At 60.8% G+C, this 57,671-nt stretch carries 49 protein-coding genes (1 of these 49 running past the window's edge); 26 read left to right on the top strand and 23 right to left on the bottom strand.

Going from position 1 to position 57,671, the window contains the following annotated elements; all coding sequences use genetic code 11:
- The 10 genes from M0814_RS17215 to yaaA form a co-directional block, all read right to left on the bottom strand.
- On the bottom strand, window positions 1-92 hold the beginning of the coding sequence (locus tag M0814_RS17215) for an MBOAT family protein (RefSeq protein WP_103486488.1). Its footprint begins 1,474 nt before the window's first position; 92 of the gene's 1,566 nt are visible here — the first part of the coding sequence; it begins with the start codon at window positions 90-92; its stop codon lies beyond the left edge, outside the window.
- Between the two features lie 336 nt (window positions 93-428).
- Window positions 429-1,553 carry a mannuronate-specific alginate lyase gene (locus tag M0814_RS17210; RefSeq protein ID WP_103484932.1) on the bottom strand — a complete coding sequence of 375 codons (1,125 nt, stop codon included), beginning with the start codon at window positions 1,551-1,553 and terminating at the stop codon, window positions 429-431.
- 8 nt (window positions 1,554-1,561) lie between these two features.
- Entirely contained in the window at window positions 1,562-3,013 is a 1,452-nt protein-coding gene (locus M0814_RS17205) for an alginate O-acetyltransferase (protein ID WP_003221844.1), read from the bottom strand.
- 10 nt (window positions 3,014-3,023) lie between these two features.
- Window positions 3,024-4,595, bottom strand: a complete 1,572-nt coding sequence (algG, locus tag M0814_RS17200; protein ID WP_103484933.1) for a mannuronan 5-epimerase AlgG — start codon at window positions 4,593-4,595, stop codon at window positions 3,024-3,026.
- Window positions 4,596-4,621: 26 nt separating this feature from the next.
- On the bottom strand, window positions 4,622-6,103 hold the full coding sequence (locus tag M0814_RS17195; RefSeq protein WP_103484931.1) for an alginate export family protein: 1,482 nt from the start codon (window positions 6,101-6,103) through the stop codon (window positions 4,622-4,624).
- Window positions 6,100-7,608, bottom strand: coding sequence for an alginate biosynthesis TPR repeat lipoprotein AlgK (gene algK, locus M0814_RS17190; RefSeq protein WP_247868510.1), 1,509 nt, complete (start codon window positions 7,606-7,608; stop codon window positions 6,100-6,102). The genes M0814_RS17195 and algK overlap by 4 nt, the downstream gene beginning before the upstream one ends.
- A 9-nt stretch (window positions 7,609-7,617) precedes the next feature.
- Window positions 7,618-8,787: an alginate biosynthesis protein Alg44 gene (locus tag M0814_RS17185; protein WP_103484929.1), complete on the bottom strand. Its 1,170-nt coding sequence runs from the start codon at window positions 8,785-8,787 to the stop codon at window positions 7,618-7,620.
- Window positions 8,788-8,823: 36 nt separating this feature from the next.
- Entirely contained in the window at window positions 8,824-10,308 is a 1,485-nt protein-coding gene (gene alg8, locus M0814_RS17180) for a mannuronan synthase (protein WP_177434733.1), read from the bottom strand.
- 103 nt (window positions 10,309-10,411) lie between these two features.
- A complete protein-coding gene (locus M0814_RS17175) occupies window positions 10,412-11,728 on the bottom strand; it encodes a UDP-glucose/GDP-mannose dehydrogenase family protein (RefSeq protein ID WP_112997818.1) in 1,317 nt (438 codons plus the stop codon).
- An 811-nt stretch (window positions 11,729-12,539) separates the two neighbouring features.
- Window positions 12,540-13,319 carry a peroxide stress protein YaaA gene (gene yaaA / locus M0814_RS17170; RefSeq protein WP_003221868.1) on the bottom strand — a complete coding sequence of 260 codons (780 nt, stop codon included), beginning with the start codon at window positions 13,317-13,319 and terminating at the stop codon, window positions 12,540-12,542.
- Between the two features lie 265 nt (window positions 13,320-13,584).
- Between yaaA and M0814_RS17165 the strand changes: the two genes are divergently transcribed.
- The 6 genes from M0814_RS17165 (at window position 13,585) to M0814_RS17140 (ending at window position 18,896) form a co-directional block, all read left to right on the top strand.
- Complete coding sequence (locus M0814_RS17165) at window positions 13,585-14,709, top strand: polysaccharide deacetylase family protein (RefSeq protein ID WP_103484927.1); 1,125 nt, start codon at window positions 13,585-13,587, stop codon at window positions 14,707-14,709.
- 337 nt (window positions 14,710-15,046) lie between these two features.
- On the top strand, window positions 15,047-16,441 hold the full coding sequence (locus tag M0814_RS17160) for a PhoH family protein (protein WP_003221872.1): 1,395 nt from the start codon (window positions 15,047-15,049) through the stop codon (window positions 16,439-16,441).
- A 237-nt stretch (window positions 16,442-16,678) separates the two neighbouring features.
- Window positions 16,679-17,152, top strand: coding sequence for a cyclic pyranopterin monophosphate synthase MoaC (gene moaC / locus M0814_RS17155; protein WP_095138249.1), 474 nt, complete (start codon window positions 16,679-16,681; stop codon window positions 17,150-17,152).
- Window positions 17,149-17,391 (top strand): molybdopterin converting factor subunit 1, encoded by a 243-nt coding sequence (gene moaD, locus M0814_RS17150; protein ID WP_003221876.1) that lies wholly within the window; start codon window positions 17,149-17,151, stop codon window positions 17,389-17,391. The genes moaC and moaD overlap by 4 nt, the downstream gene beginning before the upstream one ends.
- Window positions 17,392-17,394: 3 nt before the next feature.
- A complete protein-coding gene (moaE, locus tag M0814_RS17145) occupies window positions 17,395-17,847 on the top strand; it encodes a molybdopterin synthase catalytic subunit MoaE (RefSeq protein WP_103484926.1) in 453 nt (150 codons plus the stop codon).
- Window positions 17,848-18,119: 272 nt separating this feature from the next.
- Window positions 18,120-18,896, top strand: coding sequence for an ABC transporter substrate-binding protein (locus M0814_RS17140; RefSeq protein ID WP_103484925.1), 777 nt, complete (start codon window positions 18,120-18,122; stop codon window positions 18,894-18,896).
- 109 nt (window positions 18,897-19,005) lie between these two features.
- On the opposite strand, the gene M0814_RS17135 is transcribed toward M0814_RS17140, so the two are convergent.
- The 5 genes from M0814_RS17135 to M0814_RS17115 all read right to left on the bottom strand — a co-directional run bounded on the left by M0814_RS17135 (window position 19,006) and on the right by M0814_RS17115 (window position 24,309).
- Window positions 19,006-19,632, bottom strand: a complete 627-nt coding sequence (locus M0814_RS17135; protein WP_003221883.1) for a transcriptional regulator — start codon at window positions 19,630-19,632, stop codon at window positions 19,006-19,008.
- Between the two features lie 92 nt (window positions 19,633-19,724).
- Window positions 19,725-20,852 carry an FAD-binding oxidoreductase gene (locus tag M0814_RS17130; protein ID WP_003221885.1) on the bottom strand — a complete coding sequence of 376 codons (1,128 nt, stop codon included), beginning with the start codon at window positions 20,850-20,852 and terminating at the stop codon, window positions 19,725-19,727.
- A 149-nt stretch (window positions 20,853-21,001) separates the two neighbouring features.
- A complete protein-coding gene (locus M0814_RS17125) occupies window positions 21,002-21,946 on the bottom strand; it encodes an ornithine cyclodeaminase family protein (protein ID WP_103484924.1) in 945 nt (314 codons plus the stop codon).
- 137 nt (window positions 21,947-22,083) lie between these two features.
- On the bottom strand, window positions 22,084-23,556 hold the full coding sequence (rhlB, locus tag M0814_RS17120; protein ID WP_003221889.1) for an ATP-dependent RNA helicase RhlB: 1,473 nt from the start codon (window positions 23,554-23,556) through the stop codon (window positions 22,084-22,086).
- Window positions 23,557-23,652: 96 nt separating this feature from the next.
- The gene (locus M0814_RS17115) at window positions 23,653-24,309 is read right to left on the bottom strand and encodes an alpha/beta fold hydrolase (RefSeq protein WP_103484923.1); all 657 of its coding nucleotides are present in this window, start codon (window positions 24,307-24,309) and stop codon (window positions 23,653-23,655) included.
- Window positions 24,310-24,777: 468 nt separating this feature from the next.
- On the opposite strand from M0814_RS17115, the gene M0814_RS17110 reads away from it, so the two are divergent.
- The 9 genes from M0814_RS17110 to M0814_RS17070 all read left to right on the top strand — a co-directional run bounded on the left by M0814_RS17110 (window position 24,778) and on the right by M0814_RS17070 (window position 33,083).
- Window positions 24,778-25,809, top strand: a complete 1,032-nt coding sequence (locus M0814_RS17110) for an amino acid ABC transporter substrate-binding protein (protein ID WP_047292688.1) — start codon at window positions 24,778-24,780, stop codon at window positions 25,807-25,809.
- Between the two features lie 65 nt (window positions 25,810-25,874).
- Window positions 25,875-27,056 (top strand): amino acid ABC transporter permease, encoded by a 1,182-nt coding sequence (locus tag M0814_RS17105; RefSeq protein WP_103484922.1) that lies wholly within the window; start codon window positions 25,875-25,877, stop codon window positions 27,054-27,056.
- Window positions 27,057-27,066: 10 nt separating this feature from the next.
- Complete coding sequence (locus M0814_RS17100; protein WP_003221895.1) at window positions 27,067-28,164, top strand: amino acid ABC transporter permease; 1,098 nt, start codon at window positions 27,067-27,069, stop codon at window positions 28,162-28,164.
- A 13-nt stretch (window positions 28,165-28,177) separates the two neighbouring features.
- Window positions 28,178-28,942: an amino acid ABC transporter ATP-binding protein gene (locus M0814_RS17095; protein WP_003221897.1), complete on the top strand. Its 765-nt coding sequence runs from the start codon at window positions 28,178-28,180 to the stop codon at window positions 28,940-28,942.
- A gap of 136 nt (window positions 28,943-29,078) precedes the next feature.
- Window positions 29,079-29,738, top strand: coding sequence for a FadR/GntR family transcriptional regulator (locus M0814_RS17090; protein WP_103484921.1), 660 nt, complete (start codon window positions 29,079-29,081; stop codon window positions 29,736-29,738).
- Entirely contained in the window at window positions 29,728-31,014 is a 1,287-nt protein-coding gene (locus M0814_RS17085) for a CynX/NimT family MFS transporter (protein WP_103484920.1), read from the top strand. The genes M0814_RS17090 and M0814_RS17085 overlap by 11 nt, the downstream gene beginning before the upstream one ends.
- 236 nt (window positions 31,015-31,250) lie before the next feature.
- Window positions 31,251-31,721 carry a nuclear transport factor 2 family protein gene (locus M0814_RS17080; RefSeq protein ID WP_103484919.1) on the top strand — a complete coding sequence of 157 codons (471 nt, stop codon included), beginning with the start codon at window positions 31,251-31,253 and terminating at the stop codon, window positions 31,719-31,721.
- A gap of 39 nt (window positions 31,722-31,760) precedes the next feature.
- A complete protein-coding gene (locus M0814_RS17075) occupies window positions 31,761-32,063 on the top strand; it encodes a GIY-YIG nuclease family protein (RefSeq protein WP_003221903.1) in 303 nt (100 codons plus the stop codon).
- Window positions 32,064-32,147: 84 nt separating this feature from the next.
- Window positions 32,148-33,083 carry a glutathione S-transferase family protein gene (locus M0814_RS17070; protein WP_103484918.1) on the top strand — a complete coding sequence of 312 codons (936 nt, stop codon included), beginning with the start codon at window positions 32,148-32,150 and terminating at the stop codon, window positions 33,081-33,083.
- 163 nt (window positions 33,084-33,246) lie between these two features.
- Here M0814_RS17070 and M0814_RS17065 read toward each other — a convergent pair whose 3' ends face one another.
- Window positions 33,247-33,597: a glutaredoxin family protein gene (locus M0814_RS17065; RefSeq protein ID WP_003221906.1), complete on the bottom strand. Its 351-nt coding sequence runs from the start codon at window positions 33,595-33,597 to the stop codon at window positions 33,247-33,249.
- Window positions 33,597-34,601 (bottom strand): nucleoid-associated protein YejK, encoded by a 1,005-nt coding sequence (gene yejK / locus M0814_RS17060; protein WP_003221908.1) that lies wholly within the window; start codon window positions 34,599-34,601, stop codon window positions 33,597-33,599. Before yejK ends, M0814_RS17065 begins: the two co-directional genes overlap by 1 nt.
- A 395-nt stretch (window positions 34,602-34,996) precedes the next feature.
- Between yejK and M0814_RS17055 the strand changes: the two genes are divergently transcribed.
- Window positions 34,997-35,278, top strand: a complete 282-nt coding sequence (locus M0814_RS17055; RefSeq protein ID WP_003221909.1) for an HU family DNA-binding protein — start codon at window positions 34,997-34,999, stop codon at window positions 35,276-35,278.
- Between the two features lie 202 nt (window positions 35,279-35,480).
- Here the strand turns inward: M0814_RS17055 and rlmF are convergent, their stop codons facing one another.
- From rlmF to M0814_RS17030, 5 genes are all read right to left on the bottom strand, one after another.
- Window positions 35,481-36,500, bottom strand: a complete 1,020-nt coding sequence (gene rlmF, locus M0814_RS17050) for a 23S rRNA (adenine(1618)-N(6))-methyltransferase RlmF (RefSeq protein WP_003221911.1) — start codon at window positions 36,498-36,500, stop codon at window positions 35,481-35,483.
- A 234-nt stretch (window positions 36,501-36,734) separates the two neighbouring features.
- Window positions 36,735-39,581, bottom strand: a complete 2,847-nt coding sequence (locus M0814_RS17045; RefSeq protein ID WP_103484917.1) for a valine--tRNA ligase — start codon at window positions 39,579-39,581, stop codon at window positions 36,735-36,737.
- A 267-nt stretch (window positions 39,582-39,848) separates the two neighbouring features.
- On the bottom strand, window positions 39,849-40,244 hold the full coding sequence (locus M0814_RS17040) for a hypothetical protein (RefSeq protein ID WP_003221916.1): 396 nt from the start codon (window positions 40,242-40,244) through the stop codon (window positions 39,849-39,851).
- Between the two features lie 8 nt (window positions 40,245-40,252).
- On the bottom strand, window positions 40,253-40,681 hold the full coding sequence (locus M0814_RS17035; protein WP_003221918.1) for a DNA polymerase III subunit chi: 429 nt from the start codon (window positions 40,679-40,681) through the stop codon (window positions 40,253-40,255).
- A 60-nt stretch (window positions 40,682-40,741) separates the two neighbouring features.
- Window positions 40,742-42,232, bottom strand: coding sequence for a leucyl aminopeptidase (locus M0814_RS17030; protein WP_103484916.1), 1,491 nt, complete (start codon window positions 42,230-42,232; stop codon window positions 40,742-40,744).
- Between the two features lie 308 nt (window positions 42,233-42,540).
- On the opposite strand from M0814_RS17030, the gene lptF reads away from it, so the two are divergent.
- The 8 genes from lptF to pdxJ all read left to right on the top strand — a co-directional run bounded on the left by lptF (window position 42,541) and on the right by pdxJ (window position 50,958).
- Window positions 42,541-43,662, top strand: coding sequence for an LPS export ABC transporter permease LptF (gene lptF / locus M0814_RS17025; protein ID WP_003221922.1), 1,122 nt, complete (start codon window positions 42,541-42,543; stop codon window positions 43,660-43,662).
- Window positions 43,655-44,716 carry an LPS export ABC transporter permease LptG gene (gene lptG / locus M0814_RS17020; protein WP_003221924.1) on the top strand — a complete coding sequence of 354 codons (1,062 nt, stop codon included), beginning with the start codon at window positions 43,655-43,657 and terminating at the stop codon, window positions 44,714-44,716. The genes lptF and lptG overlap by 8 nt, the downstream gene beginning before the upstream one ends.
- 172 nt (window positions 44,717-44,888) lie before the next feature.
- Complete coding sequence (lepA, locus tag M0814_RS17015; protein ID WP_003221926.1) at window positions 44,889-46,685, top strand: translation elongation factor 4; 1,797 nt, start codon at window positions 44,889-44,891, stop codon at window positions 46,683-46,685.
- A 9-nt stretch (window positions 46,686-46,694) separates the two neighbouring features.
- Complete coding sequence (gene lepB, locus M0814_RS17010) at window positions 46,695-47,549, top strand: signal peptidase I (protein ID WP_003221931.1); 855 nt, start codon at window positions 46,695-46,697, stop codon at window positions 47,547-47,549.
- A 183-nt stretch (window positions 47,550-47,732) separates the two neighbouring features.
- A complete protein-coding gene (gene rnc, locus M0814_RS17005; RefSeq protein ID WP_024011703.1) occupies window positions 47,733-48,422 on the top strand; it encodes a ribonuclease III in 690 nt (229 codons plus the stop codon).
- Window positions 48,415-49,317, top strand: coding sequence for a GTPase Era (era, locus tag M0814_RS17000; RefSeq protein WP_003221935.1), 903 nt, complete (start codon window positions 48,415-48,417; stop codon window positions 49,315-49,317). The genes rnc and era overlap by 8 nt, the downstream gene beginning before the upstream one ends.
- A gap of 168 nt (window positions 49,318-49,485) precedes the next feature.
- Window positions 49,486-50,175: a DNA repair protein RecO gene (gene recO / locus M0814_RS16995; protein ID WP_103484915.1), complete on the top strand. Its 690-nt coding sequence runs from the start codon at window positions 49,486-49,488 to the stop codon at window positions 50,173-50,175.
- A gap of 39 nt (window positions 50,176-50,214) precedes the next feature.
- Window positions 50,215-50,958, top strand: a complete 744-nt coding sequence (gene pdxJ / locus M0814_RS16990; protein ID WP_064382428.1) for a pyridoxine 5'-phosphate synthase — start codon at window positions 50,215-50,217, stop codon at window positions 50,956-50,958.
- 127 nt (window positions 50,959-51,085) lie between these two features.
- Here the strand turns inward: pdxJ and mltF are convergent, their stop codons facing one another.
- Entirely contained in the window at window positions 51,086-52,537 is a 1,452-nt protein-coding gene (gene mltF / locus M0814_RS16985) for a membrane-bound lytic murein transglycosylase MltF (protein ID WP_103484914.1), read from the bottom strand.
- Between the two features lie 285 nt (window positions 52,538-52,822).
- Here mltF and purL point away from each other — a divergent pair, with 285 nt between their 5' ends.
- Both purL and M0814_RS16975 read left to right on the top strand, forming a co-directional pair.
- Window positions 52,823-56,719 (top strand): phosphoribosylformylglycinamidine synthase, encoded by a 3,897-nt coding sequence (gene purL / locus M0814_RS16980; RefSeq protein WP_103484913.1) that lies wholly within the window; start codon window positions 52,823-52,825, stop codon window positions 56,717-56,719.
- Window positions 56,720-56,724: 5 nt separating this feature from the next.
- The gene (locus M0814_RS16975; RefSeq protein WP_103484912.1) at window positions 56,725-57,036 is read left to right on the top strand and encodes a YqfO family protein; all 312 of its coding nucleotides are present in this window, start codon (window positions 56,725-56,727) and stop codon (window positions 57,034-57,036) included.
- Window positions 57,037-57,671 lie beyond the last annotated feature (635 nt).

Raw genomic sequence — 57,671 nt, 5'->3', positions numbered from 1 at the left:
AACAGGTTGCGATAGCGTTGCCCGCTCAAGTAGTACAAGCCGAGAAAGATCGGCAAGAACAGAAACAGGAACACGTTGGATGAAAATACCATCCCGATCTCTCCATGTTTGAACCAACAGTCAAGGGCCAAAGCCCCCCCAAACCCCCCGTGCTATTGGAGGGGTGATGCGTGTTTCTTTCAGGGTTGCGGAGGGACTTGAAATCTTACCCTCACCCCCCGCCCTCTCCCGGAGGGAGAGGGAGCCTGATCTCTGGCGCTGCCAATATCGAGATCGGCTCGGTATTTCTGTGCAGCTTGATCTCGATTGTTTTTCAACACCTGAGATCGACTCGATGTATCAGGTCGGCGGATTTCTCAAAAACACCTCGGTCAGTCCCCTCTCCCTCCGGGAGAGGGTTAGGGTGAGGGGCTTTTGCTGTTCGCCTTTCATGAACCCTTGTTGCCCTTCTCATGCGACGGGTCGTAGACCTTGGTCAGGTCGCCGCCGAGGCGGAAGGTCTTGAACGGTTGCATGCCGTGCTTCTTCTCGATCACATCCGGCGGGCAGGTGTAGAGGGTGCAGAACGGTTCGAGCCAGGCGAATTTCATGTCCTCTTTCAAGTCGGTCATGTCCTGCTCTTTGCCGTTCTTTTTCTCGAATTGGTCAGGGTCTTTCACCCCGGCCAGCACCCGGTCACCCAAACGCTTCAGCGCGCTGTTGTTTTCCTGGCGCAGATCGACCCCGTTGACCTGAGCGAAGCTGGCGATCATCGCCAGTGGCGGCAGGGCGTAGTTGTGATAGGCGAGGGCGCGTTGCTGGCGCTTGAGTTCGTTGGGCAGGAAGCCGTCGGCATCGACCTGATTGACCCCGACCTTGTATTCCTTCACTGCCCAATCAAACAAGTCGCGACGGTTGGTGGCGATCGAAGTCGCCATCACCGACCAAGCCGCCCAGTACGAGTGGTTGTTGGTTTTTTCCAGCGGCAGGTTGTCCCAATCGCTGACCACCTGATCGGCCATCTTGCTGAACCACGCCTCGATCAGCTGCGCTTCTTGCTGATGTTCGGCCAGTGGATGCGAGTCGGAGAACTTCAGGCGAATGTACGAAGAGGCCATGCTGCCCAGCGCCCATTTGCGCATCGACTTGCCGGTGTGATTGAAGTCTTTCGACATCAACGCATCGGCCTTGGCCCACGCAGTCAACCAGTTGAGGGTGCAGTCGAGCTGTTCCGGGCGCCCGTCGCGCATGAACTGCATCACCCGTTTGGCGGTGCCGCGCTCCAGCGTGGTGATGTCCTTGGTGGTGTCGCGGAAGGCTTTTTCCGACTGCACGTTCAGCGTTGCGCGGGCCTTGTCCGAGCCTTCGTATTTGCTGCGAAATTGCAGCGGCCCGGTGTACGGCGCGGGCATCGCGTCGCAGCCTTCGCTCTTGTCGCCGCTCTTGAATTTATCCACAGGGGCGAAGTAGCCCTGCGGCGGACGCAGTGGCGCGGCGGCCTGAGTGGCCCCGGCGAACATCGCCAGGGTCAGCAGGGATGGTGCAAGCAAGTGTTTGATCGTTCGATTTCGCATAGCAGACCTCATTGCCCGACCTGAGCGGTTTGTGGCCCAGCGCCCGGGAATACGTTGCGTTTGCAGATTTTCGCTTCGACTTTTTGCGGCGCGGTGCCCGCTTCCGGGCCCTGGACTTCGACTGCCAGCAGATTTTGCGAGGCCCAGTCTTCGTCCGTGCGCAGCTCAAAGGCGAAACGACCGTCGGTGTCGGAGGTTTCCGGTTTCTCGATCTTGATGTCCTCGTGGCGACCGTTCATGTACCAGAGGGTGGCTTGCAGGGTTTTCACCGAGGTGTCGGCGAAGCGGATGTCGACCTGATGGCTGCTGTTCTGCAGATTCAGGTTTTTGCTGTTGACCAGCAGTTCCTGTTTGCCGCCGGGCTTGAGCGTGGTGCTGGCGGACATTTGCGTGTCTTTGCCTTCGCAGCCGTTATCGAGCAGCGACATCATCTGGCGGTAGATGGTCTCTTGGTCGAGGCGGTACAGCGGCGAGAATTCCCAGATCAGAATCTTCGGCGGGGTCTTCTGGAATTCGTCGCTACCGAGGTACTGCAGCATCGAACCTTCGAGACCGCCGCCGGGGAAGGCGACGTTGAGAATATCGGCGCCAATGGCCTCTTCGAGGAAGCCGGCGAAGTTGTAGTTCTTGCCGCTGTGCGAGGTCCCGACCAAGGTAATTTGCGGGTTGCCGGAATCACCAAACAGGTCGCCGTCACCGGCCTCGCCTTTCGGCTCGGTGGTGAACTGGTCCATGTACTGGATCGCGTAACTGGTGCCGCACAGTTGCCCGGCCATGTTGTGCAGGGTGCCGGTCTTGCCCATGCGCCCGGTGCGCTTGGTCTCGAATTCACGCTTGGGAATGTCGGCGAAGGCCGGGATCTGCTTGACCTTCTCGGCGACGATTTTCGCCGTGCGCTGAGCGCCGTATGGCGTCCAGTGCTGGTCGCCGCGGAAGTAGAAATCGTGAGCGGGCAGGGTGTCCGGCAGCGATTCGTTGGTCAGCGGCGACAGGTCTGGCACCACGTAACCCATCTGCGCGAAACGCCCGAGCATGGTCTTGTAGTTGCCCAGCGCTTTCTCGTAATCGAACGCGGCTTTTTCCTGCGGGTTGAGCTTGTTGCGGTTCACCAGGCCACGGGTCGGCTGATAGACGATCACCAGTTCGACGCCTTTGGCCTTGAACGCATCGTGCAGCTGTTGCAGGCGCTTGTAGCCGGCCGGGGTGGTGTTGAACTCGGTGCGCAAATCTTCCTGCGTACGGAACAACCAGTCGCCCTGCGCCTGCACCAGCGTGGTGAAGTTCTGCTGATAACGCGTGGTGTAGTTCTTCGCGTCATGCGCGGCCGGGCACAGGTTGCAGCACGGTTCGGCGGTGAACTTCGGTGCTGCGGTCTCGTCTGCACGAGCCGCATTGCTGGCCGCCAGAATGCCCACGGTCAGGGCCGACAGGCTGAGTAATTTGATCAAGTGTGGGTGCATAAAATTATCCTCAGTCCCGCATTTCGGTCTGGCGTTCGACAGGGTCGATCAGCACGGCTTTCTGCTGGCGCACCAGCAGGTCGAGAATTTCATCCTGGCGCTCGCCGAGGATGCCGTTGAAGCTGATGCCGCTGGATTTGGTCGGCGCCAGCATCGATACGCGATACAGCTCGACGCTCAATGGCGAGTCGATGGCCATCGGGCCGCTGCCGTTGGCCGCCAGTTCACCGCCGACCACGATCAGCGAGACTTGCGCGTCGAACGGGTCGAGCTTGATGTCACGGTCGGTGTCGGTCAGGTCCTTGATGTGGCCGTAGACGCCGGTCAGGCCGTTGGCCATGGCGACGTTTTCGTAGAGGCGGATGTTCACGCTGTTACGAATGCGGATGCCGTGACGCTTGTTGCTGATGACCTTGTTGCCCCACAGCAGGTTGTCGGCGGACTCGTAGAGGGTGATGCCGTCCGTGTGGTTCTTGTAGATCTCGTTGTAGGCGATGATGTTGTTGACGCTGTTACGGTCGATCACCAGGCCCGAGAGGTGGTTGTCGTAGCTCTTGTTGTTGAAGATGAAGCTGTCGTTCACTTCACGGGAAATGATGATGCCGTGCTTCTTCTTCGTGCCGTGGACGGTGTTCTCGGCAATGATCAGACCGTGGGAACGGTCGTGCGGGTCGATGCCGTAGACGATGTTGTCCTTATAGGTGTTGCCCTTGACCACGAAGTCGCGGGTCTCGTAGCAGTAGAAGCCGTACCACATGTCGGAGAACTCGGAGCCGACGATCCAGCCGGTCGGCTCGGGACGCTTGAGCACCTTGGCCATGTTCGGCGTGTACTGGGAAATACTCACCCCGTACGACTTACTGTTGGCGTAGCCGAAACTGGCCATCTTGCTGTTGACGATGTAGGTCTCGGTGCCGCCCCAGGCCAGCAGGAACGGACGGAATTCCTTCGGCGAACGGAAGGTCGCCGGGCCGTTGTCCTTCTCGCGCCAGCCGGTGACTTTGGTGTCACGCACGAACAGCTGACCGTCGTTGACCAGGAACGAACCGGCCTCTTGCGACAGACGCAATTCCTGGGTCTGGCCGTCGATTTCGAGGATACCTTTGCGGCCGACCACGATCGGCAGCTTCGCCAGGTACACGCCCGGCGCGGTCTCGCTGAAGTACTGCTTGGGCAGCTTCTGCGCCAGATCCTTGAGGTTCAGGTAGCCGTCGTCAACGAAGATCGCCTGCGGGATGCCGTGCTGACGCACCACCCATTCGGCCATCTTGTTGTCGCCGCCGATGAAGTCCTTCAGCGCGTCTTCCTGCATCATCCGGCGCACGCTGATCTTGCCCGGTTTGCTGCGATTGATCTTCGCGGCAGCCGCCTCGGCGGTGAAGCCGGACAGGTCGGGCAGTGTCGGCTTGGCCAGTTCCAGCGCCTCGGTCGGCGCGCTGCTGACGGTGTAGGTCTTGGCTTGTTGCAGCTCTTTGGTGGTGGTCACAGGCTTGGCCGGTTCCACCGTGGCGAAGGCGCCAGCGGAGGCCAGCAGCATGGCGCCGGCCAACAGGCTGAGCGAGCCTTTCCTTGCATGGTGCATGTCGGGCACTCCCTTGGCGGTTTGCATCAGAAGCGCCAGATCACGTCGATGAACGCGCGGTGCATGTACGAATCGACCTGGCTGCCATAGGCATCACCGGGCTTGAACACGCCGCCACGGAAACGCACCAGCGCCGAAGGTTCGTCGATCGACTGGCTCAACGCCGCCGGCAACAGGCCCTGCTTGAAGTACTTGGTCACCACCAGGTCCATTTCCTGACCCAGGTCCTTGTTGCCATCCTGCAGCGGCAGCGAGGTGCTGGAGAGGATCGCGCCGGTGACGTCGTCGGTGTTGTTTTCCACGGCGTTGATGCCGTTGCTGCCCACCGGCTTGTTACCGTCCACGCGCCAGAACTTGTGGTAGATCAGGCTGGCGTCGTACTGGTCGTTGAGCATCCACGAACCGAACAGGGTGGCGGTCTGCATGTTGTTCATTTCGCCACGGAACGCTTCGCCGAAACGGTGCACCCGCGAGCGGGTACCGGTGTAGTTGGAGCGGTTGCTTTCCAGACCGTTCTGTTGGTAATCGGCGCTGGCGCGGGCGTAGGCCGCACCGACCTGCCACTGCGGATCGAGGCGCAGACGCACGCCAAGGTCGGTGGCCCAGCCGTTGATGTCATCACTGCGCTTGGCTTGCGCCGGACGGCTGCCATCGGCGTTCAGCGGGTTGACCGAATCGAGGTCGCCGCTCATGCCGGTGATGCTGCCCCAGTAATTGACGGTGTTGGTGTTGCGCCAGTTGTAGGCGTCGCTGTCGGCGGTCAGGCCGAGCCAACTGATGTCGCCGTTCTGGGTTTTGTCGAGGGTGTCGCGGGGCACGCCCGGTTCGGCGTAATCGAGCTTGCCGTTATCGTGGGTGTGGTGGCCGCGAATGCCGACCCAGTTGCCCGGGGTCCACTGGTAGGCGGCATCGGCGTAGGCGTGCAGGCGATCCTTGTCTTTTGGCGCCAGCTCTTTGAGGTCGGTGCGGTATTCGCTGAAGCGTTCGGCGACACCGACGTTGGCGCGCAACAGGGTAGTGTCAAAGGTCCAGTTCAGCGCTTCGATGTTGGTGTCGCGCCATTGCCCGTCGTCATTGCGCAGGCGCTGGCGACCGAGCTTGAGCATCTCGCCGGGGTACGGCGTCAGGCCGCTGTAGCCGACCCAGAATTCGCGCATCGCCAGGTAGTTTTTCTTGGTTTTGCGGTCGCTGTTGTCGGTGGTTTCGGCACCGTCGGCTTGCTGCAGGGTGTCGGTTTCGATGATGTCGGTCGAGGTCACGGCCTGGCCCATGGCGTAGGCACTCCACGCGCCGCTTTCGCCGTAGATCCATGGACGCAGGTCCAGGCCCACACCGTTGACGTCGCCACCGGGTGCGGTGCCGAGGTCGCGGTCGTCTTCGGACTGGCCGGTGATTTTCACTTCCAGGCCGAAGTTCTTGGTTTCAGTGATCGCGGCCAGTGTCGGGCAAGACCAGATCAGCGCGAACGTGAGGCCAATACCGGCCTTCACAAAGGGATTCAACTTCATAGGGCTTCCTCGCCGTCTTCTTCTTGCAGGGCGTGCAGTTGCAGCGTGTTCTGGTTCAGGGCGCCACGGCTGGCCTGTTCCTGTTGCAGCAGGCGCTGGGCTTCGGCCAGACGCTCGGGCGGCAATTGCGCTGCGAGGGTGGTCGCCAGTTCATCGGCTTGCGGAGTGTTCTGCGCCTTGGCCAATTGGCTGAAGACATAGGCGTTGAGCGGGTCGGGTTTGGTGCCCTTGCCTTGGGAAAACAGTTGGGCGATGGCGAAATCGGCGCTGTTCTGGCCGTTGCGCGCAGCGGTCAGCAGGTGGTCGAGAGCCTTCTGCGGGTAGACCTTGCCCAGGTAACCACGGCGGTAGATCTGGCCGAGGTAGTAGTCGGCGGCGACTTCGCGGCCGACGGCTTTCTGGAAGTGTTCTTCGGCGACTTTCGCGTCGGCCGGCACCAGTTTGCCTTCGTAGTAGAGCTTGCCCAGCAACAGTTCGGCGCGCGGCTGATCGGCGGCGCGGCCGTTGTCGAGGTACTGCATCATCTGATCGACATCGCCCAGTTCCGGGAAGTCGTAGAGCAGCTGCGCGAGGGTCACCCACGATGCCGGGTAGCCCGGGGCGATCGGTTCGAGCAGCGACTGCGCGGTCTTCTCGTCGGTCTTGCCCAGGGTCGCATCGGCCAGCACACGGGCCACCGAATCGACGCGCTGCGCGCTGACGCTGCCACGGCTGTAACCGGCCTGCATCTGCTTGATCAGCTCGGCCTGTTGCTCCGGTTGGGCACGTTTCTGATAGACCGTGGCCAGTTCGACGTAGCAGATGTCGGTGGTGTTGAGCGCGGCTTTGCAGATCTTCTCCACGTCATCCAGATGCTGGTCGTAAGTGCCTTGGGTGCGATACAGCAGCACCTGCGCCAGACCCGCTTCCGGGTAGCCGGATTTGCGCCACTGATCGATCTGCTGCTGGGCGTTGATGTTGGGGAAGCTGTGCGGGTATTGCAGGTAGAGCATCGCCAGCGGGATCAACGTATTGCCTTCGCCATTGGCACCTGCTTTTTTCAGCAGACTTTCGGCTTCGTGGTGCTCGGCTTCGGTCGAACCCGGTTTGGCCACCAGCAGGCGACCGAGACGGGCCTGGGCCCGTGGCGACACGTCGGCGGCGGCACGGTAGGTCGCCTCGGCCTGCTTGATCTGCTCGGGGTCGCGGCTGTCGACCTGGATATCGGCGAGGCCGACTTGCGCCTCGCTGTAACCCAGATCTGCCAGTGCGCGGTAGTTCTGCGCGGCGGTGGCGGTGTCGCCACGCTTGAGCGCTTCGTTGGCCAGACGCTGGTCGGGCAGGCCGGCGCAACCGGCCAGACTGACGGCCAGCGCCAGCGAGCACACCATCAACCCCATGTGGGAGCGAGCCTGCTCGCGAAGCAGTCGACTCGGTACATCAGACAAACCGCGCTGATCCTTTCGCGAGCAGGCTCGCTCCCACAGGTTCGGCGGTGTGTTCAAGATAGGAGTAGTCACAGGCATGTCCTCGACTTAAAGACCGGCAGCCATGGCTTTGTCGATCAGCCAGTTCAGGTTCGGGCCACGGTCGCTGTTCACTTCCACCGGGCGGCCGGCGAAGCTGCTGTCCAGCGGTTCGTCCGGCTGGATCTGCACCCGGATGTCGGAGGACAGGTCGGCGCTTTTCAGGCTGGTGCTGCTGACGATCTTGCCGGTGCGGGTCTGGTCTTCGCCGGCGATCTGGAAGCTCACTGGCGTACCTGGGCGCACGTCGCCGAACTGGCGATAGGAGAAGCGTGCATCGACGGTGGCCTGGGTGTTGCGCGGCACCAGGGTGAAGATCACATCGCCCTTGCTCGCGTACTGACCGTCCGCCACCAGTTGCTGGGCCACAGTGCAATCGCACGGCGAGGTCAGGGTGCCGGTCATTTGCTTGCCGAACAGTTCTTCAACTTTGGCCGGTTGCAACTGGTCTTCGTCCAGATGGCCCTTGAGCACGTCGAGCATGCTGGTGCTGAAGGTCGCCAGCGGGGCGCCTTTGGCGGCGACGCCGTCGGACTTGACCAGGCTCTGCACGGTGCCGTCACGCGGCATGGTGATGTTCATTCCCGGTACGCTGACCAGACCTGCTTGCGCATGGCTGACGAAGTACATGCCGTACACCGACTTGAAGACGAAACCGAAAGCGACCAGGCCGATGGCGAAGATGCCGGCGCTGAAGGTCACGGCTTTCAGACGCCCGAACGGGGTCATGCCGCTGCCGCCGTCCTTGGCCTTGCGCGCCTTGGTGAAGTTGTCGCGCTGCAGGGTCGCCAGTACTTCACCCATGCTGACGATGTCGCCGGCCAGGTGCGAAGTGATCAGGTGGCGCAGGGTGGAGATGTCCTGCGGCTCAAGGTTCTGGAACTGGCAACCGGCGCGGCCGGTCTGGCGGTCGTAGGAGCGGATCTGCAGCTCGACGTCCATGGCCAGGCCGAGGTTGTCGATGACGAATTGCAGGCGTGCCTTGTGCACCTCACCCACGGTCAGCGGCATCTGCCCGGCGTTGAACGCCAGGCCACCGGCGGACAGGTCGAGGACCCGCGCTTCGAGCGGCGTCCGGTCGTGGCCGAAAAAGCGCAGTTTGGCCGGGATTTTTACGCGGGCGTGCTGACGCTGGGCTTCGGATTCATGCACTACGTTGGCGTTGACGGCGGTATTCATAGGGGCGATTTCCTTGTTAATTCAATAAGGGGGCGGTCAGACCATCATCAGCAGCACGGCGACGAAAATGCTGCCGGCGGAGAAGGTCATGGTCCGAGACGACCAGGTGTTGAACCAACGTTGAAAGCTGGCGAGATCACGGGTCAGGGAAGTGGGTTGGCGCGTCCAGGATTGCTGGTCGAGGCGGAAGAACACGTAGATCTTCACCAGCGCACCGACGATCTGGTTGTAATAGAGAATCGCCGGGTAAGCCGGGCCGATCCGGTGACCGGAGCACGACAGCAACAGGGTCAGAATCAGCCGGGTGATGCCGATCCACAGCAGGTAGGCGAGGATGAACGCGCCGCCGTACTTGAAGCTGGCGATGATTGCCACGGTCAGGCCGAGCAAGGACGTCCACATCGATACGCGCTGGTCGAACAGGACCACCGAGGTGAAGGCGCCGAGGCGTTTCACACCCAGGCCCAGTGCTCGCGAGTTCTGGCGCAGGTTGTTGCCGTACCAGCGGAACATCAGTTTGCGGCTGGCCTTGATGAAGCTCTTTTCCGGCGGGTGCTCAACGGTGTTGATCGCGGCGTCCGGCACGTAAAAGGTGTCGTAACCCAGGCGCATCAGGCTGAACCAGCTCGACTTGTCGTCGCCGGTGAGAAACTTGAAACGGCCCAGGCGCCAGTGTTGCAGCGAGTCGCTTTCGACGTCGGCAATGAACTCCGGATCGGTGACCACGGTGGCGCGGAACACCGACATGCGCCCGGTCATGGTCAGCACGCGCTTGGACAGGGCCATCGAGCACATGTTGATGTGGCGCTGAGCGAAACGCAGCTTGTGCCATTCGCTCATGATGTAGCCGCCGCGCACTTCGCAGAACTCGTTGGTGGTCAGGCCGCCGACGTTGCCGAACAGCTGGAACCACGGCACGGTCTTGCGCACGGTGCCTTCGCCGAGCACGGTGTCGCCGTCGATCACCGCCACGACGGCGCGGTCGTCTGGCAGGTGACGGGAGATCGCGCGGAAACCGTAGGCCAGGCCATCACGTTTGCCGGTGCCGGGAATGCGCACGAAGTCGAGCTTCACGCGCTCTGGCGGATTCATCCGCGCCCACAGCGCTTTCACCAGCAGCTCATCGGACATTTCGACGATCGAGCAGACCACGGTGGTCGGCAGTTCGCAGTCGATGGCTTCGCGGATCACCGAGCTGTAGACCTGCGCGGTGGTCAGCGCGTCGATACGGAAACTGGTGACCATCAGAAACACATGCGACGGGTCCGCCGCCTTACCCAGCTTGCGCACTTTGCGGCGCAGGTGCGGGTAAACGATGTAGAGAAAAATCATGCCGCGCACAAAGTGCGTTGCACCCATCGAGTAGCGCCAGATACCCACGGCGCCAATCAGGAAAATGAAGTCCTTCGACTCGGAGTCGAATGTGGACGTGGGCAGCATCAAGGCCAGGCCCAATAACAAACTGAGGTAAAACAGCCAACCGGCGGCCTGAAGTAGGCCGTGCTTTAGCCTGTGCATAATCTGCATCCGTCTCTATCTCGGGCGAGCCTGTCGGGTGGCCCGATGGGGTTAAGGCAGGCGAAGAACCGGCCGGGGGTTCAAATCCCCCGGCCGGAAGGCTGACTTACCAGCAGATACCTTCGGTGCGCGTACCGGCGTTGGTGGCTTTGGCCATGAAGCCGACCAGGTCGATGACCTGTTTGCCTTGCGGTGCTTCCTGAGCCAGCGCGCGGAATTTCTCGTCGCGGTTGCCGAGGATGATTACGTCGGAGTTGTCGACCACCGAATCGAAGTCCGAATTGAGCAGGGACGACACGTGCGGGATCTTCGACTCGATGTAGTCCTTGTTCGCGCCGTGAACACGGGCGTACTCGACGTTGCTGTCGTAGATGCTCAGGTCGTAGCCCTTGCCGATCAGCATCTCGGCCAGTTCCACCAGCGGGCTTTCGCGCAGGTCGTCGGTACCGGCCTTGAAACTCAGGCCGAGCAGGGCGACTTTGCGTTTGTCGTGGCTTTCAACGATGTCGAAGGCGTTCTGCACTTGCGATTCGTTGCTGCGCATCAGCGAGTTGAGCAGCGGCGCTTCGACGTCCAGCGAACCGGCACGGTAGGTCAGGGCGCGCACGTCTTTCGGCAGGCACGAGCCGCCGAAGGCGAAGCCCGGGCGCATGTAGTACTGGGACAGGTTGAGGGTCTTGTCCTGGCAGACCACGTCCATCACTTCACGACCATCGACGCCGACCGCTTTGGCGATGTTGCCGATCTCGTTGGCGAAGGTCACTTTGGTCGCGTGCCAGACGTTGCAGGTGTACTTGATCATTTCGGCGACAGCGATGTCCTTGCGGATGATCGGCGCGTCGAGTTCTTCGTACAGCGATTGCAGAACGTCGCCCGAGGCTTTGTCGAACTCGCCGATGACGGTCATCGGTGGCAGGTCGTAGTCCTTGATCGCGGTGGATTCACGCAGGAACTCCGGGTTGACCGCCACACCGAAGTCGACGCCGGCCTTTTTGCCCGAGCAGTCTTCGAGGATCGGGATCACCACGTTGGCGACGGTGCCCGGCAGCACGGTGCTGCGCACCACGATGGTGTGGCGGGTGGTTTTTTCCCGCAGCACGAAGCCGATCTCGCGGCATACCGCTTCGATGTAGTTCAGTTCCAGGTCGCCGTTCTTCTTGCTCGGCGTACCAACGCAGATCATCGACAGGTCGGTGTCACGAATCGCCTCGGCGAAGTTGGTCGTACCGCGCAGACGACCGGTCTCGATACCTTGCGCCAGCAGTTCGCCCAGACCCGGTTCAACAATCGGCGATTTGCCGGCGTTGATCATGTCGATCTTGTCTTTGGCAACATCGACGCCAACCACGTCGTGGCCCCGTGCAGACAGGCAACCGGCACACACTGCGCCAACGTAACCCAAACCAAATATGCTGATGCGCATCGCAATTACCTCTGTGTTTTATCAAGCCATTAGATGGCCGGAGTTAATGGTGTTCAGCGGTCATAGTGCACTCGAAAGTGCGGCATGCAGGCGCCACAATGCCGTGTGCAGGCATACTAAGTTCCGAGTGTCTAAATAAGTGCACTCAAGATGTGCGCAACTAGGCCTTAGTTGTTATGACTTGCCCTGTTATGCAGCTGATCTTCTTTTCGGAAGATGCTTGTGCATGTGTCTAGTCCACCTGATGTCGGGCGTAAGGCCCGTAGATCAAGCGGTTGGGTGCTCAGGCGAGCACATTTACAGGGGCGCAGCCTTGGCCGTGTAGAGGATGTTTATGGTGCGTTTCACCTATCCATCGTTAGTTGATCAGATGAGTGAACCATCTAGGCAAGTTGCTGTGACAACTTGGTTACATGGTTCTCCGCTCTGCGTAAGTTATCTCGTACAAACTCGGTGAGAATCGTTACCGGTGGTATGAGCTATGCATTTGGACATAGTTCCTACCCACTCATCGCGAAATCTGAAATTTTTTGAAATATTGACAAAGATGGCACTGGTCTCAATTTGATAGCACTTTCGATTTGGGCCTTTGTTAATCGGTGCGTAATCGAGCTAGATAGTTTTGTGCCACTACCGTAAAAAAATTTACGTGCCACTACTGAAAAAAAGTGCGGCTGTCGAGTGAAACTAAAATTAGAATTGGGGAGAACGATTTTATGGCGCCAATAAAACGGCGAAATGTGGCGAGGGATTTTTGACGTCGTGCGAGCTGCACGACTCTTTATAGAAAGAGTCGTGCAATGGGCATGCTTTATTCCGGAGCGTGATCGCGCAGAAACACCAGATTGTCCGGTTTCGACTGCTCGGCGCTGTAGCGATAACCCTGCACATCGAACTGTTTCAGGGCGGCCGGATCGTTGATCTGCTCCTGAATCACGAAACGGCTCATCAGGCCACGGGCCTTTTTCGCGTAGAAGCTGATGATCTTGTACTGGCCGTTCTTCAGATCCTTGAACTCGGTATTGATGATCCGCGCGTTCAGGGCGCTGCGCTTGACTGCCGAGAAGTACTCGTTGGACGCCAGGTTCAGCAGCACGTCGTCGCCTTGCTCGGCCAGCGCTTCGTTGAGCCATTCGCTGATGCGCGTGCCCCAGAACGCGTACAGATCCTTGCCACGGGCATTGGCCAGTTTGGTGCCCATTTCCAGACGATACGGTTGCATCAAATCCAGCGGACGCAACAGGCCATAGAGGCCGGAGAGCATGCGCAGATGCTTCTGCGCATAGTCGAACTGGGCTTCGCTGAACGATTGCGCATCGAGGCCGGTGTACACGTCACCCTTGAACGCGAGCAGGGCCTGCTTGGCGTTTTCCGGGGTGAAGGCGGGCGTCCAGCTGCCGAAGCGCGCGGCATTCAGGCCGCCAATCTTGTCGGACACGTGCATCAGTTCGCTGATCTGTGCCGGACTCAGTTCGCGCAGTTGCTGGATCAGCTCCTGGGAATGGTCCAGGTATTGCGGCTGGGTAAAGCGCTGGGTCGCCGGCGGTGTTTCGTAATCGAGGGTCTTGGCGGGGGAAATCACCATCAGCATGAAGTCGTCTCCTTTAATCGTGGGGGCGATTCTAGGGGGTTGGCCGAGTTGACTCCAGCTATCAAGCCCATAGGTGATCGACGGCTCGCCACATTTCCCTGTGGGAGGGGGCTTGCTCCCGAAGAGGCCGGGTCAGTCGCCATATTTGCTGAATGACACACCGCATTCGGGAGCAAGCCCCCTCCCGCAGGGAATCGGAGTGGCTGAGGGGAATCGCGCGGGATCAGCTATAGTGCCGCGCGGGTTTGGTTATGGAGACACCCCTTTGCGCATTGTTCTTTTATTCACCGCGTGGCTATTGAGCTTCGGGGCCATGGCGGCACCGGGTGATGTGGCGACGCTGGATCGCAGCACCTGGCCCGAACAACTGAGCAGCCCGACGCTGTTCGACGTTGCTTCGCGCGCGGAAATCCTCATGTTCGCCCGTGGCCTGCTCGGCACCGAAGCGCTGGACGAGGCCGCGCTGGCCCAGCGTCTGGGGTTGCGTACGGTCAACGTCGACGCGATCAGCCGCCTGCGTCAGCGGCTCTGGGAACGCCTGTTGGCTAACTACAACTTCGCCCAGCAAAGCTGCGATCAGGACGCCTCGTTCTGCTTCCTCGTCGAAGACCTGCCGACCCTGCGCGAGCAGGCCGCCAAGTTTGTGGTCAGCGATGACAGCTATTACACCAAGTGGGCCGAGCCGAGCCGCTTGTTCCATCTGCAGTACCTGGACGAGCTGATGCGCAAGGCCGCGCTGTCGCCGCAGACCAGCAGCGAAGTCGATCACTTTGGCGACTACGAGCGCAACGGCGACGAGATGCACGATCGGCTGTTTCTGCTGAGTTTCGACAGCGCCGCCAATCTGCAGCCGGACAACACCGACTGGATCGCCGACTACCTGCGCAAATCCAACCTCAGCGGCACGTTCTTCCTGTTGGGCAAGGATGTGCAGGCGCGGCTGGCCGATCGCTCGGTGAGCAACCTGCAATCGGAGTTCTCGAAGCAATGCGTCGGTGTTCAGGGCTGGGAGTTCCGCTCCCACAGCCACTGGCAGGACTGGCAGGACTCGGTGCGCCGCAGCAGCGATCTGGTAAAGAACAAGTTGCCGGAGAATTACGTACCACTGTTCCGTCCACCGGAAGGTCAGCGCCGCAGTGATGCCGGCAGCTTCTTCCGCAATCAGGGCCTGCAAGTGGCGCTGTGGGACATCGATGCCCAGGACGGTGCAGGCAAGCTCAAGGGCGCGCCGAGCGCGCAGCGGGTGCTGACCCTGATGCTGCTGTGGCGTCACGGGGTGATCAATTTCAACATGAAACAGGATGCGGTGAAGACCGCGTTGCCGTGGCTGATCACGCAAACTGCGCAAAGCGGCATCGGCTTTGAGGACTGTCAGGACGGGTTTCGCTGACAAACGGAAAAAGCCCGGAAACATTGGGCTTGGGGCGATTTTTCTAGAGAATTCGATGCAGGCGGACTTCCGACTTTAGCGGGGTCTGGACAGTCCGCCAAGGGCTTTTCGTCACTCTGCAAAATAAACTTAAAAAAACCGTCAAAGTGCTTTTTTATGTCATGGGTTTTGGAGTATTACGAAGACAGACCGCCGAAACCTGCAACACAGGTGGCGTCTTCCAAGACTCCTTTTGTGTGCAGTTCATCCAGGCCCTCGTGGATGAGTTCGGCAGTCACTTCGAGGCGCAGCACCGCCCAGGTATTGCGTCGAATGGCTCCCACAAAGGTGACCGAGTATGGATGATCACGGACGTAGCCCTTCTTCCAACCAGCCAATCCTTTATGTACTCGATACCAACGTATTGATTCACGATCCAAATGCCCTGCTGAATTTCGAAGAACACCACGTCGCGATCCCGATGACCGTGCTCGAAGAGCTGGACAAGCTCAAGAGCGGCCATCACAGCGTTGCTGCCGAATGCCGCCAGGCGATCCGGCTGATCGACAAGACCCTGGGCGATGCCTCCCCCGAGGATGTCGAACTGGGTGTGCCGATTCAGCGCGGCAAGGGCGGGCCGAAGGGCTTGCTGTCAATTCTGATGAGCAAACAGGCCGAGTCGAACCTGATTCTGCCCGAGCATCTGAACGACAACAAAATCATCAACCAACTGATCGACCTGCACACCCGTGATCCGAAGAAGGCCGTGGTGCTGGTCACCAAAGATATCAACATGCGCCTCAAGGCGCGCGCCTGCGGGATCGCGGCCGAGGACTACAGCACCGACCAACTGGTCGATGACGTGTCCCTGCTGCCCAACGGTTATCACAACATGACCGGCTCCTTCTGGGACCGCGTGAGCAAGGTTGAAACCCGTCAGGATCACGGCCGCACCTGGCATCAGGTACAGCTGATCGACAACCTGCCGGCGGTGCACATCAACGAGTTCATCATTGACGAACAAGGCTTTGTCGGCTGGATCAAGGAAATCCAGGAAGACAGGCTGCTGATCCTCGACCTGCACCAGGAACCGCTGCTGCATCAGGAAGCCTGGGGCCTCAAGCCACGCGACATCTACCAGAGCCTGGCGTTGTACGCCTTGCTTGATCCGGACATTCACCTGGTCAACCTGTCGGGTGCCGCCGGTTCCGGTAAAACGATTCTGGCGCTGGCCGCGGCCATCGAGCAGACCATGGTCAGCAAGCGCTATCGCCGGATCATCGCAACCCGCAGCGTGCAGGGCCTGGACCAGGAAATCGGCTTCCTGCCGGGCACCGAAGCGGAAAAAATGGAGCCTTGGCTGGGCGCCATCACCGACAACCTCGAAGCCTTGCACATGGATGACGAAAACACCCATGGCAGCGTCGACTACATCCTCAGCAAAGTGCCGTTGCAGTTCAAATCGCTCAACTACATTCGCGGTCGCAGCTTCCAGCAGAGCCTGATCCTGATCGACGAATGTCAGAACCTCACGCCGCACCAGATGAAAACCATCATCACCCGGGCCGGCGCCGGTTCCAAAGTGGTGTGCCTGGGCAACCTGGCACAGATCGACACCCCTTACCTGTCCGCGACCAGCTCCGGGCTGACTTACCTGACCGAACGCTTCAAGGATTTCCCCAACGGTGTGCACATCACCCTGCAAGGGGTGCCACGCTCGATTCTGGCCGAATACGCCGAATCGCATCTGTAACCCTCCATCAGAAAACGGGCGGCCTGACAGCCGCCCGTTTTTTATGGATGAACACATCACCCAATGTGGGAGCGGGCTTGCTCGCGAAAGCGGTGTGTCAGCCACCAAATGTGTGCCTGATACACCGCTTTCGCGAGCAAGCCCGCTCCCACAGGGGATAGTGGTGAATTCATAATCAGTGATGCGGAAATTTGACCCGCAGGTTTACAATCCACGCTCCTGATCAGGAGTAATCCCGTGCTGACTCATCTCGATTCCCAAGGTCGCGCCAACATGGTCGACGTCACCGAAAAAGCCGTGACGTTCCGTGAGGCGACCGCCCAGGCGCTGGTGCGCATGCTTCCTGAAACCCTGCAGATGATCGTCAGCGGCGGCCATCCCAAGGGCGACGTGTTTGCCGTGGCGCGCATTGCCGGCATTCAGGCAGCGAAGAAAACCAGCGATCTGATCCCGTTGTGCCATCCGCTGATGCTGACCGGGGTCAAGGTCGAACTCAGCGCTGAAGGTGACGACAGCGTGCGCATCGTCGCCCGCTGCAAACTGTCCGGGCAGACCGGCGTCGAGATGGAAGCGCTGACCGCTGCCAGCGTCGCCGCGCTGACCATTTACGACATGTGCAAAGCGGTGGACCGCGGCATGGTCATCGAAAGCGTGCGTCTGCTGGAGAAGGTCGGCGGCAAGAGCGGGCATTTCCAGGCGGAGCAGCCATGAACCTGACCGTGAAATTTTTCGCCCGTTACCGTGAAGCGCTGGGTGTGGACTCGGTCGCGGTCGAAGGCGATTTCGCCACTGTCGACGATGTGCGTGCGCTGCTCGCGCAACGCGAGGGCGCCGAGGTGTTGAGCGAACAGAACCTGATGTGCGCACGCAACGAAGATCTGTGTCAGCTCGACGAGCCGGTGAGCGACGGTGACGAAGTGGCGTTTTTCCCCACTGTGACCGGAGGCTGAGGCATGGCGATTCGGGTGCAGTCCACGGCGTTCGATCCCGGCGCTGAAGTCAACGCGATGCACGCGGCGAATGTCGGTGTCGGCGCGGTGGTGAGTTTTGTCGGCTACGTGCGCGACTTCAATGACGGGCTGGATGTGGCCGGGATGTTCCTTGAACATTATCCGGGCATGACCGAAAAAGCCCTTGGCAAGATCGCCGTCGAGGCCGAGCAGCGCTGGCCGCTGCTGAAGCTCGAAGTGCTGCACCGCATCGGCGCGCTGGAGCCGGGCGAGCCGATCGTGTTTGTCGGCGCCGCCAGCGCCCATCGCCAGGCGGCGTTCGACGCCTGCGCCTTTGTCATGGACTACCTGAAAACCCGCGCGCCGTTCTGGAAGAAAGAAACCACCAGCGATGGTCCGCGCTGGGTGGAAGGGCGTGACAGTGATCATGCCGCTGCGGATCGCTGGAAGAAGTAGTTTTTATAGCGCCTTCAAGTCCGTCTTCGCGAGCAAGCCCGCTCCCACAGGAGAACGCATTTCCAATGTGGGAGCGGGCTTGCTCGCGAAGAGGCCATCAGCATCGCCCCAGACTGAATGACACCGCATCGGATAGCGAGGCGGATCAATCTCTGCTGCCTGATTGACGATGTGTACGTTAAAGTCCAGTATGGATTTACAAGTACAAAAAAACCGTTCCAGCTCTTTTCTTCTGTCTTGCCAAACCAACAACAAACCGCGAGAAAACGAACATGAAGAAACTCCCCCTGATCACCGGTCTGGCCCTGAGCCTGTTGGCGTGCACCAGCTCATTCGCTGCCGAGAAAACCCTGCGCATCGGCATCGAAGCCGCTTATCCACCGTTCGCCTCGAAGACCGACAAGGGCGAGATCGTCGGTTTCGACTACGACATCGGCAACGCCCTGTGCGCGCAGATGAAGGTCAAGTGTGTGTGGGTCGAGGGAGAGTTCGATGGTCTGATTCCTTCGCTGAAAGTGAAGAAAATCGATATGGCGCTATCGTCGATGACCATCAACGATGACCGCAAGAAGTCGGTGGATTTCACCCACAAGTACTACTTCACTTCCTCGCGACTGGTGATGAAGGACGGCGCCACGGTCGATGATCGGTACGCCAGCCTCAAGGGCAAGACCGTCGGTGTGCAGCGCGCCACCACCACCGACCGTTATGCCACCGAGGTGTTTGAGCCCAAGGGCATCAACGTCAAACGCTACGGCAATAACGAAGAAATCTACATGGACCTGGCGGCCGGGCGGCTCGATGCGATTTTCGCCGACACCATTCCGCTGACCGACTTCCTGTCGATGCCGCGCGGCAAGGGTTATGCGTTTGTCGGGCCGGAGCTGAAGGATCCGAAGTACGTGGGCGAGGGCGCGGGGATCGCGGTGCGCAAGGGCAATACCGAGTTGGTCAGCGAGTTGAACACGGCCATCGACGGGATTCGTGCGAGTGGCGAGTATCAGACGATTTCCCAGAAGTACTTCAAGTCGGACATCTACGGCGACTGATCTACCGCTTTCGCGAGCAAGCTCGCTCCCACATTAGATTTATGGCATTCACAAATCCCTGTGGGAGCGAGCTTGCTCGCGAAGAGGCCGGAACTACCGATGAAAATCTCTAGCCCTTCAATTCCTTCAAATGCTTGTACACCGTCGCCCGCCCCATGTTCAGCACATTGGCCACATAGTTCGAGGCACTCTTGCCCTTGAACGCGCCCTCGGCGTGCAGGGCCAGCACCAGTTCGCGCTTGTGATCGCGGGTCAGCAGATTCAGGCTCAGTTGCCGCTCGCGCAGCCAGGCGTGGAGGAAGGTGTTGATGCGTTCCTGCCAGTCATCGCGGAACAGTGAATCCGGCTGCGGGATCAGTTTGCTTGGCGACAGGAACAGGTCCAGCGCAGCCTTGGCATTCTCGAACAGCGAAATATTCAGGTTGATGCACAGCACCGCCAGCGGCCGCTCGTCGCGGTCGCGCAGCACGGTGCTCAGGCTGCGAATCTTCTGGCCATCCCAATTGAGCTTTTCGTACGGGCCGATGTTGCGCTCGCTGACCTCCTCGCTGAGCATGTCTTCAAGCGACGAATCGTCACCGATCTCGCGCTTGGACAGGTTGTTGGCGATGTAGTCGACCTTCTGCGTGCGCAAGTCGTGCAGCACCACTTCGGCGTGGGGAAAGAACAGCGTGGCGATGGCGTCGGCGATGGCACGGAAGTTATCCAGGGCCGGATCGAATTCGGGGGCGGTCATGTTTGTGGAGCTCCAGGCGGCGTCAGCGCCCCCGTGCACGGGGGCGCTGCGAGTGTGCCGCAATCCGTTGGGCGCGTCATCCGCAGGGGCCTTCAGCGCAGCCGTGAGGGTGAGAGCATGGCGCTGCTCAGGCCGAACTGACGCAGATGCTCCGGCAACGCCTGCCCACGCACCAATGCCGCACTGGCCTGGCCCATGGCCGGTGAAGTCTGGATGCCGTAACCGCCCTGGGCCGCGACCCAGAACAACCCCGGTACCTGTGGATCGAAACCGCTGAGCAGATCGCCGTCGGCGACGAAGCTGCGCAGTCCGGCCCAGGTGCGGGTCGGACGGCGGATGGTCAGGGTCGTGGCCTCTTCGATCTGGTAGATGCCCATCGCGATGTCCAGCTCTTCCGGTTGCACGTCGTGGGGTTCGACCGGATCGGCGTTGGCCGGCGAGCCGAGGAACATCCCGGCGTCGGGCTTCATGTAGAACGATTCGTCGAGGCTGACCAGCATCGGCCAGTGATGAATGTCCACGCCCTCGGGGCCGGCGAAAATGAACGCCGCGCGGCGTTTCGGTTGCAGGCCCAGCGCTTGTGCGCCGGCCAGTGCGCCGATCTTGTCGGCCCAGGCGCCGGCGGCGTTGATGATGACCGGAGCGCTGAAGGTCTGGCCGTTGGTTTGCACCTGCCAGAGGCCATCGGCGTCACGTGTCAGGCCCAGCACCTCGCAATCGGTGTGCACTTCGCCGTTGTTGCGGCGGATACCGCGCAGGTAACCCTGATGTACCGCGTCGGTGTCGATGTCGGTGGCGGTTGGATCGTAGATCGCGCCGTGGACTTTTTCCCGACGCAAAATCGGCAGACGGGCGCAGGCTTCGTCGGCGCTGAGCAGTTGCATCTCTGGCACCGTGGCCTTGGCGCTGAGGTACTGGTTGTGCAGCTCGGCGGCATCACCGCTGAAATCCACGGTCATTTCACCGCGCGGCGTGAGCAATGGATGCTCGCAGAAGCCGCTCGGCGGATGGTCGAAAAACTCACGGCTGGCCAGCGTCAATGCTCGCACCTGCGGCGTGCCGTAGGCCGCGGAGTACAACGCGGCAGAGCGCCCGGTGGAGTGGTAGGCCGGATGCGATTCACGTTCGAGCACGATCACTTTGGCGTGGGGCGATAGCCAGAACCCGGTGGAAGCGCCGGCAATCCCGCCGCCGATGATGATGAAATCTGCCTGGCTCATGTAAATCTCCAGTGGCTCGCAATATTGGGAAATAGGCTGATCCCCTGTGGGAGCGAGCTTGCTCGCGAAGGCGATGTGTCATTCGGCCAATACGTTGCCTGACACGGCCTCTTCGCGAGCAGGCTCACTCCTACAGGGGATTTGTGGTGTTAGTTGGTCAAGTGATAAACCGCATTGGCCAGCGCAATGTCTTCCAGGCCCAGACCGATTGAACGGAAAAATACGTGACGCTCGTAACCGGGGCGCAGCACTTTCTCGCTGAGCAGGTCGGCGAGGTCGCCGACGATCAAGTCCTTGCTCCAGCCATGTTGTTCACTGGCGATCAACATTTCACCGGCCGACCCCGGCGTGGTCAGACGATAGTCGCAGAACACCTGCATGTCGCCCAGGCTCTGCGGCGGCACCTCATGGGCGCGTGGCGCGTTGGTGCTGATCGAGGTGATCAGCGCCGGTTTGGCCAACGCTGCGGGTTCGATCACCGGCCCGGCGGACGAGGTGCAGAGCATGATCACGTCCGCATCGTCGAGGGCGGTTTCGCGGCTGTCGGCAGTCTTCAGCCCCGGGAAAATTTCTTTCAGCAGTGCCTGGGTGTGCGCATCCTCAGACAGACTCGGCGAATACACGCTGATGTTCTGCCAGTCGCGCAGGCCTTTCACGTAATGCAGATGCGCCTGAGCGACCTTGCCGCTGCCGATGATCGCCAGTCGCGTGGCATTCAGCGGGGCGAGGGCATCGACCGCCACCGCCGTGGTCGCGGCGGTACGCGCGGTGGTCAGCTCGCCGGCATCGCACAACAGCAACGGCTGGCCGCTGTGCATCGACATCAGCAGCGTCCACGCCGTCACCAGTGGCCCTTGCTCGCGGACGATGTAGGGCGAGGTCTTGACCCCGTACACGCCGTCCTCGGCCAGCACCCCCAGATAATTGATGAAGTCGCCGGCGCCCTGTGGAAACTCGACCAATTGCTGCGCCGGTTGCACGGCGTGGCCGGCGGCGAGGTCGCGGAACAGTTTGCGCAGGATCTGCGGCACGTCGATGCGCGCCAGCAGCTCGCGGGCCTGGGTGTGGTCGATCACGTAGGGTGTACTGGACATGTCAGGCTCCGCGGTCTAGATATAAACTAATTTGTCCATTATGGACTTTTAGTTATCTATCGCAAGCGCCTGTTGAAAACCCCGGACAAAAAAAAGCGCAGGCCGTTGCCGGCTGCGCTTTTGGCGTTACAGGTCGCTTACTGCGGCTGCGGACGCTTGCGTTCCACTGCGCGCAACAGGTGCGTCGGCGGTGTTTCGCAGCTGATCTTGCGTCCGAGCTTCTCTTCGATCGACGGCAACTGGTAGGAGTCGTCTTCGCCGGCGAAGCTGATCGACACGCCGTCAGCGCCCGCGCGACCGGTGCGGCCGATGCGGTGCACGTAGTCGTCCGGGACTTCCGGCAGGGTGAAGTTGATCACGTGGCTGATGCCGTCGATGTGGATGCCGCGACCGGCGACATCGGTGGCCACCAGTACGCGGATCTTGCCTTCGCGGAAGCCTTCCAGGGTCTTGATGCGCTTGTGCTGCGGCACGTCGCCGGACAGTTGCGCGGCGTTGATGCCGTCGCGCACCAGGCGTTCTTCGATGCGGCGCACTTCATCCTTGCGGTTGGCGAAGACGATCACGCGCTCCCAGCCGTTATCGTTGACCAGGTTGTAGAGCAGTTTGTACTTGTCAGCCGCGGCCACCGCATAGATGTGCTGCTCGACGTTTTCGTTGGCCACGTTGGTGATTTCGATTTCGACGATCGCCGGATCGGTGGTCCATTGCTTGGCCAGGTTCATCACGTCTTCGGTGAAGGTCGCGGAGAACAACAGGGTCTGACGCTCGGACTTCGGCGGGGTCTGGCGAATGATCTGCCGCACTTGCGGGATGAAACCCATGTCGAGCATGCGGTCGGCTTCGTCTAGCACCATCACTTCGACCATGTCCAGGTGCACATCGCCGCGCTGGTTGAAGTCGAGCAGCCGGCCGGGGGTGGCGACGAGAATGTCGCAGTGGCGCGCTTCGAGGTGCTTGAGCTGCTTGTCGAAGTCCATGCCGCCAACGAACGTCATCACGTTGAGGCCGGTGTATTTGGTCAGGTCGGCAGCGTCCTTGGCGATCTGCACCACCAGCTCACGGGTCGGCGCGATGATCAGCGCACGGGGTTCGCCCATGTAGCGTTCTTTCGGCGGTGGCGTCTGCAACAACTGAGTGATGATCGAGATCAGGAACGCGGCGGTCTTGCCGGTGCCGGTCTGCGCGCGGCCGATGGCGTCTTTGCCGGCGAGGGTGAAGCCCAGCACCTGCGCCTGGATCGGCGTGCAGTATGGAAAGCCCAGATCCTGGATGGCGTGCATCAGTTCCGGCGCGAGTTTGAAATCGTGGAAGCGGGTTTTGCCTTCCTGGGGTTCGACGACGAAGTCTTCGAGTTTCCAGGGAATGACCGGTGCCTTGGGCTTCGGTTCGCGGCGCGGTCTGGCCGGTTTCGCTGCTTCGGCGCGAACCGGTTCGGCGGCGATGGCGGGTTGCGGCTCGGGCTCGGGTGTCGCTACCGGTGCCGGACGTTCAACCTTGGGCGCATCGCTGCGAGGGCCGGGGGCGTGCGACGGCGCACTGGGGACTGGCGCGAGCTGCTCAGCCTCGCTTTTACCGAACATTTTCTTGAGTGCTTCGAGCACGGTCATCTCATCAATTGGTTAAGGAATGTACGCCGGCCAGTGTAATGCAAGAAACGGGCGCGGCGTAGTGGGATGATCAAAGCGGTCCGGCAAGCGGCCGAATCAGCGCAGGCGCTCACTCAGCCAGACGCCGATGTCGCGAATTTCTTCGGGTAACACTTCGTGCTCCATTGGGTATTCCTGCCATGTCACGGTGACACCATGCTTGTTTAAATGCTCGTAAGCGCTGCGGCCCATGGCGTTGAGTACCACGCCATCGCGTTGGCCGTGCAAGCAAAGGGCGGGAATGCGCTGCTGGCTGGCGGAAAGCTCCATCTCGTCGGTGAAGGTCGGGGCATAGGTGGAGAGGGCAAGTACGCCACCCAAAGGACCTTGCCACTTTATATAAGCGGTGTGCAGCACCACGGCGCCGCCCTGGGAAAACCCGGCGAGAAAAATCCGCGAAGCGTCTATTCCGCTGGCGCGCTCCTTTTCGATCAATTCAATGATGCGATCCGCTGACGCTTCCAACTGGTCACGGTCAATCGACCGCGCCGGGCTCATGGCCTTTATGTCGTACCAGCTCGGCATCGCGTAACCGCCGTTGATGGTGACGGGCAGGGTCGGCGCTTGCGGCAATACGAAGCGGGTCGTCAGCAGGCTTTCCTGCAGCGCTTCGGCCACCGGCAGGAAATCATAGCGGTCAGCGCCGAGGCCGTGCAGCCAGATAACGCAGGCGTCTGCGGGCTTTACGGGTTCAAGAATCAGGGGCTCGGTCATGGCTGCTCCAAAAATGTGCGGGCGCTCTCAATAAGTGCGTGATTTGCGTGCGCGCCCGGTCGATCAGTTAACAAGATGTCGCAAGGCTACAAGTTTTGCTCTTGACCTGTCGCACAATCGCTTCAGCAAGCGGTGTGGTACGGGCTTTGCTATGGAGGATTCTGTACGACGCGTCCTACGCCTTGCGGTAACACTATCAGTGTACGACTTGCGACGGGATTGCAAAGAATCCGGTGATGGATGTTCGCCAATGGCCGCTACGGGCAAAGCGAACGTGGAAGGGCTACAGCCCGTTCGGCCGACTGGTGAGAAGTGAGTTGTCCATGATGTGGATTTTCTCCTACTAGACTCATAGCGAAGGTCTTACGTCGGTTGACCCCAAAAAAAGCCAACACGGGTCAACAACGCCTCAAAAGGGTGCGACTGGACTCAAGCTCCGACACAACAAGAGCAAAACTGGAGGTTTGAATGAAGATGTTGAAATCCACTCTGGCGGTCGTGACTGCTGCAGCAGTACTCGGCGTCAGCGGGTTCGCTCAGGCGGGTGCAACCCTGGATGCCGTGCAGAAGAAAGGTTTCGTGCAATGTGGCGTGAGCGACGGTCTGCCGGGTTTCTCGGTACCGGACGCTTCGGGCAAGATCCTCGGGATCGACGCTGACGTTTGCCGCGCTGTGGCCGCTGCGGTATTCGGCGACGCCAACAAGGTCAAGTTCAGCCAGTTGAACGCCAAGGAGCGCTTCACCGCGCTGCAGTCCGGCGAAATCGACCTGCTCTCGCGCAACACCACCATGACCAGCTCGCGTGACGCCGGCATGGGCCTGAAATTCCCGGGCTTCATCACTTACTACGACGGCGTGGGCTTCCTGGCCAACAACAAGCTGGGCGTGAAAAGTGCCAAGGAACTGGACGGTGCAACCATCTGCATCCAGGCCGGTACCACCACCGAACTGAACGTGTCCGACTACTTCCGTGCCAACGGCCTGAAGTACACCCCGATCACATTCGACACCTCCGATGAAAGCGCCAAGTCGCTGGAATCCGGTCGTTGCGACGTGCTGACCTCCGACAAGTCGCAGTTGTACGCACAGCGCAGCAAACTGGCTTCGCCAAAAGACTACGTGGTACTGCCGGAAACCATCTCCAAAGAACCGCTGGGCCCGGTCGTGCGTAACGGCGACGACGAGTGGCTGGCGATCGTTCGCTGGGTTGGCTACGCGCTGCTGAACGCTGAAGAAGCCGGCGTGACGTCGAAAAACGTATTGGAAGAAGCCAAATCCACCAAGAACCCGGACGTCGCTCGTCTGCTGGGTGCTGACGGTGAATACGGCAAGGACCTGAAACTGCCGAAGGACTGGGTTGTGAAAATCGTTTCGCAGGTCGGTAACTACGGTGAAATCTTCGAGAAAAACCTCGGCAAGAGCACTCCGCTGGAAATCGACCGTGGCCTGAACGCGCTGTGGACCAACGGCGGCATTCAGTACGCACCACCAGTGCGCTAATGGTTCTATCACCCGGCGGGCCAACCGCCGGGTGATGTTCTGTTCCATTTCTTCCGGGGCACTTCATGCAAAATTCAATCGGCGCACCAAAGCAGAGGTTCAGCCTCAGCGATCCGCGAGTGCGTGCGTGGCTGTTTCAGATCATCACCGTCGTGGCGGTGGTCGCCATGGGCTGGTATCTGTTCGACAACACCCAGACCAACCTGCAGCACCGGGGCATCACTTCCGGTTTCGGCTTTCTGGAGCGCAGTGCCGGGTTCGGCATCGCTCAACACCTGATTTCCTACACCGAAGCGGACAGCTATGCCCGGGTGTTCGTGATCGGTTTGCTCAACACCCTGCTGGTGACCGTCATCGGCGTGATCCTGGCGACCCTGCTGGGCTTCATCATCGGTGTGGCGCGGCTGTCGCCGAACTGGATCATCAGCAAACTGGCGACCGTGTATGTGGAAGTGTTCCGCAACATTCCGCCGCTGCTGCAGATTCTGTTCTGGTACTTCGCGGTGTTCCTGACCATGCCGGGACCGCGTAACAGCCATAACTTCGGCGACACCTTCTTCGTCAGCAGCCGGGGCCTGAACATGCCGGCCGCGCAAATGGCTGACGGCTTCTGGGCGTTCGTCATCAGTGTGGTGCTGGCCATCGTCGCCATCGTGCTGATGTGCCGCTGGGCCAACAAGCGTTTCGAAGACACCGGCGTACCGTTCCACAAATTCTGGACCGGCGTGGCGATCCTGCTGGTACTCCCGACCCTGTGCGCACTGATCTTCGGCGCGCCGCTGCACTGGGAAATGCCGCAACTCAAGGGCTTCAACTTCGTGGGGGGCTGGGTGCTGATCCCGGAACTGCTCGCGTTGACCCTGGCGCTGACCGTGTACACCGCAGCGTTCATTGCGGAAATTGTCCGTTCGGGGATCAAGTCGGTCAGCCATGGTCAGACCGAAGCGGCGCGTTCGCTCGGCCTGCGCAACGGCCCGACCCTGCGCAAGGTGATCATTCCGCAAGCCCTGCGAGTGATCATTCCGCCGCTGACCAGCCAATACCTGAATCTGGCGAAGAACTCGTCGCTGGCCGCCGGTATCGGTTATCCGGAAATGGTTTCGCTGTTCGCCGGCACCGTGCTCAACCAGACCGGTCAGGCGATCGAAGTCATTGCCATCACCATGAGCGTGTACCTGGCGATCAGTATCAGCATTTCCCTGCTGATGAACTGGTACAACAAGCGCATTGCGCTGATCGAGCGGTGAGGAAACGCGCATGACAACCCATACTTTCAAACCCGACATGCCACCGCCGGCCAAGGTCTTCGGCCCGATGGCCTGGATACGCGCCAACATGTTCTCCAGCTGGCTCAACACCCTGCTGACCCTGTTCGCGTTCTACCTGATCTACCTGGTGGTCCCACCGATCCTCAGTTGGGCGATCCTCGATGCCAATTGGGTCGGCACCACCCGCGCCGACTGCACCAAGGACGGCGCCTGCTGGGTGTTCATTCAGCAGCGTTTCGGCCAGTTCATGTACGGCTACTACCCGGCGGAACTGCGCTGGCGCGTCGACCTGACCGTGTGGCTGGCGGTGATCGGCGTGGCACCACTGTTTATCAAACGCGTGGCGCACAAAGCCGTGTACGGCCTGAGCTTCCTGGTGATCTACCCGATCGTCGCGTGGTGCCTGCTGCATGGCGGCGTGTTCGGCCTCGACACCGTGGCGACCAGCCAGTGGGGCGGCCTGATGCTGACGCTGGTCATTGCCACCGTGGGTATCGCCGGCGCTTTGCCGCTGGGGATCATTCTGGCGCTGGGCCGTCGCTCGAACATGCCGGCGATTCGCGTGGTCTGCGTGACCTTCATCGAGTTCTGGCGCGGCGTGCCGTTGATCACGGTGCTGTTCATGTCCTCGGTAATGCTGCCGCTGTTCCTGCCCGAAGGCATGAACTTCGACAAGCTGCTGCGGGCGCTGATCGGCGTGATTCTGTTCCAGTCGGCCTACGTTGCCGAAGTGGTGCGCGGCGGTCTGCAAGCGATCCCCAAAGGTCAGTACGAAGCGGCTGCGGCGATGGGCCTCGGTTACTGGCGCGCGATGGGCCTGGTGATTCTGCCGCAAGCCCTGAAGCTGGTGATTCCGGGCATCGTCAACACGTTTATTGCGCTGTTCAAGGACACCAGCCTGGTGATCATCATCGGCCTGTTCGACCTGCTCAACAGCGTCAAACAAGCCGCTGCCGACCCGAAATGGCTGGGCATGGCCACCGAAGGCTACGTGTTCGCCGCCCTGGTGTTCTGGATTTTCTGTTTTGGTATGTCGCGCTATTCCATGCATCTGGAACGCAAGCTCGACACTGGCCACAAGCGTTAGGAGTTCTCGGTAAATGAGCGAAGCAATCAAAAAGCCTGTGGGCCCTGAAGGCATTATTCAGATGCAGGGCGTGAACAAGTGGTACGGCCAGTTCCATGTGCTGAAAGACATCAACCTCAACGTCAAACAGGGCGAGCGTATCGTTCTGTGCGGCCCGTCGGGTTCCGGCAAGTCGACCACCATCCGCTGCCTCAACCGTCTGGAAGAGCACCAGCAGGGGCGCATCGTCGTCGACGGCGTGGAACTGACCAACGACCTCAAGCAGATCGAAGCGATCCGCCGTGAAGTCGGCATGGTGTTCCAGCACTTCAACCTGTTCCCGCACCTGACCATCCTGCAGAACTGCACGCTGGCGCCGATGTGGGTGCGCAAGATGCCCAAGCGCAAGGCCGAGGAAATCGCCATGCATTATCTGGAGCGCGTACGCATTCCGGAGCAGGCGCATAAATTCCCGGGGCAACTGTCCGGCGGTCAGCAACAGCGCGTGGCGATTGCTCGCGCACTGTGCATGAAACCGAAAATCATGCTGTTCGACGAACCGACCTCGGCCCTCGACCCGGAGATGGTCAAAGAGGTGCTGGACACCATGATCGGCCTCGCCGAGGACGGCATGACCATGCTCTGCGTGACCCACGAAATGGGCTTCGCCCGCACCGTGGCCAACCGCGTGATCTTCATGGACAAGGGCGAAATCGTCGAGCAGGCAGCACCGAACGACTTCTTCGACAACCCGCAGAATGACCGCACCAAACTGTTCCTGAGCCAGATCCTGCATTGATCTAATTCAGGCAGTGAAATAAACCCGGACCTGTTCCGGGTTTATTTTTGCCCGCGATTTGCCCCTTGTGCCGATTCGGTTGCCTGACTACCATGTCAGGAAATTCATCCTATGATTGGATGAAAGGGCGAATTTCATGACAGACATCTCACCTTTGATCAAGCGATCCCTGGTCGATCAGGCCCTGGATCAGCTGCGCCAGCGCATCACCGATGGCGTGTGGCAGGTCGGCGAACGGCTGCCGACCGAGCCGGAGCTGTGCAGCGAGTTGGGCATCAGCCGCAACACCGTGCGCGAAGCCATGCGCGTGCTGGCGTTTTCCGGGTTGATCGAAATCCGTCAGGGTGACGGCAGTTATCTGCGCGCAGTGGTCGATCCGATGGACACGCTCAAGGCGTTGTCCCGTTGCTCGCTGGAGCAGGCGCGCGAAACCCGGCACATCCTTGAAGTCGAGGCGATTGGCCTGGCCGCGTTGCGCCGCACCGATGAAGATCTGGTGGCACTGCGCGAAGCGCTCGGCACCAGCGGCAGCCACTACCACGGCGATCTCGACACTTACATTTCCTGCGATCTGGTGTTCCACCGCCGTCTGGTGGACGCCGCGCACAACCCCACCCTCAGCGAGTTGTATCGCTATTTCTCCAGCATCGTCGGCGCGCAATTGCGCCAGACGCTGAACATCGTCCCGCGCCGTCAGGAAGTGTTCGACCTGCACATCGAGTTGCTCGATGCCGTCGAACAACGCGACCCGGAGCGGGCCAAAGCCATATCGAGGCAGTTGATCAATGAACCTTGAAACCGAGAACAACCTCTCAACCCCCAAGCGCACGGCAGAACTCGAAGAGCTACTGATCGACGCCGAGGCCGACGACGAACAGGTGCAGCAAAGCCATCCGCTGGTGCGCCGCCCGTGGCTGTTGCTGCTGGGGCTGATTCTGGTGGCGCTGAACCTGCGCCCGGCGCTGTCGAGCATGGCGCCGCTGCTCAGCGAAGTGTCGAAAAGCCTTGGCCTGTCTGCTGCGCAGGCCGGTTTGCTGACCACGTTGCCGGTGCTGTGCCTGGGCCTGTTCGCACCGCTGGCGCCGATACTGGCGCGGCGTTTCGGCGCTGAACGGGTGGTGCTGGGGATTCTGCTGACCCTGGCCGCCGGCATCATTGTGCGCAGTAACTTCGGTGAGATCGGCCTGTTCGCCGGCAGTGTTCTCGGTGGCGCGAGCATCGGCATTATCGGCGTGCTGCTGCCGGGCATCGTCAAACGCGACTTCGCCAAACACGCCGGAACCATGACCGGCGTCTACACCATGGCCCTGTGCCTCGGTGCGGCAATGGCCGCGGGTTCGACCGTGCCGTTGAGCGAGCACTTCGACCACAGCTGGGCGCTGGGCCTGGGTTTCTGGGTGATCCCGGCGCTGGTGGCGGCGCTGTTCTGGCTGCCGCAGATTGGGCAGAAACACGGCGCGCACCACGTCGCCTATCGGGTGCGTGGGCTGTTGCGCGATCCGCTGGCCTGGCAAGTGACCTTGTACATGGGCCTGCAATCGTCGCTGGCGTACATCGTGTTCGGCTGGTTGCCGTCGATCCTGATCGGCCGCGGGCTGACCCCGACCCAGGCCGGGCTGGTGCTGTCCGGTTCGGTGATCATCCAGCTCGCCAGTTCGCTGGCGGCGCCGTGGCTGGCGACCCGTGGCAAGGATCAGCGGCTGGCGATCGTGGTGGTGATGGCGCTGACCCTCGGTGGTCTGTTCGGTTGCCTGTATGCACCGATTGAAGGCCTGTGGGGCTGGGCGATTCTGCTGGGCCTGGGGCAGGGCGGTACGTTCAGCCTGGCGCTGACTTTGATCGTGCTGCGCTCACGGGATTCGCACGTCGCGGCGAACCTGTCGAGCATGTCCCAGGGCTTCGGTTATACGCTGGCTTCGATGGGACCGTTCGCGGTCGGCGTGGTGCATGACTGGACGGGCGGCTGGAATGCGGTGGGCTGGATTTTCGGCATCATCGGCACCGGGGCGATCATTGCCGGGCTGGGTGCCGGCCGCTCGCTGTACGTGCAAGTGCAAAGCGAAAAAATCTGACGCGTAGCCCTTTTTTGGGGCCAGTGATATCCCATGTGGGAGCGAGCCTGCTCGCGAAGACGGTGGTTCAGGCACAGATCATGTTGAATGTGCCGGCCTCTTCGCGAGCAAGCTCGCTCCCACAGTTTTTGCGGTGCTTTAAATCTTGCGTGGTATTCGCTGCGCGAATGCCGATAGTGTTTCTGCGATTTGCAGCTTATCGTGCTGGCAATCTGTCCATTTCCTGGAGTTTGCCCATGAGCGAAGCCCACGCCGCCCTGATCACCCGCTTCTACCAGGCCTTCCAGCGCCTCGACGCCGAGGCCATGGCCGCCTGCTACACCGACGATGTGGTGTTCAGCGATCCGGCCTTCGGTGAACTGCGCGGGCGCGATGCCGGCGACATGTGGCGCATGCTTACCACCCGCGCCAAGGACTTCTCCCTGACTTTCGACGATGTCCGCGCCGACGAACGCAGCGGCGGCGCGCACTGGGTGGCGACTTACCTGTTCAGCCAGACCGGCAACGTGGTGATCAACGATATACAGGCGCGCTTCGTCTTTCGTGACGGCAAGATCTGCGAGCACCACGACCACTTCGACCTGTGGCGCTGGTCGCGGCAGGCGTTGGGTTTCAAAGGCTTGCTGCTGGGCTGGACGCCACTGGTGCGCAACGCCGTCCGTGCGCAGGCGCTGAAAGGGCTGAAGGCATTTCAGGCCGGTCGCTGATAAGATCGCGGCCTGTTTCCTACACGTCCAGATCCCGAAGTGACCAGCCTCAGCGAAAAACCACTTGATGTCGTCGAGCCAGTGAGCAAGTCCTGGTTCGTCTACCTCGTGCGCGCGGCCAACGGTTCGCTGTATTGCGGGATCAGCGACGACCCGGTGCGCCGCTTCGCCAAGCATCAGAGCGGCAAGGGCGCGCGCTTCTTCCTGTCCAGCCCGGCGATGGCGCTGGTCTACACCGAACGTTGCCGCGACAAGAGCGATGCGTTGCGTCAGGAACGCTTGATCAAGAAGCTGCGCAAGAGCGCCAAGGAATGCCTGGTCGCGTCTTATCAATCTGACTGATTGGTTCCCATCAGCCAGATCTGTAGGCTGCTATCCAAATGCACGCTAAGCTGCTGACTCACTTTTTGTGCGGCGGAGCCGAGCATGTCCGAGTTGATTCTGCATCATTACCCGACCTCTCCATTTGCCGAAAAGGCCCGCCTGCTGTTGGGCTTCAAAGGCTTGTCCTGGCGCTCGGTGCACATCTCGCCGGTGATGCCCAAGCCGGATCTGACCGCGCTTACTGGCGGCTACCGCAAGACCCCGGTGTTGCAGATCGGTGCCGATATCTATTGCGACACGTCGTTGATCGCCCGTCGTCTGGAGCAGGAAAAAGCCCTGCCGGCGTTCTTCCCTGAAGGTCAGGAAATGACCAGTGCCAGCTTCGCGGCGTGGGCCGATTCGGTGGTGTTCCAGCACGCGGTCAGTCTGGTGTTCCAGCCGGAATCGGTCGCCGTGCGTTTCGGCAAGTTGCCGCCGGAAGCGATCAAGGCCTTTATCGCTGACCGTGCCGGGCTGTTCAGTGGCGGCAGCGCCACGCGGCTGTCGGCCGAGCAGGCCAAGCATCAGTGGCCAACGCTCATGGCGCGGCTGGAGCAGCAGTTGCAGCGTGAGCAGGGCGACTTCCTGTTCGGTGAGCCGTCGATTGCCGACTTCGCTCTGGCGCATCCGCTGTGGTTCCTCAAGGCGACGCACGTTACTGCGCCGTTGGTGGACGAGTATCCGGCCGTCGCTGCGTGGCTGGGGCGCGTGTTGGGCTTTGGTCATGGTGCGGCGAGTGAGATGACGGCCGAGGAAGCGCTGGAAGTGGCGCGCAGTTCGACGCCGGCGGCGTTGCCGGATGAGCGGTTTGAAGATCCGAACGGCTTCAAGGCCGGGCAGCAGGTGGCGATTGCCGCCACAGACTACGGGGTCGATCCGGTGGTGGGCGAGTTGCTGTTTGCCGGCCGCGAAGAGCTGATCCTGCGCCGCGAAGACCCGCGTGGCGGCGTGGTGCATGTGCACTTCCCGCGCTTTGGTTTCCGCATCGAAGCCAAGTAACGGTTACACACAACATACTGTGGCGAGGGAGCTTGTCGAATCGTCGCACCGTCCCGCTCGACTGCGCAGCAGTCGCAAAATATGCGAACGCGCGCTCGCCCTGAAAAGCGGGGGCCGCTTCGCAGCCCAGCGGGAGCAAGCTCCCTCGCCACAGGTGTGTGTGTTACTTGAGGGCAGCGAGGATCTCGTCCGGGTCGAACCCGCGAATCAACGTGCCATTCACATCAATCAGCGGAATCCCGCGTCCACCCAGCGCTTCATACGCCTTGCGCGCCTCGGCGTCCTTCTCGATGTCGAACTCCTGGAACGCAATCCCTTTGCTGTCGAGAAAACGCTTGGTCTGCTTGCAGTAGCCGCACCAGTCGGTGGAATACAGCACGACGCTGGCGTTGGCACGAACCTGCTCCGAGACCATTTGCGACGGGTTGAACACCCGCTCGATCTTGCCCCAGTTCTGATAGACCACGACCACCAGCAGGACCAGTGCGACCTTCTTCAGCACATTACCGAGCATCAGTTGCGGCGCTTGAGCTGATCAGTGAGCGAGGTCGGCAGGCCCTTGATGATCAGGGTGCCGGCCTCTTCGTCGTACTCGATCTTCGAGCCCAGCAGGTGCGCTTCAAAGCTGATCGACAGGCCTTCGGCGCGGCCGGTGAAGCGGCGGAACTGGTTAAGGGTGCGTTTGTCCGCCGGAATCTCCGGCGACAGACCGTAGTCCTTGTTGCGGATGTGGTCGTAAAAGGCTTTCGGGCGTTCTTCGTCGATCAGCTCCGACAGCTCTTCCAGGCCCATCGGCTCGCCGAGCTTGGCCTGGCTGCTGGCGTAATCGACCAGGGTCTTGGTTTTTTCGCGGGCGGAGTCTTCCGGCAGGTCTTCGCTCTCGACGAAGTCGCTGAAGGCTTTGAGCAGGGTGCGCGTCTCGCCCGGGCCGTCGACGCCTTCCTGGCAGCCGATAAAGTCACGGAAGTATTCCGAAACCTTCTTGCCGTTCTTGCCCTTGATGAACGAGATGTACTGCTTGGACTGCTTGTTGTTCTGCCACTCGGACACGTTGATCCGCGCCGCCAGGTGCAACTGGCCGAGGTCGAGGTGACGCGACGGGGTCACGTCCAGCTCATCGGTCACCGCCACGCCTTCACTGTGGTGCAGCAGGGCGATCGCCAGGTAGTCGGTCATGCCTTGCTGATAGTGGGCGAACAGCACGTGGCCGCCGACCGACAGGTTCGACTCTTCCATCAACTTCTGCAGATGCTCGACCGCGACTTTGCTGAACGCGGCGAAGTCCTTGCCACCGTCCATGTATTCCTTCAGCCAGCCGCTGAACGGGAACGCGCCGGATTCCGGATGGAACAGGCCCCAGGCTTTGCCCTGTTTGGCGTTGTAGCTCTCGTTGAGGTCGGCGAGCATGTTCTCGATGGCCGCGGACTCAGCCAGTTCAGAGTCACGGGCGTGCAGAACTGCGGGCGTGCCGTCGGGTTTTTTGTCGATCAGGTGGACGATGCAATGACGGATCGGCATGGGCTTCTCGGCTGGTGGAAGGGAGGAGGGCAGGCTCCCCCGAAAAAGCGCCCAGTGTACCGCAACCACTGGTTTTGGCGCGGGGTGAAGGGCAAATCCGGGGCGGGTGGCGGTCCTTATGCAGTTTTTTACCGATTTAGAGCAATAAACCTGACCAAATGGGTAGCTAGAGGCGGATATTTCCCCGTCTCTGTGCTAGTTTTGCCCGGTCTTACGCGAAGTCACTGCGTTAAGCGTGCAATCAGCATTTGTCAGGTCGAACCAAACCCTGATTTCGGCATCTATAACCCGACTCGTCGTGGTTATCGCCGAGGGTGCCAGATCCAGAAGATCGGGCTCGATGGCTGACACTGCACTCTGCAATCCATATGAATTTGATAGGGAAGGAACACTACATGGCTCTTACTAAAGACCAACTGATCGCCGACATCGCTGAAGCTATCGACGCGCCGAAAACCACCGCGCGTAACGCTCTGGACCAACTGGGCCAAATCGTTGCCGATCAGCTGGAAAACGGCGGCGAAATCACCTTGCCAGGTATCGGCAAGCTGAAAGTGACCGAGCGTCCTGCCCGCACTGGCCGTAACCCTTCGACTGGCGCTGCCATCGAAATCCCTGCCAAGAAAGTGATCAAGCTGGTTGTGGCCAAAGGCCTGACCGACGCTGTGAACAAGTAAGACGCAGCGATAAAAAAACCGTGCACCGGAGCGATCCGGGCACGGTTTTTTTGTGTCTGCGATTTGGCGATGCCACGCAATCCAATGTGGGAGCGAGCCTGCTCGCGAAAGCGCTGCGTCAGTCAATAATGAAGTTAACTGACACGCCGCCTTCGCGAGCAGGCTCGCTCCCACAATTGACCTGCGCCGGTCTATGCAATGTTTAGCGCGTCCAGCGCTCGCGACGCCAGATCTGCTGCTCCGACTTGGTCTGGAAGGTCCACGCCACAAAACGGCTCTGCTTCTGCCCTTGCGACATCTCCACCACCTGGCTTTCCAGCACGCCGGCCTTTTTCAGCGCGGTTTCGATGGCGGGCAGGTTCGAGGCTTTCGACACCAGCGTGCTGAACCACAGCACCTTGTGCTGGAAGTTCGCGCTCTCGGCGATCAGTTGCGTCACGAAACGCGCTTCACCGCCCTCACACCATAGCTCGGCGGACTGACCACCGAAGTTCAGCACTGGCAGCTTGCGTTTCGGATCGGCCTTGCCCAGTGCGCGCCATTTGCGCTCGCTGCCCTTGGTCGCTTCCTCCATCGAAGCATGGAACGGCGGGTTGCACATGGTCAGGTCAAAGCGCTCGCCCGGCTCCAGCAAGCCAATCAGAATGTGCTTGCGGTTTTCCTGCTGGCGCAGCTTGATGACCTTGTTCAGGTCGTTGGACTGGACGATGGCTCGGGCGGCGGCCACGGCCGTCGGGTCGATTTCCGAACCGAGGAAGTGCCAGCGGTATTCGCTGTTGCCGATCAGCGGATAAACGCAGTTGGCGCCCATGCCGATGTCCAGCACATTGATGATCGCGCCGCGCGGGACCTTGCCGTCGTTCATGCTCGCCAGCAAGTCAGCGAGGAAGTGCACGTAATCGGCACGGCCCGGGACCGGTGGGCACAGATAATCTGCCGGGATGTCCCAATGCTCGATGCCATAGAACGACTTGAGCAGCGCCCGGTTGAACACGCGCACCGCATCGGGGCTGGCGAAGTCGATGCTTTCCTTGCCGTACGGGTTGGTGATCACGAACTTCGCCAGTTCCGGCGTGGTCTTGATCAGCGCCGGGAAGTCATAGCGACCCTGGTGGCGATTGCGCGGGTGCAGACTGGCCTTTTCACGCGACTCAACGGCTTTGGTCGGGGTCGCGGCATCAGGCTTCTTGCGCGCAGGTTTGGGGGTGCGGGGGGCGTTCATGGGTGTGATCGATTCGGGTATGGCTGAAAGTGGCGGGTATTGTCCCACATCTAAAGGCAACATCGTTCAAACTGTGGGAGCGGGCTTGCTCGCGAAAGCGGCGTGTCCGCCAACACATAGGTTGAATGACACACCGCATTCGCGAGCAAGCCCGCTCCCACAGGGGATTTGTAGCGATTCTTGAATAAAAAAGGGAGGCCGTTGCGGGCCTCCCTCTTTCATTGCGGCTTGCCGTTACAGGCTGGAAATCCGCGCGTGCTGCTCGGCCAGTTTGCCCAAGGCTTGTTCAGCCTCGGCCAGCTTGGCGCGTTCCTTCTCGATGACTTCGGCCGGGGCCTTGTCAACGAAACCGGCGTTCGACAGCTTGCCACCAACGCGCTGAACTTCGCCCTGCAGACGCAGGATTTCCTTGTCCAGACGCGCCAGTTCGGCGCCCTTGTCGATCAGACCGGCCATCGGCACCAGCACTTCCATCTCGCCGACCAGCGCGGTGGCGGACAGTGGCGCTTCTTCGCCAGCGGCCAGAACGGTGATCGATTCCAGACGCGCCAGCTTCTTCAGCAGTGCTTCGTTCTCGGTCAGACGACGCTGATCTTCAGCGCTGACGTTCTTCAGGTAGATCGGCAGCGGTTTGCCCGGGCCGATGTTCATCTCGCCACGGATGTTGCGTGTGCCGAGCATCAGACCCTTGAGCCATTCGATGTCGTCTTCGGCGGCCGGATCGATGCGCTCCTCGTTGGCCACCGGCCAAGGTTGCAGCATGATCGTCTTGCCCTGAATGCCGGCCAGCGGCGCGATGCGCTGCCAGATTTCTTCAGTGATGAACGGCATGAACGGGTGCGCCAGACGCAGCGCCACTTCCAGTACGCGCACCAGCGTGCGACGGGTGCCGCGCTGACGCTCGACCGGGGCGTTCTCGTCCCACAGCACTGGCTTGGACAGTTCCAGGTACCAGTCGCAGTACTGGTTCCAGATGAACTCGTACAGCGCTTGCGCGGCGAGGTCGAAACGGAATTGATCCAGTTGACGGGTCACTTCGGCTTCGGTGCGTTGCAGCTGCGAGATGATCCAGCGATCCGCCAGCGACAGCTCGTAGGCTTCGCCGTGCTGGCCGCAGTCTTCGCCCTTGTCCAGAACATAGCGCGCGGCGTTCCAGATCTTGTTGCAGAAGTTGCGATAGCCTTCGACGCGGCCCATGTCGAACTTGATGTCGCGACCGGTGGACGCCAGCGAGCAGAAGGTGAAGCGCAGGGCGTCGGTGCCGTAGCTGGCGATGCCGTCGGCGAACTCGTCGCGGGTCTGTTTCTCGATCTTCTTCGCCAGTTTCGGCTGCATCATGCCGGAGGTGCGCTTCTGCACCAGTGCTTCCAGCTCGATACCGTCGATGATGTCCAGCGGGTCCAGGACGTTGCCCTTGGACTTGGACATCTTCTGGCCCTGGCCATCACGCACCAGACCGTGTACGTAAACGGTCTTGAACGGCACCTGCGGGGTGCCGTCCTCGTTCTTGATCAGGTGCATCGTCAGCATGATCATCCGGGCAACCCAGAAGAAAATGATGTCGAAACCGGTGACCAGCACGTCGGTGGAGTGGAATTTCTTCAGGAATTCGGTCTTTTCCGGCCAGCCGAGGGTGGAGAAGGTCCACAGACCCGAGCTGAACCAGGTGTCGAGCACGTCGTTGTCCTGTTGCAGCGCAACGTCCGGGCCGAGGTTGTGCTTGGCACGCACTTCGGTTTCGTCGCGACCGACGTAGACCTTGCCCGACTCGTCGTACCAGGCCGGAATCCGATGGCCCCACCACAGCTGACGGCTGATGCACCAGTCCTGGATGTCGCGCATCCACGAGAAGTACATGTTTTCGTACTGCTTCGGCACGAACTGGATACGGCCGTCTTCAACGGCGGCAATAGCCGGCTCAGCCAGCGGCTTGGTGGAAACGTACCACTGGTCGGTCAGCCACGGCTCGATGACGGTGCCGGAGCGGTCGCCTTTCGGCACTTTCAGGTTGTGATCGTCGACGCTGACCAGCAGGCCGGCGGCGTCGAACGCAGCGACGATCTGCTTGCGCGCTTCGAAACGCTCGAGACCGGCGTATTCAGCCGGGATCTTGCCGTCGATGCTGTCGTTCAGCGTGCCGTCGAGGTTGAACACCTGGGCGGCGGGCAGCACGTTGGCGTTCTTGTCGAAGATGTTCAGCAGCGGCAGGTTGTGGCGCTTGCCGACTTCGTAGTCGTTGAAATCGTGGGCCGGGGTGATTTTCACGCAGCCGGTGCCGAATTCTGGATCGCAGTAATCGTCGGCGATGATCGGGATGCGGCGGCCAACCAGTGGCAGCTCGACAAATTTGCCGATCAGGGCTTTGTAGCGTTCGTCGTTCGGGTTAACCGCGACGGCGGAGTCGCCGAGCATGGTTTCCGGACGGGTGGTCGCGACGATCAGGAAATCGTTGCCTTCAGCGGTTTTCGCGCCGTCGGCCAGCGGGTACTTGAGGTTCCACAGGAAACCTTTCTCGTCGTGGTTTTCCACTTCGAGGTCGGAAATCGCCGTGTGCAGCTTGGTGTCCCAGTTGACCAGACGCTTGCCGCGATAGATCAAACCGTCTTCGTGCAGGCGCACGAAGGCTTCTTTAACCGCTTCCGAGAGACCGTCGTCCATGGTGAAGCGCTCGCGGCTCCAGTCCACGGACGAGCCGAGGCGGCGGATCTGCCGGCTGATGTTGCCGCCGGACTGATCCTTCCACTCCCAGACTTTCTCGAGGAATTTCTCGCGGCCCAGGTCGTGACGGTTCTGGCCGGTGGCTTCCAGTTGACGCTCGACCAGCATCTGCGTGGCGATACCGGCGTGGTCGGTGCCCGGCTGCCACAGGGTGTTGCGACCCTGCATGCGGCGGAAACGGATCAGGGCGTCCATGATCGCGTTGTTGAAACCGTGACCCATGTGCAGGCTGCCGGTGACGTTCGGCGGCGGGATCATGATGGTGTAGGAATCGCCCGCGCCTTGCGGTGCGAAATAGTTCTCGGACTCCCAGGTGTTGTACCAGGAAGTTTCAATGGCGTGCGGCTGGTAGGTCTTATCCATGCGCGGCGGGACCCTATTGGCATTTATTCAGGAAAAGCCGGGAAGTATAGCGGGGCATGGGGCCGAGGGCGAGCGGGGCGGGCCGGGTGGAGATCTAAATGTGATCGCGAACTCTGTGGCGAGGGAGCTTGCTCCCGCTCGGCTGCGCAGCAGTCGTAAAAACTGCCACGCAGGCTTCGCGGACAAAACACTGTTGAATGGTTTTGGGGGCGCTTCGCACCCCAGCGGGAGCAAGCTCCCTCGCCACAAAAAATACCGAAGGCCGGGTTATTCGTATTGGCTCAGCAACCGCTCCATCCGCGCCTCGAGGCGGCGTTTGATTTCGGTTTCGATGTGCGGCGCGAAGTCGTCGATCACGTCCTGCATGATCAATTGCGCGGCGGCGCGCAGTTCGCTGTCCAGGTGCAGCAGGGCGTCCGGGCCTTTATCCACAGGCGCTGCCGGTTTGGCAGCAGGCGCCGGGGCCGGAGCTTGGGGCGGTTCGATGGCGGGCGGCGCGGTGTCGACGGCCTCGAACAGCATCGGAATCTGTTCCTGTTCACCGTCATCGACCGTGTCGGTCAGCAGTGGCGGTTGCAGGTTGTCATCGCCGAGCAACTGGCGGATCGATTCGAGATCGTCCAGCAGGTGCGCAGGCTTTTGCAGCGGTTTTGGAGTGTCCATCGGCGTACTCAGAGTCGCTGTAAACGGTGATCTTGCAGAGGATAGCCCTGTTCGCGGTAGAAACGGAAACTCTCCCGTGCCGCCGCGCGAATCACCGGATCTTCCACCACCACTTCCGCCACGCGGGCGAATTGGCTGGCGAAGGCCGGGACTTTCAGGTCGAGGTTGACCAGCAGGTCCTGATGCGCGCCGCAGTCAGCGCCCAGTCCCAGCACGATCAAACCGTCCGGTTCGCTCTCGGCAGGGCCGTGGGGCACGAACGTTTCGCCCTTGAACGCCCACAGGCGCGCATCGAGATCGTCACGCTGGGCAGCATCGCTGCAATGCAGGTAGATGCGATGACCCATGCGCCAGGCTTTCTCGGTGAGCTTGCAGGCAAAGTCCAGGCGAGCCGAAGGATCGGCGCTGGGCAGGATATAGAAGTCGACTTTGGTCATTGCGGTTCCTGAGCCTTGAGCAGCGTCACCGTAAAGTGACGCCGCCCAGGTTCATCGGTTTCAGGCTTTGGCGCGGTCCAGCAGGTATTGGGTCAGCAGCGGCACCGGACGGCCGGTGGCGCCCTTGTCCTTGCCGCCGCTGGTCCACGCGGTGCCCGCGATGTCGAGGTGCGCCCAGTTGAGGTTCTTGGTGAAGCGCGACAGGAAGCACGCAGCGGTGATGGTGCCGGCCTTCGGCCCGCCAATGTTGGCGATGTCGGCAAACGGGCTGTCCAGTTGCTCCTGGTATTCGTCGAACAGCGGCAGTTGCCAGGCGCGGTCGTCAGCGGCTTTACCGGCGCTGAGCAGTTGCCCGATCAGCTCGTCGTTGTTGCCCAGCAGGCCCGAAGTGTGGGCGCCCAGTGCAACCACGCAGGCACCGGTCAGGGTGGCGATGTCGATCACGGCTTGCGGCTTGAAGCGCTCGGAGTAGGTCAGGGCGTCGCACAGCACCAGACGGCCTTCGGCGTCGGTGTTGAGGATTTCCACGGTCTGGCCGCTCATGGTGGTGACGATGTCGCCCGGACGCGAAGCAGTGCCGCTCGGCATGTTTTCGGCGCAGGCGAGGATGCACACCAGGTTGATTGGCAGCTTCAGCTCGAGCACCGCACGCAGGGTGCCGAACACGCTGGCGGCGCCGCCCATGTCGTATTTCATCTCGTCCATGCCGGCGCCCGGCTTGAGGCTGATACCGCCGGTGTCGAAGGTGATGCCTTTACCGACCAGCGCGTAAGGCTTCTCGGACTTCTTGCCACCGTTGTATTGCATGACGATCAGGCGCGGCGGCTGGGCGCTGCCCTGGCCGACGGCGTAGAACGAACCCATGCCGAGCGCTTTGATCTTCTTCTCGTCGAGGACTTCGACTTTCAGATCCTTGAACTCTTTGCCGAGGTTCTTGGCTTGCTCGCCAAGGAACGTCGGGTGGCAGATGTTCGGCGGCAGGTTGCCCAGCGTGCGGGTGAAGGCCATGCCGTTGGCGATCGCGGTGGCGTGGGTCACGGCGCGCTGCACTTCAGCCTGGGCTGCCTTGATGGTCAGCAGGGTGATTTTCTTCAGGGTGCGCGGTTCGGCTTTCTGGCTCTTGAACTGGTCGAAAGTGTATTCGCCGTCCACCAGGGTTTCCGCCAGCAGACGGGTCTTGCCGTAGCTGTCGCGGTTTTTGACGATGATTTCATCCAGGGCCAGTACGGCGTCGCTGCCGCCCAGACCTTTCAGGGTATTGAGGATGCCGGCAACGATTTTACGGAACGGACGGTCGCCCAGTTCTTCATCCTTGCCCACGCCGACCAGCAGCACGCGCTCGGCCTTGAGGTTCGGCAGGCTGTGCAGCAGCAGGCTTTGACCGACCTTGCCGGCCAGATCGCCACGCTTGAGTACGGCGCTGATCGCGCCGCCGCTCAGCTCGTCGACCTGTTTGGCGGCCACGCCGAGTTTGCGGCCTTCGCCGACGGCAACCACCAGGGTGGCGGTTTTCAACGTTTCTGGGCTAACGCTTTTTACAACCAGTTCCATGTCCGGATCCCTGAATGAATGGTCAACACACAGGCGTTCGACGGTGTCCGCAGTCGCCTGCTTATAGATAGAAGAGACGCAGGCCGGTGCCTGCGACAAAGGCGGCAGTTTGAACCTCGCTCCCTGCGCCTGACAACCCTCGGCGGCACGATCTTCAACCGATTACACGCTTGGGTGAGTGTGCGCAGTGACAGGCGCCCTCAATCACAGGATAATGCCGCATCTTTTTTCGACGGCTCTGCCTTGCGGGCCGCTCGAAACGTTTGCTTGTTTGGCCGCCTTAGCCTGACAACCCTGGAGTGTCTGGTTTGATCGTCTTCCGTTATCTGTCCCGTGAAGTGATGTTGACCCTGAGCGCCGTCAGCGCCGTGCTGCTGGTCATCATCATGAGCGGTCGCTTCATCAAATACCTTGCCCAGGCCGCTGCGGGCCAACTCGATCCGGGATCGCTGTTCCTGATCATGGGTTACCGTCTGCCGGGTTTCATGCAACTGATCCTGCCATTGGGGCTGTTTCTCGGGATCCTGCTGGCTTACGGCCGGTTGTACCTCGAAAGCGAAATGACCGTGCTCTCGGCCACCGGCATGAGTCAGCAGCGTCTGCTGCGCATGACCCTGTTCCCGGCAACGCTGGTGGCACTGGTGGTCGCGTGGCTGAGCCTGAGCCTGGCCCCGCAGGGCGCCACCCAGTTTCAGCTGTTGCTGAACAAGCAGGACGCCCTGACCGAGTTCGATACCCTAGAGCCTGGCCGTTTTCAGGAGTTGCGTGACGGCACCCGGGTGACCTACACCGAAACGCTGACTGATGATCGTGTCAACCTCAGCGGCGTGTTCATCTCGCAGAAGAACCTCGGTTCCGATCAGAAAGACCGAGGGATTTCCGTGCTGGTGGCCGAGAAGGGCCGTCAGGAAATCCGCCCGGACGGCAACCGCTACCTGATCCTGCACAATGGCTATCGCTATGACGGCAGTCCGGGCCAGGCCGATTATCGTGCGATCAAATACGACACCTACGGCGTATTGCTGCCCAAACCTGATGCCAGTGACGAAGTCACCGACCGTGATGCGATCCCCACTTCGACCCTGCTGAGCAATGACGACGTGCGCTCCAAGGCCGAACTGCAATGGCGCCTTTCGCTGCCGTTGCTGGTATTCATCGTGACTCTGATGGCGGTGCCGCTGTCGCGGGTCAATCCGCGTCAGGGCCGTTTCCTGAAGCTGCTGCCGGCGATTCTTCTTTATATGGCTTACCTGACCATCCTGATTGCCGCCCGCGGCGCCCTCGAAAAAGGCAAGATTCCGTCGGGCCTCGGTTTGTGGTGGGTGCACGGGATCTTCCTGGTCATCGGTCTCGGCCTGTTGTACTGGGAGCCCATGCGCCTGAAACTGGCCAGCCGTCGCAGCGCTGCGCTGGAGGTGGCCCGTGGTTAAACTCGACCGCTACATCGGCAGCAGTGTGTTCATGGCGATCATCGCCGTGCTGGCGATCATTCTGGGTCTGGCGACACTGTTCGCTTTCATCGACGAGATGGGCGACGTCAGCGATACCTATACGCTGACCGATGTGCTGAGCTTCGTCATCCTCACCGCGCCACGTCGCTTGTATGAAATGCTGCCGATGGCCGCGCTGATCGGCTGTCTGATCGGCCTCGGCAGTCTGGCCAGCAGCAGTGAGCTGACGGTCATGCGTGCGGCGGGTGTGTCCATCGGGCGCATCGTCTGGGCGGTCATGAAGCCAATGCTGGTGCTGATGCTGGCCGGCGTGCTGATTGGCGAGTACGTGGCCCCGGCCACCGAAAGCATGGCCCAGGCCAATCGCTCGCTGGCGCAAGGCAGCGGCGACGCGCAGAGCGCCAAGCACGGCATGTGGCACCGTCAGGGTGAGGAGTTCATCCATATCAACGCCGTGCAACCCAACGGCCTGTTGTATGGCGTGACCCGCTATCACTTCGACAAAGAGCGCCACCTGCTGAGCTCCAGTTTCGCCAAACGTGCGGATTTCGACGGCAAGCGCTGGCTGCTCACCGACGTAGCTACCACGGTTTTCCACGAGCGCAGTACCGAAGTGGTGAATGCGCCGAGCGAGGAGTGGGACGTGTCGCTGAGTCCGCAATTGCTCAACACGGTGGTGATGGCGCCTGAAGCACTGTCCATTTCCGGTCTGTGGGGCTATATCCACTATCTGGCGGATCAGGGCCTGAGCAACGGTCGTTACTGGCTGGCATTTTGGGTCAAGGTGTTGCAGCCGCTGGTCACCGCTGCACTGGTGCTGATGGCGATTTCCTTCATTTTCGGTCCGTTGCGCTCGGTCACCCTCGGTCAGCGGGTGTTCACCGGTGTACTGGTGGGCTTCACCTTCCGCATCGTCCAGGATTTGCTCGGTCCATCGAGCCTGGTGTTCGGTTTCTCGCCGCTGTTCGCGGTGCTGGTGCCGGCCACGGTCTGTGCGCTGGCAGGCGTCTGGTTGCTGCGACGGGCCGGTTGATGGCCGCGTTGTTGCCAATGCTTTAATCGCGAAAACGCCTCGGTCGACAGATCGGGGCGTTTTCGTATGCAATCCGGGTGACAGGCGAACGTGACGCTTGCGCCGTGTATCAGGTACAATTCCCGGCTATTTTTCGGCGGGCCAAGCCTGCAGCCTTTTTGAGTGTTGATCCGTGAGTGATTTGAGTCATATCCGCAATTTCTCCATCATCGCCCACATTGACCATGGCAAGTCGACGCTGGCTGACCGTTTCATCCAGATGTGCGGTGGCCTGGCCGAGCGTGAAATGGAAGCCCAGGTACTGGATTCCATGGATCTGGAGCGCGAACGCGGGATCACCATCAAGGCCCACAGCGTTACTCTCTATTACAAAGCCAAAGATGGCGTCACCTACCAGCTGAACTTCATTGACACCCCGGGCCATGTCGACTTCACCTACGAAGTCAGCCGTTCCCTGGCGGCGTGTGAAGGTGCGTTGCTGGTGGTCGATGCCGGTCAGGGTGTTGAAGCCCAGTCCGTGGCCAACTGCTACACCGCGATCGAGCAGGGCCTCGAAGTCATGCCGGTGCTGAACAAGATCGACCTGCCACAGGCCGAGCCGGACCGCGTCAAGGACGAGATCGAGAAGATCATCGGCATCGACGCCACCGACGCCGTCACCTGCAGCGCCAAAACCGGCCTGGGTGTCGACGAAGTGCTCGAACGTCTGGTCGCGACCATTCCTGCGCCGACCGGCAACATCGAAGATCCGCTGCAAGCGTTGATCATCGACTCCTGGTTCGACAACTACCTGGGCGTTGTCTCCCTGGTGCGCGTGCGTCATGGCCGCGTGAAGAAGGGCGACAAGATCCTGGTGAAATCCACCGGCAAGATCCACCTGGTCGACAGCGTCGGTGTGTTCAACCCGAAACACACCGCCACCGCTGACCTCAAGGCCGGCGAAGTGGGCTTCATCATCGCCAGCATCAAGGACATTCACGGTGCGCCGGTCGGTGACACCCTGACCCTGAGCTCGACTCCGGATGTCCCGGTACTGCCCGGCTTCAAACGCATCCAGCCACAGGTTTACGCCGGTCTGTTCCCGGTCAGCTCCGACGACTTCGAGGACTTCCGCGAAGCGCTGCAGAAACTGACCCTGAACGACTCGTCGCTGCAGTACACCCCGGAAAGTTCCGATGCACTGGGCTTCGGCTTCCGTTGCGGCTTCCTCGGCATGCTGCACATGGAGATCATCCAGGAGCGCCTGGAGCGCGAATACGACCTGGACCTGATCACCACCGCGCCAACGGTAATTTTCGAGCTGGTGCTGAAAACCGGTGAAACGATTTACGTCGACAACCCATCCAAGCTTCCGGATGTGTCGGCGATCGAAGACATGCGCGAGCCAATCGTGCGTGCCAACATCCTGGTTCCGCAGGAGCACCTGGGTAACGTCATCACCCTGTGCATCGAGAAACGCGGCGTACAGGTCGACATGCTGTTCCTCGGCAATCAGGTGCAGGTCACTTATGACTTGCCGATGAACGAAGTGGTCCTGGACTTCTTCGACCGCCTCAAATCCACCAGTCGCGGCTATGCTTCGCTGGATTACCATTTCGATCGTTACCAATCGGCTAATCTGGTGAAACTGGACGTGCTGATCAACGGTGACAAGGTCGACGCCCTGGCGTTGATCGTGCACCGTGACAATTCGCACTTCAAAGGTCGCCAGTTGACCGAGAAGATGAAAGAACTGATTCCTCGTCAGATGTTCGACGTGGCCATCCAGGCTGCCATTGGCGGTCAGATCGTCGCCCGGACCACCGTCAAGGCACTCAGAAAGAACGTATTGGCCAAATGCTACGGCGGTGACGTAAGCCGTAAGAAAAAGCTGCTTGAAAAGCAAAAGGCCGGTAAGAAACGCATGAAGCAGGTCGGCAACGTGGAAATTCCACAAGAAGCCTTCCTTGCCGTGCTCAGGTTGGAATAGTCAGGTCCTATGTCACTAAATTTCCCGCTGTTGCTGGTCATCGCCGTGTTCGTCTGCGGCCTGTTGGCGTTGCTCGATCTGCTGTTCCTGGCGCCGCGTCGGCGTGCTGCCATTGCCTCTTATCAAGGCAGTGTCAGCCAGCCCGAGCCCGTGGTGGTCGAGAAACTGAACAAAGAGCCGTTGCTGGTTGAATACGGCAAGTCGTTCTTTCCGGTGCTGTTCATCGTGCTGGTGCTGCGTTCGTTCCTGGTGGAACCGTTCCAGATCCCGTCCGGCTCGATGAAACCGACCCTGGACGTCGGCGACTTCATTCTGGTGAACAAGTTTTCTTACGGGATCCGCCTGCCGGTGATCGACAAGAAAGTCATCGAAGTCGGTGATCCACAGCGTGGCGATGTGATGGTGTTCCGCTACCCGAGCGACCCGAACGTCAACTACATCAAGCGTGTAGTCGGCCTGCCGGGCGACACGGTGCGTTACACCGCCGACAAGCGTCTGTTCGTCAATGGCGAGTCGATTGCCGAGCAACTGGTCGGCTCCGAGCCGGGCACGCTGGGCAGCGCGGAACTCTACAAGGAAAAACTCGGCGCCGCCGAGCACCTGATCCGCAAGGAAATGAGCCGCTACCGCGCTACGCCGGACCATACCTGGACCGTGCCGGCCGGGCACTACTTCATGATGGGCGACAACCGCGACAACTCCAACGACAGTCGCTACTGGGATGACCCGAACATTCCCAAGGATCTGCTGGGCATGGTTCCCGACCAGAATATCGTCGGCAAAGCCTTCGCTGTCTGGATGAGCTGGCCGGAACCGAAACTCAGCCACCTGCCGAATTTCTCGCGGGTTGGCCTGATCAAGTAATCAAACACGGCGCTGTTGACCACAGCGCCGAATGCATTTCTGGAGTCGACACAAATCGGCTCCGGGGCATGAAGCCACGATATTCAGGATGTAATTTTTGAACACAGCGTTAATTGTCCCAGGCCTGCGCCGTACCCCGGCGATGGCGGTGGAATCCAGCCACGAACTCAGCGTGGGTAAACCGTGAGCGTTTCTCTAAGCCGTCTCGAGCGCCAGCTCGGTTACACCTTCAAGGATCAGGAGCTGATGCTGCTGGCCCTCACGCACCGCAGCTTTGCCGGGCGTAACAACGAACGCCTGGAATTCCTCGGCGATGCCATCCTCAATTTCGTCGCAGGCGAAGCGCTGTTCGATCGCTTCCCGCTGGCCCGCGAAGGCCAGTTGTCGCGTTTGCGCGCACGCCTGGTGAAGGGTGAGACACTGGCCGTGCTGGCCCGTGGTTTCGACTTGGGCGACTACCTGCGTCTGGGCTCGGGCGAACTGAAAAGCGGTGGCTTCCGTCGCGAATCGATTCTGGCCGATGCCCTCGAAGCGCTGATCGGTGCGATCTACCTCGATGCCGGCATGGACGTCGCCCGCGAGCGCGTACTGGCCTGGCTGGCCGGCGAGTTCGAAGGCCTGACGCTGGTCGACACCAACAAGGATCCCAAGACCCGTCTGCAGGAACACCTGCAATCGCGCGGTTGCGAACTGCCACGCTACGAAGTGGTGGACATCCAGGGTGAACCGCACTGCCGTACCTTCTTCGTCGAGTGCGAAGTTGTCTTATTGAATGAAAAAAGCCGGGGTCAGGGTGTGAGCCGTCGTATTGCCGAACAGGTAGCGGCCGCCGCAGCACTGATTGCCCTGGGCGTGGAGAATGGCAATGACTGATACAAACGCAACTCGCTGTGGCTACGTTGCCATCGTCGGCCGTCCCAACGTCGGTAAGTCGACGCTGCTGAACCACATCCTCGGCCAGAAGCTCGCGATCACCTCGCGCAAGCCGCAGACCACCCGCCACAACATGCTCGGGATCAAGACCGAGGGTGACGTGCAGGCGATCTACGTCGACACCCCCGGCATGCACAAGGGTGGCGAAAAGGCCCTGAACCGCTACATGAACAAGACCGCTTCGGCGGCGTTGAAAGACGTCGACGTGGTGATCTTCGTGGTTGACCGCACCAAGTGGACCGAAGAAGACCAGATGGTGCTGGAGCGCGTGCAGTACGTGACCGGCCCGCTGATCGTCGCGCTGAACAAGACCGACCGCATCGAAGACAAGGCCGAGCTGATGCCGCACCTGTCGTGGTTGCAGGAACAGCTGCCGAACGCGCAGATCATCCCGATTTCCGCGCAGCACGGGCACAACCTCGACGCGTTGGAAAAGGTCATCGCCGATCATCTGCCGGAGAACGATCACTTCTTCCCGGAAGACCAGATCACCGACCGCAGCAGCCGTTTCCTCGCCGCCGAACTGGTGCGCGAGAAAATCATGCGCCAGATGGGTGCCGAGCTGCCGTACCAGATCACCGTCGAGATCGAAGAGTTCAAGCAGCAGGGCAAGACCCTGCACATCCATGCGCTGATCCTCGTCGAGCGTGACGGCCAGAAGAAGATCATCATTGGCGACAAGGGCGAGCGCATCAAACGCATCGGCACCGAAGCGCGCAAGGACATGGAGCTGCTGTTCGACTCCAAGATCATGCTCAACCTGTGGGTCAAGGTGAAGGGCGGCTGGTCCGACGACGAGCGTGCACTGCGTTCGCTGGGTTACGGCGATCTGTAATAGCGGTTTTCTGATCCTTCAGAGAACCCCCTGTGGGAGCGGGCTTGCTCGCGAATGCGCAGTGTCAGTCGACATATACTTTGACTGATTCACCGCATTCGCGAGCAAGCCCGCTCCCACAGTAGTTTTGGGTTGTGTGCAAAACCGCGTTTCTTCATCGAGAACTTCATGTCGCAAACCCCGCCTCCCGCCCAACTCGCCTACGTCCTGCATTCGCGCGCCTACCGCGAAACCAGCGCGCTGGTCGACTTCCTCACGCCGCAAGGTCGGCTGCGGGCGGTGTTGCGCAGTGCGCGGGGCAAGGCCGGGACACTGGCGCGACCGTTCGTGCCGCTGGAAGTCGAGTTTCGTGGCAAGGGTGAGCTGAAGAATGTCGGGCGCATGGAAAGTGCCGGTAATGCGACCTGGATGGTCGGCGAGGCGCTGTTCAGCGGTCTCTATCTCAATGAACTGCTGATCCGCCTGCTGCCCGCCGAAGACCCGCACCCGGCGGTGTTCGATCACTACGCTGCCACGCTGTTGGCGCTGGCTGAAGGTCGCCCGCTGGAGCCGTTGTTGCGCTCCTTTGAATGGCGCCTGCTGGACGATCTCGGTTACGGCTTTTCCCTGAACACCGATATCCACAGCGAGCCGGTCGCGCCGGACGGTCTCTATCGCCTGCAAGTGGATGCCGGGCTTGAGCGTGTCTACCTGCTGCAACCGGGCTTGTTCAACGGCGTTGAATTACTGGCCATGGCTGAAGCCGATTGGTCCGCCCCCGGCGCACTGTCGGCGGCCAAGCGTCTGATGCGTCAGGCATTGGCCGTTCATCTGGGCGGTCGCCCCCTCGTCAGCCGCGAGCTCTTTCGCAAGCCCTGATATGCTGTGCGCCGAATCTTTCCCTTCAGGAGCGCATCCGTGACCACCAGCAATCGCATTCTTCTTGGCGTGAACATCGACCACGTCGCCACCCTGCGTCAGGCCCGTGGCACGCGCTACCCGGATCCGGTCAAGGCTGCGCTGGACGCGGAAGAGGCGGGCGCCGACGGCATCACCGTGCACCTGCGCGAAGACCGCCGGCACATTCAGGAGCGCGACGTGTTGCTGCTCAAGGATGTGCTGCAGACTCGCATGAACTTTGAAATGGGCGTCACCGAAGAAATGATGGCGTTCGCCGAGCGCATCCGTCCGGCGCACATCTGCCTGGTGCCGGAAACCCGTCAGGAGCTGACCACTGAAGGCGGCCTGGACGTAGCGGGGCAGGAGGAACGCATCAGGGCAGCGGTCGAGCGCCTGTCGAAGATCGGCAGCGAAGTGTCGCTGTTCATCGATGCCGACGAACGCCAGATCGCTGCGTCGAAGCGCGTCGGTGCGCCGGCCATCGAGCTGCACACCGGGCGCTACGCCGACGCCGAGACCCCGACCGAAGTGGCTGAAGAGTTGAAACGCGTGGCGGACGGCGTGGCGTTTGGTCTGGCGCAAGGCCTGATTGTCAATGCCGGGCATGGCCTGCATTATCACAACGTCGAAGCCGTGGCGGCGATCAAGGGCATCAACGAACTGAACATCGGCCATGCGCTGGTGGCGCATGCGTTGTTCGTCGGGTTCAAGTCGGCAGTGTCCGAGATGAAGGCGCTGATCCTGGCGGCCGCCAAGCACTAATCAACAACCCAGAACCCAATGTGGGAGCGGGCTTGCTCGCGAATGCGGTGTGTCAGTCGACATATTCTTTGACTGATACACCGAATTCGCGAGCAAGCCCGCTCCCACAGGGGATTCAGGGGGCTGATTAAAGCGGCGCAGGCTCTTGCGCCGGCTTGGTCTTGTCGATGCCGGGCACATGCAGATTGCCCTCGGCCACCTGATCGCCTTCAAGCTGCGGCTGGGTCACCCAAGTCAGGATGTCGTAGTAGCGACGAATGTTCGCCACGAAATGCACCGGTTCGCCGCCCCGGGCGTAGCCGTAGCGAGTCTTGCTGTACCACTGCTTCTGCGACAGGCGCGGCAGCATCTTCTTCACGTCCAGCCACTTGTCCGGGTTCAGGCCCTCGCGGGACGCCAGTTTGCGTGCGTCATCGAGGTGACCGCTGCCGACGTTGTACGCCGCCAGCGCGAACCAGGTGCGGTCCGGCTCCTGAATCGACTCGTCGAGCTGATCCTTCATGTAGGCCAGGTACTTGGCGCCGCCCATGATGCTCTGCTTGGGATCGAGACGGTTCGATACGCCCATGGCCTGAGCGGTGTTCTGGGTCAGCATCATCAGGCCGCGCACGCCGGTTTTCGACGTGACCGCCGGTTGCCACAGCGATTCCTGATAACCGATAGCCGCCAGCAGGCGCCAGTCGACTTTCTCTTTCTTGGCGTAGGTCTTGAAGTGCTGTTCGTATTTGGGCAGACGTTGCTGCAGGTGCTGGGCGAAGGTGGTGGCGCCCATGTAGCCGAGGACATCGACGTGGCCGTAGTAGCGGTCTTTCAGGCGCTGCAGGGTGCCGTTCTTCTGCACCTTGTCGAGGTAGGCGTTGATCTCGTTGAGCAGGCTGTTGTCTTCGCCGGCGGCCACCGCCCAGCTCTGGCTGCGCGCATCGCCGAGGTCGAAGGCTACGCGGATGTTGGTGAAGTACACCTGGTTCATCGCCACTTCGTTGGAGTCGACCAGCGTCAGGTCGATCTGGCCTTCATCGACCATGCGCAACAGGTCGACCACTTCAACCGCGTCGGACTCTTCGTATTCGATGCCGGGAAATTTCTTTTTCAGCTCGGCCAGCTGTTCGGCGTGGGTGCTGCCCTTGAGCACCATGATCTTCTTGCCGACCAGATCGGCCGGTCGCGACTGGCCGTTGCGATAGATGATCTGCGGGGTCACTTCGAGGTAGGAGTGGGAGAAGCGCACCTGTTTCTTGCGCTCCTCGCTGCTGACCAGGCCGGCCGCGGCCAGCACCGGGCCGTTCGGCTTGCCGATCTGGTTGAACAGGTCGTCGAGGTTGTCGGCAGTCTCGATCTTCAGTTCCACCCCCAAATCGTCGGCGAAGCGCTTCACCAGCTCGTATTCGAAGCCGGTTTCACCGCTGCGATCCTGAAAGTAGGTGGCGGGACTGTTACGGGTAATCACCCGCAGCACACCATCCTCCTTTACGCGCTCGAGTGTGTTGGGTTTATCAACACAACCACCGAGCATCAGGAAGAGTCCGGTTGCGATCAGCCATTTGGCGTACCGCGGACGCAAAGCCGTTGGGAAAAACATCTGCGCAGTATACGCAAACGGCTGCGGGCGCCATATCTCGACAGTGAAGGGCTTGTCTGCTAGAGATCACAAAACCGCACGAAACCCCGCAGGAATGGGGCTGAACGGCATTTTGTGACAGAAAAAATAAGCGCTGCCCGCACACCCTCGAAATTTGACTTCAAAGGCAGAAACACAGATTGATATCCGAGTGCAACCGTGCGTAGCGTTTCGGGTGATGTTGAGGGCGGTTTAGGCTAGAATGCACGGCCTCAAAGCACACCCCTTCCCGAGGCTGTCCCGAAGATGTTGATCCTGCGCGGCGCTCCTGCCCTTTCTGCCTTTCGCCACAGCAAACTCCTTGAGCAACTGAGCCAGAAGGTTCCAGCTGTCAGTGGCCTGTATGCTGAATTCGCTCACTTCGCCGAAGTCACCGGCGTCCTGACCGGCGACGAACAGCAGGTGCTTGCGCGCCTTCTGAAGTACGGCCCAAGCGTTCCGGTACAAGAGCCGACCGGTCGTCTGTTTCTGGTGTTGCCGCGTTTCGGCACCATCTCGCCATGGTCGAGCAAGGCCAGCGACATCGCCCGCAACTGCGGCCTGAGCAAGATCCAGCGCCTGGAGCGCGGCATCGCGTTCTACGTGGCCGGCCAGTTCAGCGACACCGAAGCCCAGCAAATCGCCGACGTGCTGCATGACCGCATGACCCAGATCGTTCTGGGCAACCTGGAACAGGCCGCCGGTCTGTTCAGCCACGCCGAGCCGAAGCCGCTGACCGCGATCGACATCCTCGGCGGCGGTCGCGCCGCGCTGGAAAAAGCCAACACCGAACTCGGTCTGGCCCTGGCCGAAGACGAGATCGACTATCTGGTCAACGCGTTCAACGGTCTCAAGCGCAACCCGCACGACATCGAACTGATGATGTTCGCCCAGGCCAACTCCGAGCACTGCCGCCACAAGATCTTCAACGCCAGTTGGGATATTGACGGCGAGAGCCAGGAAAAAAGCCTGTTCGGCATGATCAAGAACACCTATCAGATGCACAACGAAGGCGTGCTGTCCGCTTATAAGGACAACGCCTCGGTGATCGTCGGCAACGTCGCCGGCCGCTTCTTCCCGGATCCGGAAACCCGCCAGTACGGCGCGGTGCAGGAGCCGGTGCACATTCTGATGAAGGTCGAGACCCACAACCACCCGACCGCGATTGCCCCGTTCCCGGGCGCGTCCACCGGTTCCGGTGGCGAGATCCGCGACGAAGGTGCAACCGGCCGTGGCGCCAAACCGAAGGCTGGTCTGACCGGTTTCACCGTATCCAACCTGCAGATCCCGGGCTTCGAACAGCCGTGGGAAGTGCCGTACGGCAAGCCTGAGCGCATCGTTACCGCGCTGGACATCATGATCGAAGGCCCGCTGGGCGGCGCCGCGTTCAACAACGAATTCGGGCGTCCGGCCCTGACTGGCTACTTCCGTACCTTCGAACAGTCGATCACCACCCCGCACGGTGACGAAGTTCGTGGCTACCACAAGCCGATCATGCTCGCCGGCGGCATGGGCAACATCCGTGAAGAACACGTCAAGAAAGGCGAGATTCTGGTCGGCTCCAAGCTGATCGTGCTCGGCGGCCCGGCCATGCTCATCGGTCTGGGCGGCGGTGCCGCTTCCTCGATGGCCACCGGCACCAGCTCGGCGGATCTCGACTTCGCTTCCGTACAGCGTGAAAACCCTGAGATGGAGCGTCGCTGCCAGGAAGTCATCGACCGTTGCTGGCAACTGGGCGACAAGAACCCGATCAGCTTCATCCACGACGTGGGCGCGGGCGGTCTGTCCAACGCCTTCCCGGAACTGGTCAACGACGGCGACCGCGGTGGCCGTTTCGAACTGCGCAACATTCCCAACGACGAGCCGGGCATGGCCCCGCACGAAATCTGGTCCAACGAATCGCAGGAACGTTACGTTCTGGCGGTCGGCCCGGCCGACTTCGAGCGCTTCAAGGCGATCTGCGAACGCGAGCGTTGCCCGTTCGCCGTGGTCGGCGAAGCCACTGCCGAGCCGCAACTGACCGTGACTGACAGCCACTTCGGCAACAACCCGGTGGACATGCCGCTGGAAGTGTTGCTGGGCAAGGCCCCGCGCATGCACCGTTCGGTGGTTCGCGAAGCCGAGCTGGGCGATGATTTCGATCCGTCGAACCTCGACATCAGCGAGTCCATCGAGCGCGTCCTGCATCACCCGGCCGTGGCGAGCAAAAGCTTCCTGATCACCATCGGCGACCGCACCATCACCGGCCTCGTGGCCCGTGACCAGATGGTTGGCCCATGGCAGGTTCCGGTGGCCGACGTCGCAGTTACCGCCACCAGTTTCGACGTCTACACCGGTGAAGCGATGGCGATGGGCGAGCGGACTCCGCTGGCGTTGCTGGACGCTCCGGCGTCGGGCCGCATGGCCATCGGCGAAACCCTGACCAACATCGCCGCTTCGCGCATCAACAAGATCTCCGACATCAAACTGTCGGCGAACTGGATGTCCGCTGCCGGCCACCCAGGCGAAGATGCGCGTCTGTACGACACCGTGAAAGCGGTCGGCATGGAACTGTGCCCTGAGCTGGGCATCACCATCCCGGTCGGCAAGGACTCGATGTCCATGGCCACCCGCTGGAACGACAACGGTGAAGAAAAAACCGTGACCTCGCCGATGTCGCTGATCGTGACCGGTTTCGCCCCAGTGGCTGACATCCGTCAGACCCTGACCCCGGAACTGCGCATGGACAAGGGCACCACCGACCTGATCCTGATCGACCTCGGTCGTGGTCAGAACCGTATGGGTGCTTCGATCCTTGCTCAGGTTCACGGCAAGCTCGGCAAGCAGGCTCCGGACGTCGATGACGCCGAAGACCTGAAAGCCTTCTTCGCCGTGATCCAGGGCCTCAACGCCGACGGTCACCTGCTGGCTTACCACGACCGTTCCGACGGTGGTCTGCTGACCTCCGTGGTGGAAATGGCGTTCGCCGGCCACTGCGGTCTGAGCCTGAACCTGGACAGCGTTGCCGAAAACTCGGCCGAAATCGCCGCGATCCTGTTCAACGAAGAGCTGGGTGCAGTGATCCAGGTTCGTCAGGATGCCACCCCGGACATCCTCGCGCAGTTCAGCGCGGCCGGTCTGGGCGACTGCGTGTCGGTGATCGGTCAGCCGATCAACAATGGCCAGATCAACATCACCTTCAACGGTGACACCGTGTTCGAAGGCCAGCGTCGTCTGCTGCAACGTCAGTGGGCCGAGACCAGCTACCAGATCCAGCGTCTGCGCGACAACGCCGACTGCGCCGAGCAAGAGTTCGACGCGCTGCTGGAAGAAGACAACCCGGGCCTGAGCGTCAAGCTGAGCTACGACGTCAACCAGGACATCGCCGCGCCTTACATCAAGAAAGGCATCCGCCCACAGGTTGCCGTGCTGCGTGAGCAGGGCGTCAACGGTCAGGTGGAAATGGCGGCAGCGTTCGACCGCGCCGGTTTCAACGCGATCGACGTGCACATGAGCGACATTCTCGCTGGCCGTGTCGACCTGAACGAGTTCAAAGGTCTGGTGGCCTGCGGTGGTTTCTCCTACGGCGACGTCCTCGGCGCCGGTGAAGGCTGGGCCAAGTCGGCGCTGTTCAACAGCCGCGCCCGCGATGCGTTCCAGGGGTTCTTCGAGCGTAACGACAGCTTCACCCTCGGCGTGTGCAACGGTTGCCAGATGATGTCCAACCTGCACGAGCTGATCCCGGGCAGCGAGTTCTGGCCGCACTTCGTGCGCAACCGCTCCGAGCAGTTCGAAGCGCGTGTGGCGATGGTGCAGATCCAGGAATCGAACTCGATCTTCCTGCAGGGCATGGCCGGTTCGCGCATGCCGATCGCCATCGCTCACGGTGAAGGCCATGCCGAATTCGAAAGCGAAGAGGCGTTGCTGGAGGCCGATCTGTCCGGTTGCGTGGCGATGCGTTTCGTCGACAACCACGGCAAGGTCACCGAAGCCTACCCGGCCAACCCGAACGGTTCGCCGCGCGGGATCACCGGTCTCACCAGCCGCGACGGTCGTGTGACGATCATGATGCCGCACCCGGAGCGTGTGTTCCGCGCGGTGCAGAACTCGTGGCGTTCGGAAGACTGGACCGAGGATGCTCCTTGGATGCGCATGTTCCGTAACGCTCGCGTCTGGGTGAACTAAGCGTCGTGTACAAGCTCGGGTTTTTTGTTCCCGACAGCCATGTCGAGGTGGTCAAGGACGCTGTATTCGCTGCCGGTGGTGGGCGGATCGGGGACTATGACCACTGTGCTTGGCAGGTGCTCGGTCTGGGCCAGTTTCGTCCGTTGGATGGCAGTCAGCCGTTTATTGGTGAGGCGGGGCAGATTGAGCGGGTTGAGGAGTGGAAGGTTGAGCTTGTGGTTTGTGACGCGTTGATTCGTGATGTGGTGGCGGCTTTGAAGTTGAGTCACCCTTACGAGACGCCGGCTTATGAGGTGTGGCGGTTGGAGGATTTCTGATCTTCCTTCCGCTGGAACGGGAAACCCGCAGATGAGTGATTGTCTGCGGGTTTTTTGTTGGCTGCGATTTGGTTGGCGACTTCATTCAACTGTGGGAGCGAGCTTGCTCGCGAAAGCGTTGGGTCGGGCAATGATGTTCTGGCTGACCGGGTACATATCCATTGCTGCGGTCACGGCTGCTTAGGGTTCCGCCCTTACGGCGAGTCACTTTTGACAAACGCCTCAAAAGTAACCAAAAAGTCTTGCTCCTGCGTTCGGCCCGCTCGCTGGGGCTCGGGGTCCCTTCGCTGCGGGATTGATCCGGGGGCAGCGCCTACGGTTTGCTTCGCTGCACCTCCTCTCGCTGTGTTTGGCTGCGCCAAACGGTCGCTGCGCTCCCACCCCCGGATCAATCCCTCCACTCAGCCTTCCGACGTCGCCCGTGGATCAAGATCAAGAGCTGCAGCCGAGCTTGCGCTCATCCTGGAGTGGGGCGGCTTCGCCGCATGGGGTGTGCGCTTGCTAAATTGTAGGAGCCAGCTTGCTGGCGATGGTGGCCTGACAGCCGACCAATCTCTACCTGAATACACCGGGTTCAAACTGTGGGAGCGGGCTTGCTCGCGAAGGCGTCCTGCCAGCTCACTGATCCATTGCAG

This window comes from Pseudomonas sp. MWU12-2020 (genome assembly GCF_023100605.1).
Lineage (GTDB): Bacteria > Pseudomonadota > Gammaproteobacteria > Pseudomonadales > Pseudomonadaceae > Aquipseudomonas > Aquipseudomonas fluorescens_H.
Note: the sequence above shows the minus strand (reverse complement) of the source record. Positions and strands in the feature narration are given on the sequence as shown.

What these genes read in the sequence shown, in the direction of transcription:
- M0814_RS17185 (WP_103484929.1), bottom strand. Translation starts at nt 8,787, where the DNA reads ATGAATACCGCCGTCAACGCCAACGTAGTGCATGAATCCGAAGCCCAG.
- M0814_RS17095 (WP_003221897.1), top strand. Translation starts at nt 28,178, where the DNA reads ATGAGCGAAGCAATCAAAAAGCCTGTGGGCCCTGAAGGCATTATTCAG.
- era (WP_003221935.1), top strand. Translation starts at nt 48,415, where the DNA reads ATGACTGATACAAACGCAACTCGCTGTGGCTACGTTGCCATCGTCGGC.
- M0814_RS17115 (WP_103484923.1), bottom strand. Translation starts at nt 24,309, where the DNA reads ATGACCGAGCCCCTGATTCTTGAACCCGTAAAGCCCGCAGACGCCTGC.
- M0814_RS17065 (WP_003221906.1), bottom strand. Translation starts at nt 33,597, where the DNA reads ATGCTCGGTAATGTGCTGAAGAAGGTCGCACTGGTCCTGCTGGTGGTC.
- M0814_RS17070 (WP_103484918.1), top strand. Translation starts at nt 32,148, where the DNA reads ATGTCCGAGTTGATTCTGCATCATTACCCGACCTCTCCATTTGCCGAA.
- rlmF (WP_003221911.1), bottom strand. Translation starts at nt 36,500, where the DNA reads ATGAACGCCCCCCGCACCCCCAAACCTGCGCGCAAGAAGCCTGATGCC.
- M0814_RS17030 (WP_103484916.1), bottom strand. Translation starts at nt 42,232, where the DNA reads ATGGAACTGGTTGTAAAAAGCGTTAGCCCAGAAACGTTGAAAACCGCC.
- yejK (WP_003221908.1), bottom strand. Translation starts at nt 34,601, where the DNA reads ATGCCGATCCGTCATTGCATCGTCCACCTGATCGACAAAAAACCCGAC.
- M0814_RS17210 (WP_103484932.1), bottom strand. Translation starts at nt 1,553, where the DNA reads ATGCGAAATCGAACGATCAAACACTTGCTTGCACCATCCCTGCTGACC.
- mltF (WP_103484914.1), bottom strand. Translation starts at nt 52,537, where the DNA reads ATGTTTTTCCCAACGGCTTTGCGTCCGCGGTACGCCAAATGGCTGATC.
- moaD (WP_003221876.1), top strand. Translation starts at nt 17,149, where the DNA reads ATGAACCTGACCGTGAAATTTTTCGCCCGTTACCGTGAAGCGCTGGGT.
- M0814_RS17130 (WP_003221885.1), bottom strand. Translation starts at nt 20,852, where the DNA reads ATGAGCCAGGCAGATTTCATCATCATCGGCGGCGGGATTGCCGGCGCT.
- lepB (WP_003221931.1), top strand. Translation starts at nt 46,695, where the DNA reads ATGTCACTAAATTTCCCGCTGTTGCTGGTCATCGCCGTGTTCGTCTGC.
- M0814_RS17140 (WP_103484925.1), top strand. Translation starts at nt 18,120, where the DNA reads ATGAAGAAACTCCCCCTGATCACCGGTCTGGCCCTGAGCCTGTTGGCG.
- yaaA (WP_003221868.1), bottom strand. Translation starts at nt 13,319, where the DNA reads ATGCTGATGGTGATTTCCCCCGCCAAGACCCTCGATTACGAAACACCG.
- M0814_RS17080 (WP_103484919.1), top strand. Translation starts at nt 31,251, where the DNA reads ATGAGCGAAGCCCACGCCGCCCTGATCACCCGCTTCTACCAGGCCTTC.
- M0814_RS17175 (WP_112997818.1), bottom strand. Translation starts at nt 11,728, where the DNA reads ATGCGCATCAGCATATTTGGTTTGGGTTACGTTGGCGCAGTGTGTGCC.
- algG (WP_103484933.1), bottom strand. Translation starts at nt 4,595, where the DNA reads ATGCACCATGCAAGGAAAGGCTCGCTCAGCCTGTTGGCCGGCGCCATG.
- M0814_RS17100 (WP_003221895.1), top strand. Translation starts at nt 27,067, where the DNA reads ATGACAACCCATACTTTCAAACCCGACATGCCACCGCCGGCCAAGGTC.
- M0814_RS17035 (WP_003221918.1), bottom strand. Translation starts at nt 40,681, where the DNA reads ATGACCAAAGTCGACTTCTATATCCTGCCCAGCGCCGATCCTTCGGCT.
- M0814_RS17135 (WP_003221883.1), bottom strand. Translation starts at nt 19,632, where the DNA reads ATGACCGCCCCCGAATTCGATCCGGCCCTGGATAACTTCCGTGCCATC.
- purL (WP_103484913.1), top strand. Translation starts at nt 52,823, where the DNA reads ATGTTGATCCTGCGCGGCGCTCCTGCCCTTTCTGCCTTTCGCCACAGC.
- M0814_RS17125 (WP_103484924.1), bottom strand. Translation starts at nt 21,946, where the DNA reads ATGTCCAGTACACCCTACGTGATCGACCACACCCAGGCCCGCGAGCTG.
- M0814_RS17085 (WP_103484920.1), top strand. Translation starts at nt 29,728, where the DNA reads ATGAACCTTGAAACCGAGAACAACCTCTCAACCCCCAAGCGCACGGCA.
- M0814_RS17205 (WP_003221844.1), bottom strand. Translation starts at nt 3,013, where the DNA reads ATGCACCCACACTTGATCAAATTACTCAGCCTGTCGGCCCTGACCGTG.
- M0814_RS17195 (WP_103484931.1), bottom strand. Translation starts at nt 6,103, where the DNA reads ATGAAGTTGAATCCCTTTGTGAAGGCCGGTATTGGCCTCACGTTCGCG.
- algK (WP_247868510.1), bottom strand. Translation starts at nt 7,608, where the DNA reads ATGCCTGTGACTACTCCTATCTTGAACACACCGCCGAACCTGTGGGAG.
- M0814_RS17040 (WP_003221916.1), bottom strand. Translation starts at nt 40,244, where the DNA reads ATGGACACTCCAAAACCGCTGCAAAAGCCTGCGCACCTGCTGGACGAT.
- rhlB (WP_003221889.1), bottom strand. Translation starts at nt 23,556, where the DNA reads ATGACCGTGCTCGAAGCACTCAAGAAAATGTTCGGTAAAAGCGAGGCT.
- M0814_RS17110 (WP_047292688.1), top strand. Translation starts at nt 24,778, where the DNA reads ATGAAGATGTTGAAATCCACTCTGGCGGTCGTGACTGCTGCAGCAGTA.
- M0814_RS17105 (WP_103484922.1), top strand. Translation starts at nt 25,875, where the DNA reads ATGCAAAATTCAATCGGCGCACCAAAGCAGAGGTTCAGCCTCAGCGAT.
- M0814_RS17160 (WP_003221872.1), top strand. Translation starts at nt 15,047, where the DNA reads ATGGATGATCACGGACGTAGCCCTTCTTCCAACCAGCCAATCCTTTAT.
- moaE (WP_103484926.1), top strand. Translation starts at nt 17,395, where the DNA reads ATGGCGATTCGGGTGCAGTCCACGGCGTTCGATCCCGGCGCTGAAGTC.
- M0814_RS17055 (WP_003221909.1), top strand. Translation starts at nt 34,997, where the DNA reads ATGGCTCTTACTAAAGACCAACTGATCGCCGACATCGCTGAAGCTATC.
- M0814_RS17090 (WP_103484921.1), top strand. Translation starts at nt 29,079, where the DNA reads ATGACAGACATCTCACCTTTGATCAAGCGATCCCTGGTCGATCAGGCC.
- recO (WP_103484915.1), top strand. Translation starts at nt 49,486, where the DNA reads ATGTCGCAAACCCCGCCTCCCGCCCAACTCGCCTACGTCCTGCATTCG.
- M0814_RS17045 (WP_103484917.1), bottom strand. Translation starts at nt 39,581, where the DNA reads ATGGATAAGACCTACCAGCCGCACGCCATTGAAACTTCCTGGTACAAC.